Source organism: Pseudactinotalea sp. Z1739 (genome assembly GCF_049725055.1).
Classification (GTDB): Bacteria; Actinomycetota; Actinomycetes; order Actinomycetales; family Beutenbergiaceae; genus CALKWS01.
In genome coordinates this window covers 285,278-342,162 of record NZ_JBMPQA010000002.1, presented here as the reverse complement: position 1 = coordinate 342,162, position 56,885 = coordinate 285,278, and the positions used below count along the sequence as shown (strand labels likewise).

The following is a 56,885-nucleotide window of genomic DNA, read 5'->3' as shown; positions in this document are numbered from 1 at the left end:
CTGGGGCTACCGCAACAGGCTCCGCACCCCGCGCAGGGCCACCGACAGCGGTGCCAGGCCGGGGGAGTCGATCGCCAGGATGTCCGTCAGGGACTCCTCCACCCGGCCTACCGCGGCACCGATCTGCTCGGCCCAGTTCTCGATCCGAGCCGACGCCTCACCGTCCTCGGTCTCACGCATGATCACCGCGCTGAGCAACTCGGCGGTGGCGTAGAGGTCATCGCGCATCGAGGCCCGGGCCAGGGTGGCCCAGCGTTCGTCTCGCGGCAACCCGGCCACCTCGATGAGGAGATCGTCGATGCGGAATCGTTCCGAGACCGCGAAGTACAGTTCCGCGGACCGCTCCGGCGGGCACCCGGCCTCATCGGCGAGTTGGACCACGTCCAGCAGCGACAGGCTGGGCAACAACCCGGCGAACTGCTCGGCCAGTTCCTCCGGGACCCCCGCTTGCCGCATCTCCTCGGCACGGGCGTGGAAGCGCTCCAGTTCCGCACCGCGCAGGAACTGCGGCAACTGGGCGCGCAGCGCCGTGACCCGCTCCGAGAAGCGTTCGACCTCCGCGGCCACGTCCAGTTGGTCGTGCCGCTGGTGGGCGAACCAGCGGGTGGCCCGGTCCAGCAGCCTGCGGAAGGACAGGTACAACTCCGCCTGGGTGCCGGCGTCCACCTTGGTGTCCAACGCCTCAACCGCGCTGGTGAACTCGACCAGATCGAATATCTCCCGGCTGGCTGCGTAGGCCCGCGCCACCTGCTCGCTGCTGGCGCCGGTCTCATCGGCAGCCCGGAACGCGAAGCTGATGCCACCGCGGTTGACCATCGAGTTCACCACCGTGTTGATGATGATCTCGGAGCGCAGCGGGTGGGCCTCGATCGCCTCGGCGTACTTCTCGCGCATGGCGGTGGGGAAGTACTCGGCCAGGGTCTTGCTGAACCAGGAGCCATCGGCGATGGAGGTCTGGGCCAGGTCGTCCTTCAGGGCGATCTTGGAGTAGGCCATCAGCACGCTGAACTCCGGCTGGGTGAGCCCGTGCCCGGCCTCGGCCCGGGCGTCCAGTTCCTCCTCATCGGGTAGGAACTCCAGCTCCCGGTCCAAGTCGCCACGCTTCTCCAACCACTGGATCAACCGGCGGTGCACCCCGAGCATCTGCGCGGACTGGGCGCGGGAGTTGGACAGCAACACGTTCTGTTCGTAGTTGTCCCGCAGCACCAGCTCGGCGACCTCATCGGTCATCGAGGCCAGCAGTTCGTTGCGCTCGGATCGGTCCAGGCCCCCATCGCGCATCACTTCCCGCAGCGGGATCTTGATGTTGACCTCAAGGTCCGAACTGGACACGCCCGCAGAGTTGTCGATCGCGTCGGTGTTGATCTGCACCCCGTTCATCGCGGCCTCGATCCGGCCCAACTGGCTGGCCCCGAGGTTGCCGCCCTCGCCCACCACCTTGACGCGCAGGTCCCGCCCGTCCACGCGGATCGCGTCGTTGGCGCGGTCGCCGATGTCGCTGTGGGACTCGGCCGAGGACTTGATGTAGGTGCCGATCCCGCCGTTCCAGAGCAGGTCCACCGGCGCCAGGAGCATCGCCTTGATCAGCTCGGTCGGGGCCAGTTCGGTCACGTCCTCACCGAGTCCCAACGCGGCGCGTACCTGCGGGGTGATCTCGATGGACTTGGCGGTGCGCGGGTACACCCCACCCCCGTCGCTGACCAGGTCGGTGTCGTAGGACTCCCAGGTGGTGCGGGCCTCGGAGAACAGTCGCCTGCGTTCGGCGAAGGAGGTGGTGGCATCCGGGTCGGGGTCCAGGAAGATGTGCCGGTGGTCGAAGGCGCCCACCAGGCGGATGTGTTCGGACAGGAGCATCCCGTTGCCGAAGACGTCCCCGCTCATGTCCCCGATGCCCACCACGGTGAAGTCCTCGGACTGGGTATCCATCCCCCGCTCGCGGAAGTGCCGCTTGACCGACTCCCAGGCGCCCCGGGCGGTGATGCCCATCGCCTTGTGGTCATACCCGGCCGAGCCACCGGAGGCGAAGGCGTCGTCGAGCCAGAACTCGTACTCGGCGGAGATCTCGTTGGCCACATCAGAGAAGGTGGCGGTGCCCTTGTCCGCAGCCACCACCAGGTAGGGATCGTCATCGTCGTGGCGCACCACCCGCTCCGGTGGCACTACGTCGTCGCCGCGGCGGTTGTCGGTCACGTCCAACATGCCGCGGATGAACGCCCGGTAGGAGGCCTCGCCCTCGGCGAGCCAGGCGTCCCGGTCTGCTGCCGGGTCGGGTAGTTGCTTGGCGTAGAAGCCGCCCTTGGAGCCGCCGGGCACGATCACCGCGTTCTTGACCATCTGAGCCTTGACCAGCCCGAGCACCTCGGTGCGGAAGTCCTCCCGGCGGTCGCTCCAGCGCAGCCCGCCGCGGGCCACCTTACCGAATCGCAGGTGCACCCCCTCCACCTGGGGGGAGTAGACCCAGATCTCTGCGGTGGGCACCGGGCTGGGGATGCCGGGCACCTGGGCGCAGTCGATCTTGAAGGAGATGTGCCCGACCGGGTTGCCCTCGGCGTCGGTGCAGAAGTAGTTGGTGCGCTGGGTCGCGCCGATCACACCCATGTAGGCGCGCACCATCCGGTCGTGGTCCAGACTCGGCACGTCGTCCAGGGCGGTGATGATCTCGGAGGTCAGCGTCTCCTCGGCCTGCCGCCGGGCTGTCATGTCCGTGCCCGCGGGGTGGTCCGGGTCGAACCGGGCCTCGAACAGGCGCACCAGTTTGGTAGCCAGTTCGGGGTTGGCCACCAGCCCGGCCTCCAGGTACTCAACCGAGAAGATCGAGCCAACCTGGCGCAGGTAGCGGGCGATGGTCCGCAGGACCACCACCTCGCGCCAGTCCAGCCCGGCGCTGAGCACGAGATGACCCAGCACGTCGCTCTCGGCCAGCCCGGCTCGCGTCGCCAGGAACGCCTCGGTGAAGCGGTGTTCCCGGTCATCGGTGACCCAGAGATCCTCGCTGCCGGCCCGCAGGCCGAAGTCGTACACGAACGCCTCCGCCTGGGTGTCGGTGGCACGGACCCGGAAGGGGCGCTCGTCCAGGACCTCCACACCAAGGTCGGTGAAGGTGCCCAGCACCTCGGTCAGGGAGACCGGGCTGCGGCGGTACACCTTGAGGCGTCGCTCACCCGGGTTGGCCTCCTCCGGGCGGTACAACGCCAAGGCGGTGTCGTCGTCGTCGGCCAACCCCTCCAGGGCGAGCAGGTCCGAGACCGCCGCGTCCGGGGAGACCATCTCCTTGTATGCCTCGGCGAACCGGCCGGTGTAGGTCGCGACCAGGTCGTAGGCCTGTTCCTGCGGTACCCGGTCCAGGGCGGCCTCGAGCACCTTCTCCTCCCAGGTGCGGGTGGCCCGCACCAGTTCGGACTGGATCTGCTCCACATCAACCTCGGGCAGCGCCCGTCCGTGCCGCACCCGCACCACGAAGTGCAACTGCGCCAGCGGGGAGTCGGCCACCCGGGTGGTGAACTCCACCGTCTCGGCCCGGTAGGCCTTGCGCAGCACGTGCTCCATCGCCAGGCGCACTGCGGTGTTGTACCGATCGCGCGGGATGAAGACCAGGGCGGAGACGAACCGGCCGAACTCATCGGTGCGCAGGAACAGTTTCGAGCGGCGCCGTTCCTGCAGGTACAGGACCTCCTGGGCGACCTCGGCCAACGTGGCCACGTCAGTCTGGAAGAGCTCGTCGCGCGGGAAGTTCTCCAGCACCTGCAGCAGATCCTTGCCGGAGTGGGAGTGGGCGCTGAACCCGCTGCGGTGCAGCACCTCGCGCACCTTGTCGGCAGCGATCGGCAGGCGAAGCACCGACTCGGCGTAGGCAGAGGAGGTGAGCATGCCCAGGAAGCGCCGCTCCCCGGTCACGGCACCGGCCTCGTCGAAGGTGCGGATACCGATGTAGTCCAGGTAGGTCGACTTGTGCACGGTGGCGCGGGAGTTGGCCTTGGTGATCGTGAGCAACCGGGGCTCACGTGCGGTGGCCTGGGCCTGGGGCTGCAGCCGGGTGTAGGGCTTCTCCGGTTCTCCGCGCAGGATGCCCAGCCCGCTCTCGGGGACCGGGCGCAGCACGTCCTCACCATCGACGGTGTCCAGGGTGTATTCGCGGTAACCCAGGAAGGTGAAGTGGTCATCGGCGAGCCAGGACAGGAACTCCCGGGTAGGGCCCACCTCGACGGGGTCGACGGTATGCGGCACACTCCGGGCCAGGTCGGAGGTGATCTGCTGGCACTTCTGCCGCATCGCCTTCCAGTCCTGTACGGCTTTGCGGACGTCCTCCAGCACCTCCTCCACCCTGTCCTGCAGGCGGTCGAGGCGTTCGCCGTCGGTGATCCGGTCCACCTCGAGGTGCATCCAGGATTCGGCGATGCCCTGGTCCGCGGGCGGGCGTTCGCTCAGCACCTCGCTCAGGCCCCCGTCCCGGTCACGCCGCACCATCAGTTGGGGGTGCACCACCAGGTGCACGGAAAGGCCCTCCGCGGCCGCGGCTGCGGTGAGGGAGTCGACCAGGAATGGCATGTCGTCGGTGCACACCAGGACCGAGGAGTGCGGCGAGGTCCACCCGTGGGCCTCGCGTTGGGGGGACAGCACCCGCACCAGGGTCTGCCCCTGCCGGCGGGTACCGGCGAGTTCGTACATCGATCGCACCGCCCCGGCAAGGTCCGCCGGCTCACGTTCGGCCAGGTCCTCCGGAGCCACGTGCTCCAACACTCGCGGCAGCACGTCCGCTACATGGTCATGTCCCTGCTCGGCCGCCAGATCAGCAGCGCCGCGAAGGATCTCGTCCCGATCGGGACTACGCTCGCGCAGGATCGACTGGTTCATCTTCCACCCCTGATCGGTGTACTTCGGTGTACCTGTGGAGCCTATCGCTGATCAGCGTGAGGGCAGCCCGAAGGGGGTAACGACCGCGTGCGGGACACCGGCGACGGCGGCTGTGCGGGACACCGGCGATGGCCGGCGTGCTGAGGTGCTGGGGTGGCGGAGCCGACCAGCGGCGAGCGGTTACTCACGCAGGGGTGTCCACCCAGGTGGAGCCTGCCGGCACCGGTTCGGCCGTCCCGCCGGTGAGTTCGGCGACCAGGGCGCCCAGCCCGTCGGAGCGCTCCTGCGGCACTCCCAGGCGCAGCGTGGCCGCCGCGGAATAGGTGGTGTCGAGTACCCGCACACCACGAGCCCGCAGATCGGCCTCGACCTTCCCGGCGGTGGCGTGGTCCAACGCCAGGGTGTACTCCACGAGCAATTCCCGGGCCACCAGCCCGGCCTCGTCCAGGCCCGCCCGGACGGCGTCGGAGTAGGCGCGGATCAAGCCTCCGGTGCCCAGCAGCACCCCGCCGAACCAGCGGGTCACCACCGCCACCACGTCGGAGACCTCCCGGCCCCGCAGTACCTCCAGCATCGGTGCCCCGGCGGTGCCGGCCGGCTCGCCGTCGTCGGAGGACCGTTGCACGCCCGCATCGGGACCGAGCACGAACGCCGAGCAGTGGTGAGCGGCATCCCAGTGCTGCTTGCGCAGCCCCTCGACGACGGTCCGGGCCGCCTCCTCGGTGCTCACCCGGGCCAGGGTGCACAGGAAGCGGGAGCGCTTGACCTCGATCTCCGCCTCACCGTCGGTGGCGAGGGTCAGGTATCGGGTGGTCACGGCTCCATTATCGTCGGGATCAATTCCCAATGATCGTCGCGCAACTCCAGCCGGGCCTGGCGCCGGCCGAAAGGCTCAGGTGCGATCACGGCCAGCCCGTCCCAGATCTCCAAGGCCGTGGGCGTGCAGACCACGTTGACGAAGTCCGGTCCGGGGCCATCGGGCCAGAACGCCCGGAAGAACTGGCGGAACCGGATGGGTGCGTCCGCACCGACGATCTGAGCGTCGCACTCCAGCGTCACGCAGGCCCGGCGCCGATCGTCCTGGAACACCAGCAGGCACCTGGGTGAGCGCCGGATATCGGAGATCTTGCGGGAACGGGGATCGGTGCCGAACCAGAGCGTGCCGTCGGCGGCGCGGGCGAACGGCTCGACGACGCGGGCAGCCGGGCCGCCGGGGGACTCGGTGACCAGGAGGCAGTAGCGCTTGGCCGCCACGATGCCCCAGGCGCGGTCCACCATCGCCTGCGGGTCGGTGATCATCCGCCGCCGGGCCCAGCGCCGGTACAGCAGCCCGAACCGCCCGAAGAACCGCCGCCTCAGCCCACGCATGGTGTCAGTGTCTCGCGCGTGACCGGCCCCGGTCGCGTCGTCACCGGGATCTCAGTCCTCCCGGCCCATCGGGGCCAGCGGCACCCGCTCGGGTGCTTGGGAGCGGGCTCGGACCGCCGCGTCGTCGGCCAGGGCGGACAGGGCGTCCTCCTCGGCCCGGGCCAGTGCCCGGTAGGAGTCGATCTCGGCGGACTTGGTCTCGCCGTCCCAACCCAGTAACGGGGCGGCGATGTCGGCGATCTCGGTCAGCGCCGCCAGCCCGCGGTCACGCGACTCATAGAACAGCCGGACCCGCCGCTGCAGGATGTCCTCCAGGTGCAGGGCTCCCTCGTGGGTGATCGCCCAGGCCACTTCCGCGCGCAGGTACGCAGGCGCGGCGGCCAGGGGCTCACCCAGGCCCGGGTCGTCCTGCACCGCTGCGCTGATCTGGGCCAGTTCGGTGCCGTAACGGCCCAGCAGGTGCTGCAACCGGTCTCCGGTCCACCCGTGCCGGGCACCGATCCGGCCGGCCTGGGCGGTGATCGCCTCCAACCCGCTGGCGCCCACCAGCGGGGTGCGGGCGGTGACCGAGGGGCGGGCCTTGGCACGCTCGGGGCCGATTGCGCTATCCACCGCGTGCTCGGCCATCAGCCGGTACGAGGTGAGTTTGCCACCGGTGATCACCGTCATCCCCGGTGCCACCTCCAGCACGGTGTGGTCGCGGGAGATCTTGGTGGAGGCGGCGTCCTCGCTTGGCTGCACGAGCGGACGCAGCCCGGCGTAGACACCGATGATGTCCTCGAAGGTCAACTCCGAGCGCAGCACCCCGTTGGCGTGCTCGAGCAGGTAGTCCACGTCCGGGCGGGTGGCCACCGGCCGCAGCGGCTCCTCGCTCCAGGGGGTGTCGGTGGTGCCGATGATCCAGTACCGCTGCCAGGGGATGATGAACAGCACCGACTTCTCGGTCCGCAGGAAGATCCCGGCCCGGCCCCGGATCCGGTGGCGCGGCACCACGATGTGGATGCCCTTGGACATCAGCACCCGCACCTTGGCCTCATCGGTGGCCAGGGCCTCGGTGTCCTCGGTCCACACCCCGGTGGCGTTGATGATGTGCTTGGCGTAGACGCGGTGACGCTGACCGGCCTCCAGGTCCACCACCTCGGCGCCGACCACGCGGGGGCCGTCCTTGATCAGGTCCACCATCTGGGTGCGCGAGGCGGCGTGAGCGCCGTAGGACTGGGCGGTGCGGACCAGGGTGGTGACCAGCCGGGCGTCATCGACCCGGGCGTCGTAGAAGCGGATCGCACCGATGAGTTCGTCCGGGCGGATGTCGGGGAACAACTGCAGCGCGCCCCGCTTGGAGTAGTGCTTCTGCAGCGGCACCGCCCGCCCGCGGAATCCGGCCACGGCCATCGCGTCGTACATGCCCACCCCCACCGCGGAGTAGGCCCGTTCGATCACCCGGCGCTTCAGCGGCCACAGGAACGGTTGGGCCTGGACCAGGTGCGGGGCGGTGGTGGTCAGCAGCAGCGCGCGCTCCCGCAGCCCCTCGGCAACCAGTGTGAAATCCAGGTTGTACAGGTAGCGAAGCCCGCCATGTACCAGTTTCGATGACCAGGCGGAGGTACCGCCGGCCCAGTCCTGCATATCCACGATCCCGGTGCGCAGGCCCCGGGTGACGGCGTCCACCGCGACCCCGGCGCCGGTGACCCCACCGCCGATCACCAGCACGTCCAACTGCTCGGTACCCAGCGCGGCCAGAGCATCAGCCCTGCTTCGGGGGGTCAAGGCTGAGAACAAGGCAGTTCCTCCACGGCTCGCACGGACACGAGCCCGGGGTACACGCAACCCCGGGCCGGACTGTGCCCTATGTTTCTCCTAATCGCACCCTTTGTGCAACGCGGCCGCCCTGCCGAGCAACGTGGCCACCCCGACGACCAAGGAGTCTCATGCCCGGCCCAGTCCTCCCCGGACCCGCCCCCACCGGCCTCTTCGAGGCCTACATCTTCGACATGGACGGCACGGTCTACCTGGGTGAGGAGATGCTGCCCGGGGCCACCCGGTTGATCACCGAACTGCGCCGGCGGGGACTGCCGGTGCGGTTCCTGTCCAACAACCCCACCAAGGACCCGCGGCAGTACGCCGAGAAACTGGACCGGCTCGGCCTGCCCACCGCCGAGGACGAGATCGTCAACACCGTGGTGACGATGACACGGTGGCTGCAGACCCATCACCCGCAGGCGAAGGTCTTCCCGATCGCCGAGGAGCCACTCGTGCGGGCGTTGGGCGAGGCCGGAATCGCGATCACCGACGATCCGGCCCAGATCGACATCGTGATCGCCTCCTACGACCGCACCTTCACCTACGCCAAACTGCAGATCGCCTTCGATGCGCTGTGGTTCCACGGCCGAGCGATCCTGGTCACCACCAACCCGGATCGGTACTGCCCCTTCCCCGGCGGACGCGGGGAACCCGACGCCGCCGCGATCGTCGCGGCGGTCGAGGCGTGCACCGGGGTGAAGCTGAGCAAGAACGTGGGCAAGCCGGATCCGGACATGCTCACCGCCGCGCTCGCCGGCCTCGATGTGGACCCTGTCAACGCCCTGATGGTGGGGGACCGGTTGCACACCGACATCCGGATGGCGGCCGACGCCGGCATGCCTTCGGCGATGGTGCTGACCGGGGACTCCACGGCCGACGAGGTGGCCGACACCGAACCCGCCCACCGGCCCACGTATGTGCTGGACCGGGTGGACCACATCCTTCCTGCCGCCCTGCGGGCCGAACTCGGCTGGGTGGAATAGCCGGGTAGGGGTGGTCGGCCTGCCGGCAGCACGGACGACGACGAGGTGCACCCCGGGTGCAGGATGCACGACGGCGGGGCTCACCTGAGGTCGCCCGTGCCGGTCTGGCGGCATGCCCGATCCCTGGCAGAATGTGGGCGTGCCTTCCTCGCCCGCGGTATCGGACCCCGATGGTGACCACGGCTCCACCGATATCGAGGCGGACGTGCGTCCTCGCCGCGACGGTGATCGGGTGACCGCGTCCGGTTACGAGGGTACCGACCGTGCCGGGCGCGCCGACCGTCGGCCCGAGACCGCCGCCGATGCCGTCCATGACATGGACGTGGTACCGCCGGGCTGGCATCGCAAACTGTTGCCGGCATTCGGGGTGAGCCTGTCGGCGTTCCTGCTCTTCGGCATCGAGGTGGGTTGGCCCGGCCATGCGGTGCTGATCGCCAGCCTGGGGGCGGCCTACCTGGTGGACCGCGGCCTGGCCAAGGACCTGCTGCTGATCGGCGTGGGTATCACGATCGTGTCCACCACATCGGTGGCGGCCGACGTGAGTTGGGACCGGTTCTTCACGATCGGGATCGTGCTGGCGCTCGCGGTGGCCACCCCGTTCCTGATCGACCGGCTGATCTACCGGCGCAGGGCGATCCGGTTCCCCTGGCGGGGCCACCGCAAATGGACCCCGGTGCAGAAGGGCTACATGCTGCTGGTCCCGTTCCTGGGCTGGCTGATCCTGCCGTTCTACTTCATCCGATCCGGGGCGTACCAGAACTGGCCGGCCATCACCGACACCAGCGAGTTGGTCCGCTTCTTCATCGGCGTGAACTACGTGGGCACCTGGGATGAACTGTTCTTCATCTGCACCTGCTTCGTGCTGCTGCGCCGCCACTTTCCGATGTGGACGGCCAACATCCTGCAGGCCATCATCTTCGTCTCCTTCCTCTACGAACTGGGCTACACCCACTGGGGCCCGCTGCTGACCGCACCGTTCGCGCTGCTGCAGGGCTACATCTTCACCAAGACCCGCTCGCTGACCTACGTGGTGATCGTGCACCTGCTCTTCGACGTCATCGTTTTCCTCGCGATCGTGCACTCCCACAACCCGGACTTCTTCCCCTACTTCCTGTACTGATCCCGCGTCCACCGCGCCGGGGTCACCCGGGATCAGCCACCGGATCACCAGCCGCTCGTTCGACAGCGGATTCGCCGGGGACTTCGCCGGCGGCGATGTCACAGGTGGGGCATACGGTCGATCTCGTTGCTGACGAAAGCCGAGGAGTCTCGATGACCGCTGTGTTCTGCCCGCCCGGGGTGAAGCGTGAACGTGCGGGGGCTGCGCCGTCGTCGGGCGTCGTGGGCGTGGGCGAGCCGGGACCGGCCGTTGAGCGGGGTAAGCTGGCCAGCATGCTGGGCGGTAGTGGTGAGGCGGCGTTCGACTTCGTCGACCTCTTCGCCGGCGTCGGCGGGTTCCACGCCGTCCTCGGCGCCCTGGGCGGGCGGGCCACATTCGCCTCCGAGATCGACCCGGGGGCCGCCCGGGTGTACCGCGACAACTGGGACATGGGCGTGCACGGGGACATCATCCCGCTCACCGCCGAACGCATGGACGTGCCCGACCATGACGTGCTGGCCGCCGGCTTCCCCTGCCAACCGTTCTCCAAGTCCGGCTTCCAGAAGGGGATGGAGGAGACCCGCGGCACGCTGTTCTTCAACATCGCCCGGGTGCTGGCAGAACGCCGGCCCACCGCGATCCTGCTGGAGAACGTGCGCAACCTGGCCGGGCCGCGGCACCGCGACACCTGGGCCACCATCATCCGCACCCTGCGGGACCTGGGCTACCAGGTCTCGACCACTCCCACGATCTTCTCCCCGCACCTGCTCCCACCCGAACTGGGCGGACGCCCGCAGGTGCGTGACCGGGTCTTCATCACCGGAACCTACGTGGGGCCGCGCCGGGCGTGGGCGCAGTCCTGCGACGAGCCCGTGGTGCCCAACCGGCCGGTGGCCCGGCCCGACGGCGGCCTCTGGGACCCGCACCGGTGGGATCTGCGGTCCGATCTACCGCTGCTGAGCGAGGAGGAGATCCCGGACCTGCAGCGCTACCGGCTCAGCCCCACCGAGACCGAGTGGATCAGCGTGTGGGATGAGTTCGTGCAGATCATGCGCCCGCGGGTGGCCACGCTGCCGGGCTTTCCGATCTGGGCCGATGCGTTCCTGCCCGAGCCGCAGATCACGCAGGGGACCCCGCTGTGGAAGGCGAACTTCCTGCGGAAGAACGCCGAGTTCTACCGCAGCCACCAGCGGGTGCTGGACGGCTGGCTGCAGCGGCATCAGCACCTGGCCCACTTCCCGGCCTCGAGACGCAAACTCGAGTGGCAGGCCCAGGACGCCGAGTCGCTGTGGTCCACGATCATGCACTTCCGGCCCTCCGGGATCAGAGCCAAGAAGCCCACCTACGTGCCGGCCCTGGTCGCGATCACCCAGACCACCATCCTGGGGGACAGACGGCGCCGGCTGACCCCGCGCGAGGCCGCCCGGTTGCAGGGCCTGCCCGATGAGTTCACCTTCGGCGACCAGCCAGCAGCCGCCTCCTACCGGCAGATGGGCAACGGGGTGAACGTCGGGGCCGCCTACTACGTGCTGCGCCAACACCTGGTGCGCACCATCGATGACGTCGAGGACCGCTCACCCGGCCTGGCCCGCGCGGTGCGGCAGGCGCCGGCCAACCCCGATGTGGCGATGGCGCCCGGCTCGGCCCTGGCGCAGGCCGGCGTCGCCTGAGAACCCAGGCATGGGCGCACAGGTGGTCGACCAGATCGGCCCGGACGGCACGGTGGTCCAGGACACCGACGCCAGGATCCGCCCGGCCGAGCGCGTGGCGATCCTGGGGCGGTATCTGCCGGAGGTCTACGTGCAGCAGGTGGGCTCCGAGATGGTTCTGATAGCCGAGGACAACGCGTTGCTGGTGCGGCAGGTGCACCATCTGGGCCATCCCTGGCCAGGGTTCAAGAAGCGGATCCAGATACCGAACCAGTGGATCGGCATCCATCACCTGCTCCGGGAAGGTGGGCTGCGGCCGCGCTTCATCGGCCTCTACCACTACGAAGGCACCACGATCTTCGTGGACTTCGACCCCGACACCTACGTGGCGCGGAAGGCGAACAACTCCGCCGCGCACGTGTCCACCAATGATCTGTTCCAGGCCCAGGCGCGTGGCTCCTTCAGCCGTCGGGACCGGAACGGTAACCGGCTCACCAGCGTGCGCGCGGACTCCTTCGCGCACTATCTGCGCACCGGCGACGTGGGGACCGATCCGCATCTGGAGGTCCTGCAGCAGTTCAACGAGGTATTCATCGACGGTCAACTGACCATGTCCAGCACCGCGGTGCAGCGGATGCACCGGGCCGCCTGGCCCGACAGGTTCCAGGGCGAGTGGCCCGGCTTCTACCTGGAGTACCGGCTGGAGGAGTTCCTCCACGCCGGCGGCCACACCGACCGGGTGCGGCACCTGAAGAACAAGACCCCCGGCGGGTTCGACTACGACCTGCAGTTCCGTGACGGTCCCACCGTCGCCCACTACGGGGACCTGAAGGCCTCTGACCATGTGCAGAAGGAGGCCCCGGGTAACGACGCCGCCTCGGTGCGGGCGTGCGTGCAGGAGTACGGCAAGTTCTGGTTCGTGCTCTATGAGCACCAGACCTGGAAGGCCAAGGACAACCAGAACGCCGCCACGATCGAATGGAACAGGTGGCGCCGGGACGCCGGGTACGTGGCCCGGAAGGGGTTCAACGAACTGTCCTACGCCGGCCGGTTCAAGGAAGCGGTCCGGTTCTTCTCCATGAAGGTGCTGGAGGTCAACACCGGCAACTTCCACACCGTGCTCGGCGACTTCGCCCAGGGCCGCCAGCCCAGCGGCGATGCCCGGGCGCTGAAGGTGATGATCCGTAAGGACCGGATCGACAACTTTCTGGTGCACAGCCACCAGGTGGAGGTCCCCGAACCCGAACCGCTCGCCCCGGGTCGGTTAACTCCCCGCGCCGACGCCACGTTGTGGTGAGGCCGGCGGCCCGGTGCTGTCCCGGTCCCGGCCCATGATCACCGCGGCCGGGCCGCTGTCGCCGTACCGGAAGTCCGGCAGGAGCTCGACGAACCCGGCCCGCCGGTACAGCCGGCGTGCCGGGTTGGTCGGGGCCGTGGCCAGCAGGACGCGTTGGTGCCGGGTGGTGTGCAACAGGTGATGCAGGAGCATGCCCCCGGTGCCACTGCCCTGGTGCTCGGGGGCCACCACCAGTTCGGCGAGTTCGAAGGCGTCCTGCATCCAATCCGCATGGTCGGCCGCCTGCAGGGTGGGACCGATCTGTTCGGGCCACCAGTGCCCGCGTTCGAAGGTGAATCCGAAAGCGAAGCCCACCGACGCTCCGTCCAGCCGGGCTAGCAGCAGCCGCGCGCCGTTGTACTCGCGCATACACCGGGTGTAGGTGTCGGTGAACTGCCGGGTGACCGAGGAAGGGTAGCCGAACGCGGCGGCGTAGAGGGTGGTGACCTCGTCGGCGCCTGTCACCGCCTCGGCGCGGGTCAGGTCGACGATCACCTCCTGAACCCTAGTCCCATGTGGTAGGTGCCTCGCGACCCCGGCTTACCCGCGCCTGGGTCATGCAGCCTTCCCCCCCGGGAGTGCCGCCTTCCCGCACCGGCCGCCTCCCTCCCTCAGTCCGGTGGTGCCACGGCAGGGGCATCTGGGCACGTCCGGGCATCCAGGCACGTACCCTCCTTGCGGGAAGGGAGTGTGCATGGAAGCGATCGAACGGGAGCCGCGCACCGGGGATGCGCCGCTCGTGATCCGTAGGGTGCGGTTGCCAGGACCCCTGGCAGCCGACGACGGCGCACCCGGCCGGGCCGGGGATGGTCGCCCTGCCGCTGGGGGCGGCCCGGGCGAGGAGGTGTGGGACGCCGCGATCACGGACGGTCGGGTCGTACGGGTGGTCCCCACCGGGCACGTGGAGGCACCGGCCGGCTCCGCGGAGATCGACGCCGAGGGCCGCTACCTGCTCCCGGGCCTGTGGGATGAGCACACCCACATGGTGCAGTGGGCCCTGGCGATGTCCCGGTTGGACCTGAGCGGGGCGACCTCGGCGGCACAGGTGATGGACCTGGTGCGCACCGCCCTGCCTACGGACCGCCCCGTGGTGGGTTACGGGTTCCGTGACGCGCTGTGGCCCGACGTTCCGAGCCGGGATCTCCTCGATCAGGTAGCCGGTTCGGTGCCCGTGGTGCTCGTCTCGGGTGACCTGCACTGCGCCTGGGTGAACACCGCCGGCGCGGACCTGCTGCAGGTTACGGTCGGGGCCGACGGGCTGGTCCGTGAGGGCGCGTGGTTCGAGGCGATGCCTCGGCTGGACGCTGCGACCGTAGCCGGGGCGGAAGGCGCCCTGGCCAAGGCGTTGCCGCTGTTGGCGGCCCGCGGTGTCGTCGGTGTGGTGGACCTGGAGTGGGCGGACAACATCAGCGACTGGCGCACCCGGCTCAGCGCCGCCGTGCCGGCCCTGGTCCGGGTGGAGGCCGGGATCTACCCCGACCGGCTCCCGGCGGCGCTGGCCGAGGGTTGGCGCAGTGGCCAGGTGGTGCCCGGAACCGGTGGGCTGGTGCGGGTGGGACCGCTGAAGATCCTCTCCGACGGGTCGCTGAACACCCGCACCGCGCTGTGCCGCGACCCCTACCGGGGATCAGCCCAGGTGGACCGGGCTCCCGGCGGGGGCTATGGGTACCGGGAGTACGACGTGACCGAGATGGTGGAACTGGTCCGGCGGGCAGCCGGTGGAGGCATCACCGCCACGGTGCACGCGATCGGGGATCTGGCTGTCACCGCCGCACTGGACGCCTTCGAGGCCACCGGCTCCGGCGGCCGGATCGAGCACGCCCAGTTGGTGCACCCCTCCGATCATGCGCGGTTCGCCGCCCTGGGCGTGGTGGCCGGTGTGCAACCCGAGCACGCCATGGATGACCGGGATCTGGCCGAGCAGTACTGGCCCGAGCGCACAGGGTGGTGCTTCCCGCTGGCGGACCTGGCCCGGGCCGGCGCGACGATCCGCTTGGGTTCGGACGCGCCGGTGGCGCCACTGGACCCGTGGGTGACGATCAGCGCCGCGGTGACCCGCAGCCGGGACGGCCGGGAGCCGTGGCACCCCGAGCAGGCGCTACCGGTCTCGACGGCGCTGGCGGCCAGTACGCGCGGGAAGGGGAGTGTGCGCGTGGGCCAGGACGCCGACCTGGTGCTGACCGACGTCGACCCCCACACCGCGGACGGTCAGGCGCTGCGGACCATGCCGGTCTGGGCGACCATAGTCGCCGGCCGGTGGACATACGGGCCCGCCTGAGCCGGCGGGCACCGGCCGGCCGGAGCCGGTGCCCGCCCGAGTGAGGCGTCCCGGGCCAGGCGCGTACTCGGCGCGTGCGCGTCAGTCAGCGCGCAGCGCGGGAGGCGAGCAACCAGCGGATCCCGGCCACCACCAGGACCAGCAGCAACACGAACATGATGGTGCTGGCGATGATCGCCCCGGGGTTGTCAGCATCCCCGGCGAACAGGTCGCCCAGGCCCATGAGGTTCGGCAGGGAGCCCAGCGCCCCCAGCAGCGCCAGCACCAGGGCCACGATCAGGGCGGGTTTGCGGGCCTTCGTCCCGCGTGCGATCAGGGCACAGACCAGCAGCAGCACCCCCACGAAGGCGGGGATCAGCGCGGTGATGCTGGCGGCAGCGGTGGCGATGTAGGCCACGGCGCCGGTGGCGATCAGGGCGATGGACACGAGCAGAGTCAGGGTAATCACGGATCTTGCCTCGGTTCGGGGCTGATGGCCGACTTGATCCTACCGGCTGTAGGAGTCGATTTCCGCCACACTCCGCCCCGGGCGGTCGCCGCCGACTCAACCCCCGGCGTGCTCACTCCACTCCAGCGTCCGAGCCAACGGCACTCCGGGCCGGTAGGCCAGGTGCGTCCGGGTCGGGGCGTTCAGCACCGCCAGGTCCGCCCGCGCCCCGACCCCCAGGTGCCCCACGTCCTCGCGCCGCAGCGCCGCCGCGCCACCGGTGGTGGCCGCCTGGACCGCCTCGTCCACGCTCATCCCCATCTCCCGCACCGCCAGGGCGATGCACAGCGGCATCGAGGAGGTGAAGGAGGTGCCGGGGTTGCAGTCGGTGGACAGCGCCACGGTGACCCCGGCGTCCAGCAACCTGCGTGCATCGGGGTAGGGCGACCGGGTGGAGAACTCCACCCCGGGCAGCAGAGTGGCCACGGTGTCCGAGCCGGCCAGGGCCATCACGTCCTCATCGGACAGGTACGTGCAGTGGTCCACACTGGCCGCCCCAAGTTCCACCGCCAGTTGTGCCCCGGGCCCGTACCCGAGTTGGTTGCCGTGTACGCGCAGACCCAGGCCCGCCCGGGCGCCCGCCTCCAGCACTGCCCGTGACTGCTCACCGTCGAAAGCCGAGGCCGCCGCCGGTTCACAGAACACATCCACCCACCGGGCGTGCGGGGCGCACTCGCGCAGCATCGGCCCCCTGACCAGGTCGACGTACGCGTCGGCCCGCCCGGCGAACTCCGGTGGTACCACGTGCGCACCCAGGAAGGTGACCTCCGGGGTCACCTCCGCCGCCAGTTGCAGCGAGCGCACCTCGTTGGCCACGTCCAGGCCGTAACCGGACTTGACCTCCATCGTGGTGGTGCCCTGGGCGCGGGCCTCGGCCACGAACGCCCGGAGCCGCTCACGCAGCACCCGCGTGGAGACCTCCCGGGTGGCCGCCACGGTCACGGCGATCCCGCCGCCGTCGTAGGACTGCCCGCTCATCCGGGCGGCGAACTCCGCCGAGCGGTCCCCGGCGAAAACCAGGTGGGTGTGGGAGTCCACGAACCCCGGCAGCACGCATGCCCCGTCGACGTCGATGCGGGCGTCGGCCGCGGGTGTCACCCGGCCCCGGCCCACCCAGGCGATCCGCCCGCGCGGGCTGGTGGCGCCGTCACCGGCCCCCGGAGCAGACCCGCCGGGCGCGGGCAGACCGCCCGCCGTGGCAGCGTCGTCGTCGGTCTCGATGACGAGGGCGGCGTCCTCGAGCACCCCCAGCGGGCCGGTGCCCAGCGCCGGGTCACCGGTCACCAGTTCTGCGATCCCGGTGATCGCGATGGCGGCCATCAGGTCTCCGAACCGGGCGCGGTGTGCATCGGGATCGGGACGCCGTGGTCACGGGCTACCTGCTCGGCGGACTCATACCCCGCGTCCACGTGCCGGATGATGCCCATCGCAGGGTCGTTGCTGAGCACGCGCGCCAGTTTCCGGGCGGCCAGGTCGGTGCCGTCGGCCACGCTGACCTGGCCGGCGTGGATGGAGCGCCCGATGCCCACCCCGCCGCCGTGGTGCAGCGAGACCCAGGTGGCCCCGGAGGAGGCGGCGACCATGGCGTTGAGCATCGGCCAGTCCGCGATCGCATCGGACCCGTCGGCCATCGCCTCGGTCTCGCGGTAGGGGGAGGCCACCGAGCCGCAGTCCAAGTGATCCCGGCCGATCACGATCGGAGCGCGCAGGGTGCCATCGGCCACCATCTCGTTGAACCGCAGGCCCGCGCGATCGCGTTCGCCGTGACCGAGCCAGCAGATCCGCGCGGGCAGCCCTTCGAAGCTGACCCGCTCCTGGGCGGCGCGGATCCACCGGCGCAGGTGGTCGTTCTCGCCGAAGAGGTCCAGGACCGCCTCGTCGGTCGCGGCGATATCGGCGGGGTCCCCGGACAGCGCCGCCCACCGGAAGGGGCCCTTGCCCGCACAGAACAACGGACGGATATAGGCCGGGACGAACCCGGGGATCTCGAAGGCCCGGTCGTACCCGCCCTTGCGGGCCTCGTCGCGGATGGAGTTGCCGTAGTCGAACACCTCCGCGCCGGCATCGGCGAAGCCGACCATCGCCTCCACGTGCGCCGCCATCGATTCCTGGGCGCGGACGGTGAACTCCTCGGGTTTGGCGGCGGCGTAGTCGTGCCAGTCGGCCAGGTCCACACCCTGGGGCAGGTAGGAGAGTGGATCGTGCGCCGAGGTCTGGTCGGTGACCACATCGATGGCCACGTCCCGGCGGAGCAGTTCCGTGAACACGTCCGCGGCGTTGCCCACCACACCCACCGAGACTGCCTCGCGCGCAGCCCGGGCCGTCTCCACCCGGGTGACGGCGGCATCGAGGTCTTCTGCGACCTCATCCAGGTACCGGGTGCCGACCCGACGGCGCAGCCGGGCCCCGTCCACGTCCACCACCAGGCACACCCCACCATTGAGCGTCACCGCCAGGGGTTGCGCACCGCCCATCCCGCCGCACCCACCGGTCAGGGTCAGTGTCCCGGCCAGGGTGCCGCCGAACCTCTTCGCGGCCACCGCGGCGAAGGTCTCGTAGGTGCCCTGCAGGATGCCCTGCGTTCCGATGTAGATCCAGGAGCCGGCCGTCATCTGTCCGTACATCGTGAGCCCGAGCTGCTCCAGGCGCCGGAACTCCGGCCAGGAGGCCCAGTCGCCCACCAGGTGTGAGTTGGCGATCAGCACCCGCGGTGCCCATTCGTGGGTGCGCATCACACCGACGGGTTTACCGGACTGGACCAGCAGGGTCTCATCGGCCTCCAGGCCGGTCAGCGTGGCCACGATCGCGCGGTAGCTGGGCCAGTCGCGCGCCGCTCTGCCGGTGCCGCCGTAGACCACCAGATCCTCGGGGCGTTCGGCCACCGCTGGGTCGAGGTTGTTCATCAACATCCGCAGGGGTGCCTCGGTCTGCCAGGAATTGGCGGTCAGGGCGGTCCCGGTGGGGGAGCGGACGACGTCGTGACTGCTCATGGCCACGACGGTACCGAAGTGGGCCGCGGTGCACCCGAGATCGAACGGCCTGAACCGCCGGTGCCGGGACGCGGCCCGGGGTGGGTGTCAGTGGTACTGCGGCTGGGCGGAGCCGGAGGTGCCGGCATCGCCGGTGCCGGGCGCGTCATGTCCGGCGGGATGCCCGACGACGGGTTCGGCCCCGGTCTCGGAGTTACCGGCGTAGCACCGGGCCTTGCCCAGTACCGCCACCGTCACGGGCGTGCCTGGTTGCAGTGCCGCCTGGGGGCCGTCGACTACCCGGGAGAGCACCGTGGTGTGATCCCCGGCGCGTAGGATCACCAGGGCGTCGTGGCCGTAGTAGTCCACCGACACCACGGTGGCCGGAGCGCCGGGACCCTCGGCGGGGTGGATGGTGACCTGCTCGGGGCGCAGCATGACCTGGGTCTGCCCCGGACCGGGTGTCCCGGTGACACCCAACCAACCGAGCACCGTGCGCACCCGCTGCCCGTCGCGCTCCAGGACCGGCAGCAACTGCGCCTCGCCCACGAACCCGGCCACCCAGGGGTCCACCGGCGCGCGGTAGATCTCAGCGGGACGGCCCGCCTGCAGGATCCGCCCGGCGCGCATCACCGCGATCTCATCGGCCATCGACAACGCCTCGGCCTGGTCGTGCGTGACCATCAACGCGGTGGCCCCGTCCTCGGCCAGGGCCTGGCGGACGACCTGGCGCACCTCGGTGCGCAGGGTGGCGTCCAGGGCGCTGAACGGTTCATCCAGCAGCACCAGCGGAGGCCGGGGCGCGAGTGCCCGGGCGACCGCCACGCGCTGCTGTTGTCCGCCGGAGAGCTCGTGCGGCATCCGGCTGCCGAGGCCGGACAGGCCGACCAGGTCCAGGCATTCAGCGACCCGGTCCCGGGTGCCGCGACGGCCCAGTTTGCGCCGGCCCAGGCCGAACGCGATGTTGTCCGCCACCGACAGGTGCGGGAACAGGCCGCCGTCCTGCGGCACGATGGCTGCGTGGCGCCGGTGCGGGGGTAGGTGCACCCCGGGCAGGGACACCGCCCGACCTTCCAGGGCGATGCGGCCGGCGTCGATCTCCTCGAACCCGGCGAGGACACGCAGCAGTGTGGTCTTGCCGCAGCCGGAGGGCCCGAGCACCGCGAGCAGTTTGCCCGCGCCCAGGCTCAGGTCCACGCCGTCCAGGGCCCGCACCTGGCCGAAGGCCTTGTGCACCTGGACTACTTCGACAGCACTCACGGTTCCACCCTCACACTCTCCGGCGCCACCTGGGGGTGAGGTTTCTCACTGCTCACGCCGGCCCCGCGGATCCCGCTGCGGACCGTCAGCAGCCAGGTGGGCAGCGCGGCGAGCAGGACCAGCAGCACGGCGTAGGGCGCGGCCTCGGCGTAGCGCTGCACCTCGGTGGCCGACCACAGCCGGGTGGCCAGGGTCTCCATCCCGGTGGGCCGCAGCAGCAACGTGGCCGGCAACTCCTTCATGCACGCCAGGAACACCAGCGCGGCCCCGGCGCGCACACCCGGGAGCGTGAGCGGGAGGGTCACCCGTGCCCAGGTGCGCCCCGGGCCCTCCCCGAGGGAGTGGCTCACTTCCTCCAGGCCGGGCGGTGCCTTCGCGGCGGCCCCGGCCACCGCGGCCAGGGCCAGGGGCAGGAACAACGTGGCATACCCCACGGCGAGCAACCAGACGCTCTGGTAGAGCGGGAGCAGCACGGCCACGCCCAGGAACACCAGTGACAGACCGACCACCACTCCGGGCAGGCCGTGCGCGAGATAGGCGGCGTGTTCCAGCGCCCGAGCCAGCCGTCCGGGGTGACGGGCCACGTACAGCCCCACCGGGATCGCCAGCGCCGTGGTCACCAGCGCACCCGCGAGGGCAAGCCCGACAGACCCGGACGCTGCGCTGAGCACCTCCCCGACCGAGCCGGGCTGGGACAAACCGCGAGCGGACCAGCGAGCCATCGCGACCGCCGGGACCCCGAGGGCGACCAGTGCGGTGCCCATCATGGTGGCGTAGGCGACCCAGCGCCCGTACCTCCCGAGTTGGTGCATGGGGGCGGAGCGACGCACCCCGCTGCCGGTGCGGGCGTACCGGGCGCCACGGCGGCGGGTGCTGTGCTCGATCGCCAGGATCAGCAGCGTGAGCAGCACGAGCATGCTGGCCAGGCTGAGTGCGCCGATCCGGTCGAAGCCCGAACCCAGGGCGGTGAAGATCGCGCGAGTGAAGGTGTCCACCCGCAGCAGCGACACCGCTCCGAAGTCCGACAGCGCGTAGAGCACGGCGAGCAGGCCACCGGCGGCGATGGCCGGGCGCACTTGCGGGAGGGTGACGGTCATCAGGGTCTGCCACGGGCCCCGGCCCAGGGAGCGGGACACCTCCTCCTGCCCGGCGTCAGTCGCGGCCAGCGCCGCGGCCACCGGCAGATACACGTACGGCGCGGTGTAGAGGGTCAGCACCAGGGCGGCGGCCCAGAACCCCTCGAACCTGGCGGTTGAGGACCACAGGTCCGCCACCGCCGACCAACTGAACGCGGCGACGTAACTGGGCACCGCCAGCGGCAGTGCCGCCACCACCGCCCAGAGGCGCCGCCCGGGCAGATCGGTGCGGGTGACCAGGTAGGCGCTGCCGACGCCGAGCGCCAGGCACCCGATCGCCACGACCAGGGCGAGCAGCATGGACGTGGCTGCCAGTGTCCCCACCCGCGGGCGGGTCACCGCGGCGAGCCAGGCATCGGGCCCGGCCCCGGCGACGCGCGCGATCAGATAGGCCAGCGGCACCAGTGCCACCGCGGTGGCGACCAGGGCCGCCGCGGTCAGTGCTGGGTGTGCGCGCTGGGTCAGGACAATCCCGCCTCACTGATCATCTCGACGGTGGTCTGCAGGTCGTCGAGGTCGTTCAGGTCGATCCCGGGCTGGTCCAGGCCGGTCAGGGGCGGCAACTGCTCGTCGGCCTCGATGCCCTCGACCATGGGGTACTCGTGGGTCTGGTCGCGGAAGTACTCCTGCCCGGTGGGGCTGAGCAGGTAGTCGATGAGTTCCTGGGCGGCCGGTGAGGGCTCCCCACCCAGCGCGCCGATCCCGGAGATATTCACCAGGCCTCCGGCGTCACCGCCGGCGAAGAAGTGCTGGGCCACATCCAGGTCCTCCGGTTCCACGCCCTCCTCCTCGGCCTGTTCGAAGAGGTAGTAGTGGTTGACCAACCCGACGTCGAACACGCCCGCGTCCACGTCCGCGACGATCATGCCGTTGCGTTCGCGGAGCTGCGGGTCGTTCGCAGCCAGGTCCGAGAGCCACTGCCGGGCCACGTCGTCGCCCTCCATCAGGCGGATCGCGGTGACGAACGCCTGGAAGGAGGCGTTGGTCGGTGCGATCCCCACCCGGCCCCGCCATTGCTCCTCGGTCAGTTCGAAGACGGACTCGGGCAGTTCCTCGGCGCTGACCGCGTCCTTGTTGTAGACCAGCACCCGGGACCGGCCGGTCAGCCCGATCCAGGAGCCGTCGGCGGAGCGGTAGGCGGAGGGGACCAGGTCGAGCGTGTCCTGTGGCAGCGGCGCCAGCAGTCCATCGGCAGCGAGCGCCCCGAGCGCGCCGGCATCCTGGGCGAGGAAGGCATCGGCGGGGCTGCGGTCCCCTTCCTCCAGGAGTTGGGCAGCCATCTCCGCAGTCCCGCCGTACCGCACCGAGACCTCGATCCCGGTCTCCTCGGTGAAGGAGTCCAGCACCGGCTGCACCAGGGCCTCGTTTCGGCCGCTGTAGAGGGTCAGGGACTCCTCGTCCGAGCCGTCACCGGAGCCGCACGCGGTCAGCCCGGCGAGGACCAGTCCGGCGATCGCGGTCGGTGCCAGCCATGTGCGCATCGTGGGTGCTCTGAGAGGCATCGAGTTTGTTCTCCTGAGATCGGGGGCCCGACTGGGCACGTCTTAAGTAAGGCTAACCTTACTAGCCGGTGGTGGGAAGCCGTGCCGGAGGTGCTCAGGCCAGGGAACCGGTGACCTCGCTCACTGCGGTGAGCAGGGAACCGTCCAGGAGCACCTGGTGGGCCGCCTCGATCTGGGGGCTGAGATGCTCGTCCGGGCCGGGCTCGCTGACGCCGGCGGCGCGCAGTACGCCTCTGGCTGCACCGGTGGCCGGTCCCGGCTGCAGCGGCCGGCGCAGGTCCATGCCGCGTGCGGCGGTGAGGATCTCGATCGCGAGCACCCGGCGCAGACCGTCCACGGCGCGGCGCAGTTTGCGGGCCGCGGCCCATCCCATCGAGACGTGATCCTCCTGCATCGCCGAGGAGGGGATGGAGTCCACGCTGGCCGGGACGGCCAGGCGTTTGAGTTCGGAGACGATCCCGGCGGCGGTGTACTGGGCGATCATCAGCCCGGAGTCCACGCCCGGATCCTGGGCCAGGAACGCCGGCAGGCCAGCGTTGCGGGCGGTGTCGAGGAAGCGGTCGGTGCGCCGCTCGCTCATCGAGGCGACGTCGGCGGCGGCGATCGCCAGGAAGTCCAGCACGTAACCGACCGGGGCGCCGTGGAAGTTCCCGTTGGACTCCACCCGCCCGTCCAGGGTCACCACCGGGTTGTCGATCACCGAGGCCAGTTCCACCTCGAGGACACCCAGCGCGTGGGACAGGGTGTCCCGGGCGGCCCCGTGCACCTGGGGAACGCATCGCAGTGAGTAGGGGTCCTGCACGTGGGAACAGTCCGGGCCGCGGTGGGAGGACACGATGCCGGAGCCGGCCATCAGGCCGCACAGGTTCGCGGCCGAGGCCGCTTGTCCCGGGTGCGGGCGCAACGCCTGCAGGTCCGCGGCGAAGACTGCGTCGGTGCCCAGCAACGCCTCCACGCTCATCGCCGCCGCGACGTCGGCGACCTGGAGCAGGTTCCTCAGGTCGGCACAGGCCAGGGCCAGCGTGCCGGTCATCCCGTCGGTGCCGTTGATCAGCGCCAGGCCCTCCTTCTCGGCCAGTTCGACCGGTGCCAGACCGGCGCGCAGAAGTGCGGTGCGCGCCGGATGGGCGTGGCCGTCCCGGGTGCGCACGGTGCCTTCGCCCATCAGGGCCAGCGCCGCGTGGGCCAGCGGGGCGAGGTCGCCGGAGCAGCCCAGCGACCCGAACTCGTGCACCACCGGCGTCAGCTGGGCGTTGAGCAGGTCCGCGTAGGCACGCACGGTGCTCTCGCGCACGCCGGTGCGGGCCGAGGCGAGCGTGGCCAGGCGCAGCAGCATCAGCGCACGGACCACCTCGGTCTCCACCTCCGGTCCGGTGCCGGCCGCATGGGAGCGGATCAGCCCTTGCTGCAGCCGGGTGCGCCGTTCGGGTGGGATGTGGGTGGTGGCCAGGGCCCCGAACCCGGTGGAGACCCCGTAGTGGGGCCGTTCGGCGTCCACCAGTGACTCCACGTGCCGGCGGCTGTCGGCGATCTCGGTCAGGACCTCGGGCGGCAGGTGGACCGGGGCGCCGTCGCGGGCCACGGCCACCACGTCGTCAACGCTCAGCGGGATGGTGCCGAGCGTGACCGCGTTCGCGATGGGTGCATCGTGCATGGGCTTATCCCATCACGCCCGGCCACCTGCGTGGGCGAGTCCGCCGGCTCGCCGGCCCGGGCGGCCGGTCACTTCGCCTGCTATCCCGCCGGACCGGGCTGCCCGGCCGCGAAGTATTCGGCCAGTTCGGCATCGAGGGCGGGCACCTCCACGACGCCGCTACCCTCGCGTAGCGACCGGGTGGCCATGATGCCGGCGGCCACCGCATCGCGGGCGCCGACCGGGGAGGTGGAGGTGATGCCACCCTCGACGGCGAACCGGAGGAACTCATCGACCAGCATGCGGTCCGCCCCGCCGTGACCGCCCTCGGCCGCGGGCACCTCGAACGTCTCATCGGGTGGTGCGCTGCCCTGGTGGCGTCGATTCCACAGATGCACCTGGGACCCAGGTGTGTCGCCCATGTTCTCGATGCGTCCGTGCGTGCCGATCACCGTGTAGTTTCGCCAGTAGTCGGGGGTGTAGTGGCACTGGTCGTAGGTGGCCAGCACCCCGTTGCCCAGTGCGAGCTGGACGTGCGAGAGGTCCTCCACATCCACCACCGGGTTCAGTCCGGTGTGGGCGGTGGCCGGCCAGTTCTCCAGGGACCACCAGTCGGTCATCCGTTGCCCGCTGCGATCGGTGCGGTCGGGGTTGTGTGCGTACACGCTCATCGCCCCCATCGCCTGCACCCGGGTGGCCGGTGCGCCGGCGAGCCAGTGGATCACGTCGATGTCGTGGGCGCCCTTCTGCAGCAGCAGGGAGTGGCTCCTGGACCGGTCGGCATGCCAGTCCTTGAAGTAGTAGTCCCCGCCGTGGCCGACGAAGTGCCGGCACCAGATCGCCTTGACCGCACCGATGCGGCCCTGCTCGATGAGGGAGCGCATCAGCGTGATCACCGGCAGGTGTCGCATGTTGTGTCCCACGTACAGCCGTGTACCGGTGCGGCGGGCGGTCGCCAGCATCTGATCGGCCTCGGCCAGGTCCACCGTCAACGGCTTCTCGCAGAACACCGGCAGTTTCGCCTCCAACGCCGCCAGCACCGGGGCGGTGTGCAGGTGGTCGGGGGTGAGCACCATGACGGCGTCGACGTCGGAGGTGAGCAACTCCTCCAGGTCCGCCGTCAGCAGCACCTCGCCGAACGCCTCGGCAGCCTCGGCCCGCGAGCGCTCACTGGGGTCGTATACCGCGGTGACGACCGAGCCTGCACCGGGGCGGTGGGCCTCCCTGGCGATGCTGCCCCGCAATCCGTAACCGACCACGCCTACGCGGACGACCATCCATCTCTCCTTCGCTTCGTCACTTCTCCTGGCGGCGACCGGCCCGGTCCGGTTCCTTCGTGATGCTCCAACCGCCGTCGCGATGATCTCGGCCCGGTGCTGCAACCGGCGTGCTCGACGCGCAGAAGTCGATCACCTCGGCCGCCTCCGGTGGTGCGCCCGGGGCGCGGCTGCCGCTGGTTCGCCGGTGCTGGTCCTGGCACGCTGGTCCCATCGCCGACAGTACCGGGAGGTCGCTCACCATGCTCAGTGCACATCACGGGGACATCACCGCGCAGGACGTCGACGCCATCGTGAACGCAGCCAACTCCTCACTCCTGGGCGGTGGTGGGGTGGACGGCGCGATCCACGCCGCAGCCGGGCCGGACCTGCTCGCCGAGTGCCGCCGGCTTCGCGACACGGCTCTCCGCGACGGCCTCGGGGTGGGGGAGGCGGTCGTCACCGGTGCCGGGAACCTGGCCGCCCGGTGGGTGATCCACACGGTGGGCCCGAACCGCCACCGCGGCCAGCGGGACCCGGATCTGCTCGCCGCCTGCTTCACCAACTCGTTGCGCCAGGCGGCGGGCGTGGGCGCCACCTCGGTGGCCTTCCCGGCGATCAGCGCCGGTGTGTACGGGTGGGATCCGGAGCAGGTGGCCCGGGTCGGCGTGAGCGCGGTGCGAGCGTTCCTGGCTGACGACGACGCCATCACCCAGGTGCGGTTCGTGCTGTTCAGCCGGGACGTCCTGGGGCACTTCGAAGCCGCCCTGGCGGGCGGCTCGACCTGAGCCGGTCCGTCCGGGCCGGGCACGCAGCGCTGTTACGCCGAGACCCCCCGCCGTCGGGCGGCCACCCCGGCGGCCGCCTCCAGCACGCACAGGGCCGCCAGGCGCACGGTGCGCTGGTCGGTGGTGTCCGCGGTCGCATCGACCTCCGTGATATCCACCGAGCGCACGGCTGGGTGGGCCCCCGCCGAGCGGGCCGCGACGCGCAGGTCGTGGGCGCTGATACCGCCGGGCACCGAGGCGGGGCACGCCGGCGCCACCGACCGGTCGCACACGTCCACGTCCAGGTCCACGTGCACCGGACCGGCGCCACCGGAGGCGATGGTCAGGGCCCTGTCCATGACCTCCGCCATCGGGGTGTGGTGCAGTTCGTCCCGATCGATCACGGTGATGCCGTACTCCCTCGCACGCGCTCGGTAGTAGGCGGAGTTGGCGAAGTCGGAGATACCGATCTGGACCACGCGCCGCCCGTCCAGGCCACCCTCCTCGATCAGGCGCCGCACCGGGGACCCGTTCGAGACCCCGTCGCGCAGGTCGTGATGGGCGTCGAGGGTGACCAGTCCGGCGCTTCCGGCCCGGCTGCCCCACGTTCCCAGTGCAGCCGCGACGGTGGCCGCGTTGTCCCCACCCAGGGCGATGAGCAGGCGTGCCTGCCCGGCCGCTACGGACACCGCGCGCACCGCCTCGGCCTCCCCCTCGCCGTCGGGCTCGGGGACGTCGCCGGCGTCGGCGATGCGCAGTGCAGCAAGGTCGGTGCCATCGGCCAGGGCGGTGCCGTAGCGCTGCAATGCGGCGCGGACCGCTGCCGGGGTGGCGTGCGCACCGGTAGGGGAGAGGGACGTGCGGTGGGTGCCCAGGCCGAGGATGACGACATCGCAATCGCCCTCGGGCGGGCCCCACCGGCCGGCCCTGGGCCAGTGGGGGTCGTGGGAGAGGTTCATCCGGCCAAAGTACCGGCCGGCGCCGTAGCCGGCCCGGCGCCGGGTGCGCTCAGATCTCCGGCCGGGGGTTGAGTTCGCGTCGGTGCAGCGGCTCGCGGCCGAAGGGTTGGCGCACGGGCTCCACCCGGGGTGGGGGCGGGACGGGCAGGGTGACGGGGCGCCCCGCCTCCAGGCGGACCTTCTCCCCGTGGTGCCAGGTGCGCATCGCCGGGCCCTCGAGCAGTTCATATGTGGTCTCCTCCGGGGAGGATGAACCGTTGCGACGGGTGTCGAGTTGGATCACCCGCCCGGCGAAGGCCATCTGGAACCGGATCCGGGTCAGCTTCTCCGGCAGCCGGGGCGCGAACGTGAGTTTGCCGTCGTGATCGCGCATCCCCCCGAAACCGGCCACCGCCACCTGCCACGCCCCGCCCATGCTGGCGATGTGCAGGCCTTGCTGGGCGTTCCCGTGCAGGTCCCCCAGGTCCACGAACGCCACCTCGGACCAATAGGTGTACGCCAGTTCCAAGTGGCCGGTCTCGGCGGCCATGACCGCCTGCGTGGCGGCCGACAGCGAGGAGTCCCGGGCGGTCCGCGCCTCGTAGTAGGCGAAGTTCTTCGCCTTTTCCTCCGGGGTGAACAGGTCACCGCGCAGGTGCATGGCCAGCACCAGGTCGGCCTGCTTGATAACCTGCTTGCGATAGAGTTGGAAGTACGGGAAGTGCAGCATCAGGGGGTACTGGGACGCCTTGGTGCCCTCGAAGTCCCACTCGTCACCATCGGTGAAGCCCTCGGACTGCTCGTGCACGCCGGCGTCCTCGGAGTAGGGCAGCGCCATCTGGTCCGCGGCGCGGCGCCATGCCTCCCGCTCCTGCTCGGTCACCCCGAACAGGGCGCTCACTTCCATCCGGCGCTCGCACGCCGAGGCGGCCTCACGCAGGTTGCGCTGGGCCATGGCGTTGGTGAAGAAGTTGTCGTTGACCACCGCGGTGTACTCATCCGGCCCGGTGATCCCGTCGATGTGGAAGCCGTCCTCGCTGAAGTGCCCCAGCGAGGCCCACAACCGTGCCGTCTCCACGAGCAGTTCCACACCGAACTCGGCCTCGAAGTCGACGTCCTGGGTCGCTGCCAGGTAACGGGCGGTGGCATCGGCGATGTCGGCGTTGATGTGGAAAGCGGCGGTCCCGGCCGGCCAGTACCCCGAACACTCCCGCCCGGTGATGGTGCGCCAGGCGAACGCTGCCCCGTCCAGGTTCAACTCCCGGGCTCGTTCCCGGGCCTGGTCCAGCATCGTGTGCCGCCATCGCAGGTGGTCGCGCACCGCGTGCGGCACGGTGTAGGTCAGCATCGGTAGCACGAACGTCTCGGCGTCCCAGAAGGTGTGCCCGTCGTAGCCCAGGCCGGTCAAGCCCTTGGCCGCGATGCCCTGCCCCTCACCTCTGGCCCCGGCCTGGAGCACGTGGAACATGGAGAAGCGCACCGCCTGCTGCAGGCCGGTGTCCCCTTCGATGTCGACGTTCGCCCGGTTCCAGAACTCATCGAGGTACTCCTCCTGCTCGGCGAGCAGGCCCTTCCAGCCGGTCAGCCGGGCCACGGACACCGCGGCTTCGACCTGGTCGCGGAGCGCCGGCGCGGAGCGGCGGTGGGACCAGCCGTAGCCGAGGAACTTGATCAGCCGCAGGGTGGAACCGGCGGGCAGGCGGGCGGTGACCGAGTAGCGGGCCAGATCCCCGGCTGCCTCGATGGTGTCGTGGGACTCGTCGGGCACCTCGATGATGTGATCCATCGCTGTCGCCAACGTCAGTTCCGAGCGGTTCGTGGTGTGCACCAGCGTGGCCCGGGCCTGACGGGCGGCGGCGAGCACCCCGGTCAACGGGCGCTCCAGCAGTGCACCGGCGCGCGGGTCACGGGAGGCGGTGGCGCCGGGCTCGTTGGCCAACAGGTCCGACTGCAGCGCGACCACCAGGTCCTCGTCCAGGGCGGTGACCTCATAGCAGATCGCTGCCACCGAGCGCTGGGTGAAGGACACCAACCGCTGGGAGTTGACCTTGACGGTGTTGCCGTTCGGGGACACCCAGGTGGTGTTCCGGTTCAGCGTGCCGGCGCGCATGTCCAGGGTGCGCTCGTGGTTGAGCAGGTGCCCGTAGCGGATGTCGAACGGGGCGTCCCCCAGCATCAGCCGGATCAACTTGCCATCGGTGGCGTTGAGGAGAGTCTCGCCGACCTCGGGATAGCCGTATCCCCGTTCGGCGTAGGGCAGCGGGATCTCCTCGTGAACCCCGTTGATGTAGGTGCCCGGCAGGTGCTGGGGTTCGCCCTCGTCGAGGGACCCGCGCAACCCGATATGCCCGTTGGACAGGGAGAACAGCGACTCCAACTGGCCCAGGTTGTCCACGTCCAGGCCGCGGTAGGTCACCCGCCACGGGTCGATCTCGTACGGGTTCGGCGCGGTGTGCTGACTCATGCCCGCTCCATCAACTCGGCCAGGTCGGCCACCACCACGTCGGCACCGGCCCGGGACAGCTGGGCCCGCTGGTCCAACCGGTCCACACCGATCACGTAGCCGAAGCCACCATTGCGCCCGGCCTGCACTCCGGCGATGGCATCCTCGATCACCACGGCGTGCTCGGGCGCGACCCCCAGCAGTTCGGCACCGGCCAGGAAGGTATCCGGAGCGGGCTTGCCGGGCAGGTTGCGTTCCGCCGCGATCACGCCGTCGATCCGTCCGTCGAGCAACGCGCCCAGCCCGGCGGCCTCCAGGACCGCCTGCCCGTTCGCCGACGCGGTGACCACAGCCGTGGCTAGCCCGGCGGCGCGCACGGCCCCGAGGTAGGCCACCGTGCCGGGGAAGGTTCGCACGCCCTCGGTTGCCAGGGCGCGGGTGATCGCGACGTTCTTCCGGTTCCCGACGCCGCAGACGGTTTCCGCCTCGGGAGGGTCGGAGGGGCTACCCTCGGGCAGGCTGATGCCGCGGGAGCTCAGGAACGCGCGCACCCCGTCATACCGTCGCCGTCCGTCCACGTGCGCGGCGTACTCCCGCTCGGTGAACTCCTCCTGCCCGGCCGCGGCCAGGATCGGGTCAAAGGTGGCCTTCCAGGCGCTGCGGTGCAGGGCTGAGGTCTGGGTCAGCACGCCGTCCATATCGAACAGGGCCGCGCGAATCGACACCGGTAGGCCCAACCGAGCCAGCGATGAGGGGGAGACTGCCATGTCCCTGACGCTATCGCCCACCACGGGTGGTTTCGAAAGTGGGCCCGGCGTGCCGGTGCCTCGGCGTGTCGCCGCGGCACTGACGGGCGCCGCGGCGCCGGTCAGGCCGTGCGCGGCGCGAGGGGATACTCCGGAGTGACCCGGTCGGATCAGGAGCCGGGCTGGACCACGCCGGACTCATAGGCGGCTACCACGATCTGGGTGCGATCGCGTAACCCTAGTTTGGTGAGGATCCGGCTGACGTGGGTCTTCACTGTCTGCTCGGCGACGAAGATCTCGGACGCGATCTCGCCATTGGACAGACCGCGCGCCACCCACCTCATCACCTCCAGTTCCCGGTCGGTCAGATCGGCCAGTTCCTTGACGTCGGGGCCCGAGGGCGCCGGTCGGGAGACGAACTCGGCGATCAACGATCGCGTGATCGAGGGAGCCAGCAGCGCCTCCCCGCCGGCCACCACCCGCACCGCGTGGATCAGATCCTCGGCCGGGGCGTCCTTGAGCAGGAATCCGCTGGCACCGGCCCGCAGGGCGTCGAAGACGTACTCATCCAGGTCGAACGTGGTCAGGATGATGATCCGGGGTTGGTGGTCGGTCAGGGCGGCGATCTGCCGGGTGGCCTCCAGACCATCGACCCTGGGCATCCGAACATCCATCAGCACCACGTCCGGGTCGTGCTCGCGGACCAGGTCGGCGGCGTAGATCCCGTCATCTGCCCCACCGACTACCTCGATCCCGTCCTGGGCATCGAGTAGGGCGCCGAAGCCTGCGCGCACCATCGCCTGGTCGTCGATGATGAGCACGCGAATCGTGGCGGTGACCATCCTTCCTCCGATCGGTTGGGATGGGTCGACTGTATCCGGCGATCACCCCAGAGGATGAGCAGGGATGTGGCTCCGTAGGGTGATGCCATCGACGCCCCCTACTCGTACGTTCGGTATGTGCAGACCCTTCAGACCGAACTTCCGCTCAGCCCGGTACACGGCACCACTCCGGATGCGCCGTCACCGGCAGCCCGTCCGGCGTGGGCGCGGTTCTCGTGGACGGGGACGTTCCGGGGCCTTGCCCACCTCCTGACCGCCTTCGTCCTGTCGGTACTGGGGCTTCGTCCTGCTGGTGCCGCTGTTCGCTCTCGGATTGGCCACCGCGGTGACCTGGGCCGGGGTCCCCATCCTGGGCTTCACGCTGCTTCTCGCCAGCGGCTTCGCGCGGGAGGGGCGCGACTTGTTGGACCGGACCACCGGGGACTCGTTCCCCGCCCCCCGGTACCGGCAGTCGGCTACCGGGCCCGTGCGGCTGGTCCGGATGGTGGCCGACCCGCAGTTATGGCGGGACATGACGCATGCGGTCGTGGTGGCGTTGCCGCTGCGGACGGCGACCGTCGTCGTCGCCGCCTCGTGGTTGGCGGCCGGCGTCGGTGGGGTGACTTCCTGGCTGTGGTCGGTGTTTGTGCCCGGTTATCAGGGTTTGGCCTCGCTGCTGTTGGTGCTCGTAGCGCCGCAGGTGCCCTTCCACGCACACCTGGCCGATTCCCTGGTGCACGGCGTGCTGGGCGCAGTGCTGCTGCTGACCACGCCGGCCCTGGTGCGGTTGTTGGTGTCCCTCGATGCGGTGAGTAGTCGGGCGCTGCTGGTTCAGCGGTAGCGTAGAGCGGCCATGACTGAGCAGGAATCGGCGTCCCAGCGTTCCCTCGATGACGGGTGGACGGGCACGCGTGAGCCCAACAAGGACCGGGTGGTTCCGCGGTGGTTCGACAGCGCGATCCCGCACCCGGGCTCGCGCTTGCTCTCCAGCCAGTGGCTGACCATCTTCGTGTGGCTCTCCGGGTTGGTGGCCCTGGCGGTCAACGCGGCGACGATGCCCACGCTGTACCGTGCATTCGTCCCCCTCACCCTGGTGGCTTCCATGTTGCACGCGGTGAGCCTGCCGGTTGCGCTGAAGCGCCCCAAGGTTGCGGTGGCACTGTCCACCATCGCCCTCGGCGGCACCACAGTGCTGACGATGGGCCGGGAGGTGTTCCCCTGGCCGATCCCGGTGGTCTCCCTGGTGATCACATCGCTGCTGTGCGCAATCCTGGCGCTGCGGGAGCGCTGGCCCTACGCGATGGTGGGCAGCTTGCTCGCCGTGGTGGTGCCGGGACTGTGCGCGACGGTCGTGGCGCTGGTGCGCGACGAGTGGCGACCGATCCTTCCGAACCTGCTCACCGCTGCCTCGGTCCTGGCCCTGGTGACCACCTTCGGGGTCCTCATCCGGGAGTCGTTGATGAGCCGGGCCGAACTGCTCGCGCAGCAGGAGCGCACCGCTGCGGAACAGGAACGGCGTCAACTGGTGGAGGAACGCACACGTATCGCCCGGGAGCTGCACGACATCGTGGCGCACAGCCTGTCCATCATCTCGATCCAGGCCTCCACCCTGCGTTACCGGGTCGAGGGAGTCACCGAGGAGGTACGGACCGAACTCGATCAGATCACCGAGTCCGCCCGCACCGCCCTGGTCGAGATGCGCGACCTGCTCGCTGTCCTGCGGCAGGAGGACGCCGAGCAGGAGTTGGCACCGCAGCCCACGCTGAGTCGGGTCCCCGAACTCATCGAGAACGTCCGGCGCAGTGCCGCCGTCGTGTCGTTCGACGTCCAGGGTGATCTGGACGATGAGGCGGTCCTGGACGTGACCGGAATCAGTGCTTACCGCATCGTGCAGGAAGCCCTGAGCAACGCCGTGCGGCACGCTCCCGGCGCGCCGGTGGACGTGCGGATCGAGGTCGGGCAGGACGTGCTGGTGATCGATGTGCGCAACCCCGGATCGGTGGTCCACGGTCCTCGGCCCGGTGCATTCGCCCCATCGAGTCCTGCTCCGTCCGATCCGCCCGGCGATGGTTCGGCCGACGTTCGTGCGGGTGGCTTCGGGCTACGCGGGATGCGCGAGCGGGCCACCTTCGCCGGCGGCCGGCTGCACGCCGGCCCGTTGTCCGATGGAGGCTTCAGCGTGCACGCCGAACTGCCGCTGCACGGCGCAGGAGCGCCCGACGCGATCGAGGGCCAGTCCCCGCCTGCGTGAGGTGGCTCACGGCCTCACGCGAGCCCTGGAACGCCGGGTGCCTAACGGAGTGCGCCGGGCCAGGTGGGTGTGGCCTCGATGGCGAACGGGTGCCGCTCCCAGGTGCGCCACCACTGGTCGGCGGACGGAGGCAGGTGCGCCGACCCGGGATCGGCGATCAGGTCCCGTAACTGGATCTTCAGTTCCGCGATGTCCTCGATGGTCGGCTCGCCGGTGGCGTCGGGTCCGAACGCCTCGTCCTCACTGGTCCAGATCAGTCGGCGCAGTTGGATCACGTTGCGGGTGCGTTCCTGCCGGGCCGGTTCCGCCGCCTCGCAGACGTCCGCAGCGCGCAGGTAGCCGTAGTCGATCGCGATGGAGACCAGCCCTGGGTCGATCGTGACCATGTCGTGGATGTCCAGTTCCGGTTGGATCACCACCGCCCCGCGTTCGCGGGCGTACCGGACCTCGTCACGCTGGATCTCATCAGGACCGATCTGCGCGGTGGACCGCATCAGGATCTCCATCAGGTCCTTCTGCGCGAAGTCCGACATGGTGGCCACCCCTTCGGGAGCGGCGACGACGACGAAGCACTGGTCCACGTCCCCGCGGTCCAGGACGATGGCGGCCGGCACGTTCTCGCGTACCCCGCCGTCGATGTAGTGCTCACCGGCCAGCGGGACCGGGGGGAAGACCCCGGGGATCGAACAGGAGGCCAGCACCGCCTCGAACATGCCCACCGGCTGCAGGTCGGCCAGCACGGCGTCGGACCTGTCCCGAAGGCGCCCGTGCTGGTCGACGTACCGCAGTTCCCCGCTCTCCAGGCCGACCACCGCTACGCGCAGGTCCAGTGCGGATCGGCCCAGCCGCTCGGCCGAGAACACCTCCGGGTCCAGCAGCCGGTCCACGATCGTGCCGGGGCGGAAGGCGGAGCGTTGCTGCTGGGCGCCGCGCAGGATGAGCTCCAGATCGGTGCTCGAGCGGCCGGCCTCCCATAGGGTGCTCAGGGTCTCCAGTGCGTGCGCGGGGCTCCAGTGCCGTTCGTGCTCAGGTGGCGTGTCGGTACCGGTGTTGATCTCGGTCGCCGGTGCGGCCTCCTCCGTGCCGGCCGCGGGCGTGATCCTCGCCGCAGCGGCCACCTCCACGGCCGCAGCCTCGGCGACCTGGCCGCGGCCGGGACCGTGGGTGCCGTGAGCGTGCGACGGCTGTTCCCCGTTCTCGCGGTCTCCGGTGATCCGGGCCACCGCCTCCCGTGGCTTGGCGAGCAGGTCCGCCAGGCCCGCGGCCAGGGAGGCGCGGTTGGCCCGCCGCTGACGCAACTCGACCACCTTGCGCCAGGTGGGGATGTGCTCGCGCAGAGCGGTGAACCACTCCTGCTCGGCGAACATGTCCGAGGACTGACGCATCTGCGCCCAGATCTCCTCCATCTGTTCCAGCGCCCGGAGTTGGTCCGCGGCGTCTGAGTGCTGGGCCAGCACCGCGGCCAGGATGGAGCCGGCAGAGGTGCCGCTGATCACCACGGGGTCCAACTGCTGATGCCGGTACAGGTACTTCAGTGCGCCGATCTCGAAACTGGACCGGGCTCCACCGCCGGCAATGACCAGGGCGGTGCCGGTGCCGGCGGAGCCGGGGGATACGGTCCCCGAACTGCTCGGAGCGGGAAGGGTGTCCGGGTCGATCCACCGAGCAAGCCGGGTGCGCAGGCGGTACATCGCGGAGTCACTCACACGGTCCAGCGTACGGAACCGCCGCCACCGGCGGCCCGGACTTTTTCAAACCCCCGCCGCTCCGGCCCGCGCGGATCGCCCACCGGCGGTCACTCGTCGCTGTTCCCGCACGTGGTGGCGCGGCCGGGCTCGCCGGCCGCGCGGATCGTGCCGGTCACCCGGGTCAGCACCGGGGTCGCCCCGACGCGGCTGGGGATACGGGAACCGACCTCCACGCCGGCGACGTTGACCACCACGACCCACCCGCCGTCGTCGGCCCGGCCCAGGCCCAGCCCGCACACACCCGGTTCATCGGCCAAGGCGGCCCCGAGCGCTTCCTTCGCTTCGTGCGCCTGCGCTCGAGGGACCCCGGCCGGCGCCTCGTCGCCTCGGGGCGATCCGGTAGTCACGGTCCCGCTCCCTCTCCACGGTGCCGGTCCGGGGCCGCTGGCTGTGCGCCGTCGTCCCTGGCGAGCAAGGAGACATCCAGACGGGTCAGGACCTCCTGGATCGGGTTCAGGAAGGTCAGCCCCTGCCCGGCGCTCCCCCCGCCGGTGCTGCCGGCGAACAGCAGCCCCACCGCTGAGGTCTCCTCGGTGAGGTAGACGAGCGATCCGGAGTCCCCGCCGGCGGAGAAGGCGTCCGCCCCGGTGCCCTCCACCTCGATCTGGCCGTCGAAGGCCAGCGTGCCCAGGCCGGGGCCGAAGTCCACCAGCAGACCATCCAGTTCGATCGCGGTGACCACGCCGTGGGTGAGCCCGGTGGTGCGCCCGATCTTAGCCACCTGCTCTCCGCCGTCCACCTGCGTGGTGCCGGTCAGCTCACCACCGGGGTAGGCGGTGACAGCCTCTGCTGCGAGGTCCGGCTCGAGGGCGGCGATGGCGGCGTCGACCGTGGCGACCTGACCGGGCACCAGGTCGACCAGCCCTGCCAGGGCGCCGATCCGGTCGGCCGGATCCGTGCCGCCGTCGGCAGGGCCGGGCTGCACGACCGGATCACCGAGCGTTCCGGCCTCCCCGACCAGCACGTGGTGGTTGGACAGCACGTGCACAGCCCCCTCGTGGCGCACGAACGCCCCCAGCGTGCCGGCACTGACACCGGTGTGCGCAACCGACAGTCCGGGCCGCAACGGCCGGGTGCGCTCGGTCAGTTCGGCTGCGATCGACCGGGGCAACCCCACCCCGGCCAGTGCGGGACCGGGCCACGCACGAACCCTGCCGGTGTGCCGCACGTCCAGGTCCGGCCCGAACTGCTCGCTCAGGCGGCGGGCGGCCATCCTGGCCGTCGGGGTGCCCAGCCGGTACCGCAGCGCCAACCGGTAGGAACCGTCGGCGGCCGGGGCCAGGCCGAGTGCGATCCCCACGGTGGCCGGCCCCGGGATCGTCCCGATCGTGGACCCTCCGTAGCGGTGGGCCATCGTCACGTCCAGATGGCCGACCAGGTCGGTCACGTAGTCGGCTGCCTGCGCCTTGACCTGCCGTGCCTGCTCGCGGTCCCAGCCCATGGATCACTCCGTCCTGCCTCGGTGCGGCGCTGCTTCCCCTACCCAGCAGTCTGCGTGCCGCGGCCCCGGACTGCTACCCGGGGTCGCGACATCGGTGCGCCGGCCATCCCGGCGGGCTTCGGCGCTCACAGCAGGTCTGCGAACCGTTTGCCGAGGCGGCTCCAGGGCCGGCGACGACGGTGCCGGCGGCCGGTCAGCACGCGTTGGTCATGGTCGAGCCGGCGCAGCCTGATGTTGCCCGCTAGCCCGAGGAGCGTGGGGAAGGAGGTCGCGAACGGTAGCGAGAGGCCTACCGAAGCCCCCAGCATCAGCAGGCTCATCACGATGTACCGGGTCCATGACGTCTGCCGCGGGTGGCGGTGGTGTTCACCGTCCACGGCTGTCCAGGACATGACCTGGATCGACTCACCCGGTTCCACCGGGGTGGTGCCCTCCGCCAGCCACACATGTGAGGCGTCCGGCAGGGCGACCTGCGGGCGCCACGTCGAGTTGTGCCGGATCCCCAACTGTTCCAACAGTCCGTCGGAGCGCTCGGTATGGACCACATCGACCACCTCCGCCCACGCGGGGCCCTCCTCCCAGGCCCATGCGGTGCGTTCAGCGGGCAGGACACCCAGGCCCTGGTAGGTCCCGGGGAGGGTGACCAGCAGCGCGATGATCACGCGGGCGCTGGGACCCAGCAGGGACTCGATCGGGCGCAGGTCGGGGACGCGCCGCCAGTTCGGTGTGCTGGGCCCGACCTCGGGCAGGGCGGGATCATGGCTGCCGGGCTCGGCCCGGACACCGGCCGAGACGGGCGCGGGCATGGCGCGGCGGAACCGGCGGGGCAGCAGCATCCCGGTGACCGCGCCGAGCACCCGAGCAATGAGGTACCCGGTCAGGGCCAGCGGCGACAACAGCAGGAGCGGGAACAGGTACAGGCGTAGGTCCGTGCGCACGCCCTTGCGGAACGGGGTGGCCATCATCCGCAGGACCACCCGCCAGTCGGTGACCGCCAGATCGAAGGCCCACAGCAGCACCCGGATCCTGGCGGTGCCATCGCGCAGGTCGGGGCCCACCTGATGGACCAGGTCCCGCGGGTCCACCCCGGCAGGGGTGAGGACGAAGCACCAGCGCCATCCGCGGATGGTCACGGGATCCTGTGCGCGGTCCGACCGGCCTTCCAGGTGGAGCACAGTGGGCACCGGCAGGCCCTGTGCACGGGCCTCCTCGGCCACCTGCACGACGTAGTCGTCGTCGGGAAGGGCCTGGTGGTCGCCACGATCCAGCACCGCTGCGCGGGCCGCCGAGACGGTGTGCACCACCAGCACCACGCCGACGATCACCACCAACGTCCCCGCCACCCGGTAGGGCACGGCGACGAGCGCGAACATCAGCGCGATCGGGGCGATCCGGGCCACGGTGAGCGCCAGTGCCAGCCACACGGCCAAGGCGGCATTGCCGATGCTCCGTACCGTGCGCATGGGAACGCACTGTAGCGATCGCGGTGCTGATGGGTACCTCTCCCCATTCCGCGCCGGTAGCGCCCGCAGTAGCGTGCGAACCATTGTGGCGGGGAGTTCCCTGTGGTGACCGGAGGTTTGAATGACGGAGTTCATGGTCGATCCCGACACGCTCGAACTCATCAGACAACTGGCCGAACGCCAGGGTGAGCACGTTGACGCGATCAGGGGCCACCTGGAGAGCCACACCACGCTGAACGACGTAGGCGGGCTGATCATGGCCTTCCTGGCACCGATGTATGACTCCGGGCGGGAGAACGCGGTACAGGGATTCGCCCAGGGTAAGGCGGTGTGCGAAGCCGTCGCCCAGGTGGCCGAGGAGTCCAGGCAGGCCTACCTGGACGCCGATGAGGAGTGCCGGGCCGGACTGGAGGATGCGTGCGCGGGCTCCGGAATCGACGTCCCGGCCGCACCGCCTCCGGGCTCCGGTGTGGAGTTGCCTCCGGCCACCGGAGTGATCGGCCCCGGTGAGGCGCCGGAGGGCTCCGGCATCTGGTCCAATCTGCGCGAGCACACCGTCAGTTCGATCGACACCACGCGTTCCCTGGTCGACGGTGCCGGTAAGACCGGTGCCGACGGCTACGCCAACCGGGTAATGCCGCGCACTGAGTTACCCGGTGGGGTGCAGGCTTTCGACAACTTCCGGGTGCGCCGCCCCTTCGACGTCATGATGAACAACGCCGTGGATTCTGCCTGGGAGGCCGCGGACGACCGCTGGGGCCAGCACGGTGCCACCTCCAGCCTGCGGGACCGGTTCGAGCAACGCCAGTACGCCGCGTGGGGGGAAAGTTACGACAGCGGCCTGACCACCACGAGCAGGGCCCCGGAGGCCCCGTACGCGAGTTCCTGGGTGGACAACAACATGAGCGTGCGTACCTGGCAGGCGGGTCAGGACGTGGCCGGGCTGTACGGACAGAGTCGGGGGGCCTACGACGCGGTCAATGCCGCGATGGAGACGGGGGAGTCCCTGCAGACGGTGCGCGCTACGGCCGGTGGGCCGGACAACACCGCCTCTCACGATTGGGCACAGGACCGATGACGGTACGCGAACTCGAAAACGCCTCGTTGGGCCTGGTCAGCCCCACCCCCTCCACGGATGACTTCGGCGAGGGGCTGCGGTGGAAGGCCGGACCGTTGCTGGGCGGGTTGGACTGGTTGCTGGAACAACTCACCGGGACCTCGGCGATCCGAAGTCTCGTGGAGCCCATCGCCGGCGACTGGGTGGGTCTCTCCTCGGGGGAGCAGGCGTGGAGCCACGCCCAGCACGCTTCGGAGGCGGTGGGCCGCAACTTCGCCGCGGCGGCGAACCCGGCCGGCTGGACGGGGGAGGCCGCTGAAGCCTATTCCGGGCGTATGCAGGAGATCGGGGACAGTTTCGCCCAGTACGGCGAGGGCTGCGCGGCGATGGCCGAGGTGACCGGGGCGCTGGTGGAACTGACCAAGTCCACCGCCGAGGCCATCGCCGGCATCCTGGGCTTCCTGGGGGACTGGCTCACCCGCGCGGCCGCCCAGATGGCGGTACCGGTGGTGGGCTGGGCAGTGGGGGCCATCGATGGCGTGATCAGCTCGGCCACCGCTATCCGCAAGATCAACCAGGGCATCCGGCTGATCCAGACGGTGGTGGACACCGTGGAGCGGTTCCGCAGCGTGATCGTGGTGCTCACCCGCCTGGCCTACCTGATCAAGCTCATCGCGCAGAGCATCTCCTACGTCAACCGGGTACGCACGGTTGCCGCCGGAGACGCGGCCACCGCCACGGCATTCGGAGTCCAACCATGAGTTTCGACCGCAGTGAGATCGACGAGTTGCTGGCCGACATCCGCGCGGCCACAGAGGACGCCCGCCAGACCGCGCAGGAGCAGGCCGCCGAGCGGGAGCGGTTCGCCCAGGAGAGCAGGCAGATGGATGCCGAGCGGGCGGCTGCTGCCCGGCGTGGGGAGCACGGGCGTGACTGGCAGGACTTGCAGGGCCGGATCGACCGGGGGGAGACCACCCTGGCCGCGGTGCTCTCCGGAGAGGACGACTCCCCACTGGCCCAGCGGATCCAGGACGTGACCGCCCAGAACCTGGTGACGATCACCGCCGAGATGGCCGAGCACGATGAGGCCACCGGTGGCGAGCGCTTCTCCGAACTCAACGAGGCCTTCGCCGACCTGCGCGCCAGCATGGAGCGCGCCGCCGACGCCGCCGAGCAACTGCGCGGCCTGGGCCCGGAGTGAGGAGGAGCACGGAATGAGCGAGCCGATCGTCGTCACCTTCGATGTGGTGCACCAGGCGGCGGACGACCTCGAGGCCGCCACCACCGCGATGCGCGAACTCCTCGACGGGATGGTGGCGCAGCTGCGTCCGCTGGAAACGGAGTGGACCGGTGCCGCCGCGCAGGCCTACCAGGGGCGGCAACGAGAGTGGGACATCGAGATCACCGAGATGGTGGATCTGCTCGGGGTGCTGGCCGGGAGGGTGGAGGCCTCCGCTCAGACCTACCAGTCCACGGAGGGTGACGTGCGCTCGGCCTGGGCCTGAGTCCGCAGCATCTGCGCACCGGACCTGGTCCACATCCGGCGGTTCGGCGCAAGCACAGGCAGTAGGGTCCCCCTGTAGGCAGACAAGCGCATACCGCCGGGCCGGGCGGTCCGGCCCAGGCCGACGGGATGAGTGGGGTGAACGATGAAGATCACGAAGTACGCACACGCCTGCGTCGCGCTGGAGGATGAGGCCGCCCGACTGGTCATCGACCCGGGTTCGTTCACCACGCTTCCCGAACTCACCGGCGTGGTCGCGGTGATCCTCACCCATGAGCACCCCGACCACGCGGGCACCGACAATCTGCAGGCACTGCAGGAGGCGAACCCGGGCGCACCGATCCTTGGTCCGGAAGGTGCCGCCCAGGCCCTGCCCGCGGTCGAGGTGCAGGTGGTCCAGCCCGGCACCAACGGCCGGTTCGGGCCGTTCGACGTCACCTTCGGGGGCGGGCTGCACGCGCCGATCCACCACAGCATCCCGCAGGTGGACAACCTGACGGTGCGGGTCGGCCAGGACTTCTACCACCCCGGAGACAGCCTGGAGGCACCCACCGGGCCGGTGGCGGTGCTGGCCGCGCCGATCAGCGGCCCCTGGCTGAAGTTGGGTGAGGTGATGGACTACGTGCTCGCCGCGCAGGCGTCCAGGGTGATCCCGATCCACGAGGTGCATGCCTCAGAGCCCGGTCGCGGCATCGTCTATGACCGCCTCGGTGAGGTGGCCGCCCAGCGTGGCGGGGAGTTCATGGTGCTGGCCCCGGGGCAGAGCCTGAGCACCTGAACCCGGGGCAGACGACGTCACGTCGGACCGCGGAAGGTGTCAGGTGGCCAGCGCGTCGGTGACCACGCCGCGCGCGGCCTGCTGGACCTGCTCCAGGTGGTCGGCGGAGACGAAGGACTCGGCGTAGATCTTGTACACGTCCTCGGTGCCCGAGGGGCGGGCGGCGAACCAGGCGTTCTCCGTGGTGACCTTCAACCCCCCGATCGGGGCGTCGTTGCCCGGGGCGCGCACCAGTCGGGCCGTGATCGGGTCACCGGCCAGTTCCGTGGCGGTGACCGCCTCCGGGCTGAGCCGGCCGAGCGTCGCCTTCTGGTCCCGGGTGGCCGGGGCGTCCACGCGCGCGTACCAGCTCTCCCCGAACATGGCCGCCTGTTCCTCGTGCAGTTGGGACGGGGACCGGCCGGTGACCGAGTGGATCTCCGCGGCCAGCAGCGCCAACAGGATGCCGTCCTTGTCCGTGGTCCACACCGAGCCGTCACGGCGCAGGAAGGAGGCGCCGGCCGACTCCTCCCCCCCGAATCCCAGCGAGCCGGCGAGCAGGCCGGGCACGAACCACTTGAACCCGACCGGAACCTCCACCATGTCTCGTGCCAGGCTCGCAGCGACCTTGTCGATCAGGGCCGAGGAGACCAGCGTCTTGCCGATCCCGGTGCCCGCCGCCCAGTCGGGGCGGTTGCGGTACAGGTAGTCGATCGCCACGGCAAGGTAGTGGTTGGGATTCATCAACCCGCCGTCGGGGGTGACGATGCCGTGCCGGTCGGCGTCGGCATCATTGCCGGTGGCGATGTCATAGGGGGCAGAGCCCCCACCGGCGGCCATGGTGTGCAGCAGGGAGGCCATCGCGTCGGGTGAGGAGCAGTCCATCCGGATCTTGCCGTCGGTGTCCAGGGTCATGAACGCCCACCGCGGGTCCACCTGGGGGTTCACCACGGTCAGGTCCAGTCCGTAGCGCTCGGCGATGGCGCCCCAGTACTCAACTGAGGCACCACCCATCGGGTCAGCCCCGATGCGTACTCCGGAGGAGCGGATCGCCTCCATGTCCAGCACCGATTCCAGGTCGTCGATGTAGGCGAGCATGAAGTCGTGCCTGTGCACCCGCTCGCCGGCACTGGCCTGCTCGTACGGGACGCGGGGGACGCTGCCGACACCGCTGCGAAGGAGTTCATTGGCACGATCGGCGATCCAGCCGGTGGCATCGGAATCGGCGGGCCCGCCATGCGGTGGGTTGTACTTGAAGCCGCCATCACGCGGCGGGTTGTGCGAGGGGGTCACCACGATGCCGTCCGCCCGTCCCGGGCCGCGGGTCCGCACCCCCTCGGAGCTCCCGGCACCGTTGTGCCGCAGGATCGAGTGCGACAGCGCCGGGGTAGGGGTGTAGGAGTCGCGGGCGTCGATGTGCACGTCTACCCCGCCGGCCACCAGCACCTCCAGCGCGGTGCGGGCCGCCGGATCCGACAGGGCGTGGGTGTCCCGGCCCAGGTAGAGCGGGCCGTCGATGCCCTGGTCGGCGCGGTATTCCACGATCGCTTGGGTGATGGCCACGATATGGTCCTCGTTGAAGGCACCGTCGAGGCTGGAGCCGCGGTGCCCGGAGGTACCGAAGGACACCTGCTGGCTCGCTTCGCCCGGATCGGGGGTGACGTCGAAGTACGCGCTCACCACCGCGTCGACGTCGATCAAGTCCTCGGGAAGGGCCACGGTTCCGGCGCGTTCATGCATGGATCGATCCTGCCACCCCCGGGCGGGCGCGGGCCAGCGCTGCTCTAGGGTGTGGGGTTATGGCGAAACGCTCCAAAGGACGGTCCAAGGAAGTCAACCCCAAGGTGGCTGCGCGGCGTGCTGCGCGCAAAGCCGCGCAGGAAGCGTTCCAGCAGGGTGAGGTGAGTGGCCCGCTGCGCGCGTTCGAGGGACTGCCCGGTGAGGTCGACTGGGTGGCGCTGCGGGAGGTGGTGCCCGCGGCCACGGCCACGGCGCGCACCACCGCCGAGTACGGGTCCCGGGACGTCACGGTGGTCACGTTGCTGCCCGGCCTGCTCGCCGCGATGCACCGCAAGGACGGGCAGATCCTGGTCGCGCTGCAGACGCCGTCCAGTTCCGCCGACGCCAGCCGCGACGTGGCCACCGCGCTGCTGGCTGCCCTCGAGGCCGAGCCCGGCACCGCCCTGACCCAGGTGGACCTGGATCCCGAGGGTCCCAGGCTGCAGGACGTGCTGGACCCCTCGGTGGACTTCGAGGTCACCCTGCACGACAACTTCGATTACGCCCTGGACCCCGAGGAGGAGATCACCGGCGAGGTCAAGGACGCGCTGGAGCAGTTCGCCGAGTCGATCGTGCCCACGGTCAAGGTGGCGGGTGTGGAGGGTGCCTACTGGTGCCGGATGAGCGGGCGGGAGTACCTGCGCTGGTCCCGGCCGGAACCGGAGGAGGAACTGCTCGATGCGCTCGCTCGCCTGCACGCCACCGGGGAGTCGGTGCTGGAGGAGGGCACCCGCCTGATCGGTACGTTCCGTTCCTGTGCTCTGGTGATCCCGGTGTGGGAGCTGGTGCGGGGCAGCGAAGCCGATGAGCTGGGGCCACTGCTGCCCCCGTTCCAGGAGCGGCTCACCGAGGCACTGGCCCGGACCGGTGAACTCGGACCGGATGAGCGCCGCGCCCGCGCCTCCCTGGTCTCGCGCCAGGTCACGCTGCGGTAGACCCGGCTCGCACCACCGCACCCGGGCGAGCCGGCCCGGCGCCGACGTACGCCGCGGAATCGCTGATGCCTACCGGGCATTCCAGCGACGCTACCTTTTCGTTCCGTTGACCTTTCCATGGTGTGCGGCACGCGCGCCTTTGAACTCCCGCCCCCCGGCAGGTCATCCTGCATTGCCTGCCCTAGCCCATTAGGCTGGTATTCGTGAGCGGGGAGCAACCATCGAGCGAGCGCCGACGGCCCCTGCGCGTGATCCGACGACGCACGGCCGGACGTGCCGCGCGTGCAGAAGCCTCCGGTCAAGCCCGCGAGCAACGCGTCGCGGTGGTGATCCCCGCCAAGGATGAGGCGGAGCGCATCGCCGAGACCGTCTACGCGGTGCGGGCCATCCCGTACGTGGACCTTGTGCTCGTGGTCGATGACGGCAGCGAGGACGACACCCAGCATGCCGCTCGCGCGGCCGGGGCGGTGGTGGTGCGGCACTCCCAGAACCGGGGCAAGGCCTCGGCGATGGAGACAGGTGCCTCCGTGGTCGCGATGCGCGACCTCGAGGACGGGCCGGCCCGGTTGCTGCTCTTCGTCGATGCGGATCTGGGTGCCACCGCTGTGAACGTGGCGCCCCTGGTGCCCCCGATCGTGGCCGGTCGGGCGGATATGTCGATCGCGGTGCTGCCGCCGCAGGCCGGGGCCGGGGGTCGGGGGTTGGTGACGGGCCGGGCCCGCAAGGCGATCCAGCGCGCCACCGGGTGGACTCCCCGGCAGCCGTTGTCCGGGCAACGCTGCATGACGCGTGAGGCCTTCGACGCCGCCACCCCGTTGGCCCGGGGCTGGGGGGTGGAGGTGGGGATGAGCATCGACGTGCTGATGCAGGGCTTCGCCGTGGTGGAGGTGCCCTGCGACCTACGTCACCGCCCCAGTGGGAACGATCTGCGCGGACAGTTGCACCGCGCGGCCCAGTACCGGGACGTGGCGGTGGCGATCGCCACCCGCCGGTTCCGGCACTACAAGCAGAAGGTGGTGCGCGAGATCGACACCGCCGAGACCGCTCAGGGCGGGATCGTGACCGCCACGTCGGTGCAGTCGGGGCCGCGCCCGGAGGAGGCCGTGGTGGCCGACGTCTCCGAACCAGCCGAAGGTGACGGCGAGATGACCGAGCATGTCGGTGAGACCGCGGCGGACGCCGCTCAGACGGCCGGTTCTTCCCAGGCCGAGGGCACGGACCGCGCCGACGACGGCGCGCCGCAGAGCGTCGATGGCGCGGCGCACGGGGATGAAGGCGCGAAGGCCGAGTAACCCCGGAACCGGTCACGGCGGGCCCGGGCAGAACTGGGCAGCCCACCCCCGGTCCCCGGGAGCGCCGCCCCGGTCGGGTGAGGCCTTCGCCTTCGCCGGTTACGTCGTCCTCGGGCGTGAGTCCGGCGTGAGCGCGTCGCGGGTGCCGCCGGCGTCCTCCTCGGCCGTCGTGGCGGGTGCGGGCACTCCCACGTAGGCACCGAGCTTCACGCGCGAGGTGCTGGACAGGCCCAGCATCCAGGTGCAACTCGCCGCGACCAGCAGGGGCACGCTCACCGCCACACCGACCGCGGGAATCGCCACACCGGAATCGTTCACGGCCATGCCGATACCCAGCCCGACCGCGATCGCGATGATCCCGGCGGGCAACATCGGGGCGGCCTTGGCCATATGCGCCAGCGGGGTGCCGCGGGAGAGGGAGTCGGGGATCCCCGGGTCGCGGATCGCTCCGCGGATCGGGCGGGCGAACACGAACACCACCGTGAGCACCCCGCTCAGGGCCAGCAGCGTCAGAGGGGTGTTTCCGAACAGGATCGCCAGGTTCTGGCCCAGCTTGCGCCAGACCACGTCCCACAGGCCGCCGTCGAGCACTGTCTGGAAGAAGGCGCCCAGGTGGGTCCGGTCCTGCACCGGGCGCAACCAGTCCACGAACGCGAAGGCCATCGTGGCCACCGCCGAACCTCCCAGCACCACCCCCACCCGCAGTACCGACAACCGGATCCCGGCAGCCATCAGCGCCAGCAGGGCGAAGGCCGGGAGGAGTGCCGGCGGTCCGCCGAAGTCCGCGCCCAGGCCCGGTGCGCCGTCGAAGATCGCCGCCGCCACTCCGAGGACGCCGGTGATCACCCCGGCCAGCACCCGTCGGTCGCGTTGGACCAGATGATTGGCCAGTGTGATCGTGACCATCAGCGTGGACACCGTGAACAGTGTGAAGGCGGTGTTGTTCATCCCGTACATCCGCCCGGCCACCAGCGTGGAAACCCCCATCACCGCGTCCACCTGCAACCGGGCGCCGGTCGCGATGTCCACGGTGAGCACCGCCGCGGTGATCCCGGCCACCACGGTGGGGGCGCCCAGCACGTGCCGGCGCCACGGCCCCACCAGGGCGATCGTGACGATGGCGGCCACGAACAGGGCGATGTAGGCGACCAATCCGAGTGCCGGTGGGGTGCTGCGCCACCACGGCATCATGTTCGCCAGGAACGAGGACACCGGGAGAGCCGCGATGCTCAGGGCTGCGATCCGCAGACCGCGCAACACCTTGCGCCGGTGCACGGTGAAGGCGGTGAGCCGGGCGGCCACCGCGGGTACCCGGCGCTGCAGGAACTCGCGCACCCGTTCGGCCGCGGGACGCTTGAGGCCCACGGCAAGGGCCGCGAACAGTGCCAGGTTCATCAGCACCAGCACCAGGTAGTAGGTGGGGGTGATCGGGCGCACGGCCTGGGCGTGGACGGCCTGCTCGATCAGCTGCTCGCGGCGCTCGGTGGCATCCAGGTCCGTCGGCTCGATGCGCAGTGCCGAGCCGATCACGTCCCCGCCCACCGGTTCGCCGTCGAGCATCGACAGCAGCGAGGGGAACACATCGGTGACCATCACGTAGCCGCTTTGCCGGGTGGCCGCGCTGATGCCCAGGCCCACCTCGCCGTCCGCCCCGGTGATGGACAGCACCCGCAGGCCCGCCGAGCCGTCGTCGGCCAGGCCGGCCAGAACCACGATCGGGTCCACCCCGGCCCGGTCCAGTCCGGTCAGCACCGAGCCGACCCGCCGATCGAGCAACTCCAACTGCTCAGCCCGGTACACCTCCGGGTCCATCGGGTTGATCATCGGCTGGTTCTCGTCGGTAAAGCGTTCCCTGCGTTCGGTCGGCAACGGTCGCAGCGACCCGGCGTCGATGACCAGCAGGTCCGTCGCGGCCACCGCCTCGCTGACCTGGTCGATCAGGTCCCCCCCGGCGCCCGCCCGCGCCCGGTGGTCAGCGGGGACACCCTCGGGGTCGGCCAGCGCGATCGCCGCGCCCGGGCCGATGCCGGTGGCCGTGATCTGCTGGTCGGCCAGCGCCTGACCGAACGTGCCCGGGCGGGCCCGGTAGCTGAGTTCGGCGGCCGAGTCCAGGTAGTCCTGCCAGCCCGGCACCACGCCGTCCTCCCCGGGCTCGGTGAGGATGCGGCAGCGGCCGTCGAGGTCCCCGGCCCGGTTCCCGGCGGACAGGCCCAGCCACCCATCGGCCGGGCAGGCGCTGGCGCGCACCGAACGCACGATGAGGGAGGCCTTCGACTCCTGCGCAAGCAGGCCAAGGTTCGGGGTGGTCGAGGTGATGTCCTCCCATGCCAGGCCGGCCACGCCGAGCAGCACCACCGGGCGATGGGCGACGTTCTCCGGGGTCTCGCCCTCGAGGTCCTCCTGCGAACCGGGGTCCTCAGGTGCCTGGGCCAGGGGGGTGGCCGGCGTGCCCGAGGCGACGGCCGGGAGGCCGATGGAGAGCACCAGGACGGCGACCAGGACCGCCAGTGCGGCCATGATCGTCCGCGGCAGCGCCCGGTCCGTTCGGCTCATCACTGTTCAAGCCTAAGCGCGGCTAGGCTCGGCATCGGCCGCTGTGGGGCGATTTCACAGGGGCCACACCCGTTCATCACTTCATTGATCCGCACGGAGGAACGTGATGCGTTACGCCTACCTCGGCCCGGCCGGTACCTTCACCGAGGCCGCGCTGCTGCAGGTTGCCGACCCCCGCACCGATGAGTTGCTGCCGCGGGCCGGCGTGCCCGCCGCACTGGAGGCGGTGCGCAACGGAAGCGCGGACCGGGCGATGGTGCCGATCGAGAACTCCGTGGAGGGCGGGGTCAGCGCCACCCTGGACGCACTCAGTTCCGGGGTTCCGCTGGTGGTGGTCGGCGAGGCGCTGGTGCACGTGGAGTTCGTACTGGTGGCGCGTCCGGGAACCACACTGGACCAGGTGCGCCAGGTCGCCACGCATCCCCACGCCTGGGCCCAGTGCCGGCGCTGGCTGGAGCAGAACCTGCCCGAGGCCGTTCACGTGCCGGCCACCTCGACCGCCGCCGGGGGCGCCATGCTCGCCGGGGAGGAGCCGGTGGACTTCCAGGCCGCGATCACTGCCCCGCTGACTGCCCAACAGTACGGCTTGGAGGTGCTGGCCGCCGGGATCGGCGACAACCCGAACGCTGTGACCAGGTTCGTGCTGGTTTCTCGCCCCGGGCCGATCCCGCCCCGTACGGGTGCTGACAAGACCACTCTGATGGTGCACCTGCCGGACAATGAGGCCGGCGCGTTGCTGACCATGCTGGAACAGTTCGCCGCCCGCGGGGTGAACCTGTCCCGGATCGAGTCGCGCCCGATCGGGGACGCCCTGGGCCGGTACTCCTTCTCCATGGACGCCGAGGGCCACATCGACGACGAACGTATCGCTGCCGCGTTGGTCGGGTTGCACCAGGTGTGCCCGCTCGTGCGGTTCCTCGGGTCCTACCCCCGGGCCGACGGCGGAACGGCGGGTAGCGTGCCGGCCGGCTTCAGCGACGAGAAGTTCCGCGCGGGCCGCGAATGGGTGGAGCAGTTGCGGTCGGGTGTGCACCCCACCGACTGAGGTACCGAGTTGACCTCAAGTAGGGTTGAGGTTCTACGGTCACAGGTGTCTGTGTCCGTATGTGGTGAGGTGGAGTCATGACCTACGTGATCGCGCAGCCGTGCGTGGACCTGAAGGACAAGGGCTGCATCGACGAGTGCCCGGTGGACTGTATCTACGAAGGCGACCGGATGCTCTACATCCAACCCGATGAGTGCGTGGACTGTGGGGCGTGTGAGCCGGTGTGCCCGGTGGAGGCGATCTTCTACGAGGATGACGTTCCGCAGCAGTGGGCGAACTTCTACGAGGCGAACGTGAACTTCTTCGACCAGATCGGCTCCCCCGGCGGCGCCGCGATCACCGGTCCCATCGCCGGGGACCATCCGATCGTGGCCGCGCTGCCGCTGCAGGTGACCGAGTGAACAGCCGCGTGGACCTGCCCGCCCGTGCGGAGACAGTCGCCGGCACCGGGCTGCCGCCCCCGGACGACCAGGGTGCGTCGGCCCCGACCGCCCGGGACTTCAAGGACGTCTTCCGGGTGCACCCCGCCGGGGTCGCCCTCATCACCGCCGCTACCCCCACCGGTCCGGTGGGCCTGACCGCATCGAGCGTGGCCTCGGTCAATCCCGATCCGCCGGCCCTGTCCTTCTCCCTCACCCGTGCCGGCACCAGTGCCGCAGCGATCCTGTCCGCCCGCACATTCGTGGTGCACCTGCTCGACCGGCACGACGTAGAGATCGCCACCGTCTACGCCCGCTCCGGCACCGAGCGATTCACCGCCGGGCAGGGCTGGTCCGAGCTCGCCACCGGGGAGCCCTACCTACCCAGCGCGCGTGCGGCACTGCGCTGCCGTCCCATCCGGACCGTGCCGGTGGGTGGTTCCGAATTGGTGGTCGGCGAGGTACTCGAGGTCCATCGCGGGCGCGCCTCCAGCCCGGTGGTGTACTACGCCCGCCGCTTCCATCCGCTGGGCGAACCCTGAGCCGGTCCACGCCCCCCTGTTGCCCAGCAGAGGCGCCCGCCCGTGCCCCGGCTCACCGCTCAACTGCGGATCCGGACGACCAGGGCCTTGTGATCCACTCGCACACTCAACGCCTGCGCCTCACCGATGAGGTCCCCGTCCACCTGGAGTGGTCCGGGCCGCTGCAGCCGAACGTGGATATCGCGCCCCCGCCAGAACGTGATCGAGGACGGGCTGCCGGGCAGGTCCCGGCGGAACCCGATGCCCTGCAGTACCACCTTGCCGAACAGCGAGGCCCACCCCAGGATGCCCTGGCGGGTGTCGATCGCCGCCACGTCCAACCAGCCGTCGTTGATCTCGGCGTCCGGAAAGAGCACCATCCCCCCGGGTAGGCGCCCACAGTTGGCGAACAGCAGGGTGCGCAGCCGCAACTGGTGCCAAGGGGCGTCCCCGATCTGCATCTGCACCCGGATCTTGCGCCCGTGCAGGTGTCTCACCCCCGCCACGAAGTAGGCGAACCAGCCCATTCTGGCCTTCAGGTTGTCATCGGCCCCGGCCACCATGGCCGCATCGAACCCGATCCCACCCATCACCAGGAACAGGTGCTCACCGCGTCTGGTGAGGGCATCGGGGGGCTGCTTCTGCGCGGAGCCGGCCGGCTCGTCGTCGGCTCCTTTTGGGTCCTGGCCGCTTGCGGCGCGCACCTGCGCTGCCTCGGTGTCCCCGATCGCCCCCCTGGCCCGGGCCTCCTCGGCCGAGAGCAGTTCCCGGGGCCGGATCCACCCCACGTCCATCGGATGGTCCACGCCCGTCAGGGCCGTGTGGATCAGCGCCTGGGTGCCTTCCACCGGCAGATCCACGTTGCGGGCCAGCAGGTTCCCGGTCCCCATCGGCACCAGGCCCATCGGCACACCCGAACCGGCCAGGGCGGTCGCCACCGCGCGCACCGTGCCATCGCCCCCGGCGGCCACCACCACGCAGGCACCCTGTTCGAGTGCCTGCTCGGCCTGCCCCAGTCCGGGATCGGTGACCGTCGTGGTGAACCAGAGTGGCTCGCCCAGACCCAGTTCCCGGCAGATCTGGGTAGCGGTGGTCCGGAACCGCTCCGGGTTGGGTGTCTTGATCGGGTTCACCACGAACGCGGGCGGGCCGTCCTGGGCGTCGTCGGAGCGTTCGGTCGACTCCCCCAGGGAAGGTACCTTCGCACCACGCGCCCGGATGTGCCGCAGCACGATCACCCCGACCACTACGGCCCCGAGGGCGAGCACCAGAGCGATGATGCTGACCCACTGCTCCCATGTCATAGCCGTCAACGTAGCGCCCGGGACGGGCGATAGCACTCCCGGCGGCATTAGGGTCTGAGGTGTGATTGATCTCAAGCAACTGCGTGAAGATCCCCAGACCGCCCGGGACAGCCAGATCGCCCGGCAGGCCGACCCCATGCTGGTGGACCGGGTGCTGGCCGCTGATGAACAGCGCCGCGCCCGGCTGAACGAGTTCGAGTCGCTGCGCGCCGAGCACAAGGCGCTCTCCCGCACGATCGGTCAAGCGAACCCGCAGGAGCGCCCGGCGATCCTGGCCCGCGCCAAGGAACTTGCCGAGCAGGTCAAGACCGCCGAGAACACCGCCGCGGAGGCTGCGAGCGAGTTGGACCGGTTGCTCGATGATTTCGACAACATCGTCCACCCCCGGGTGCCCCCGGGTGGTGAGGCCGATTTCGTGGTCCGCTCCACCCACGGCAGCCCGCGGGACTTCACCGCCGAGGGCTTCGCGCCCAAGGACCACCTGGACCTGGGGGAGGCACTGGGTGCCATCGACACCGAGCGCGGTGCGAAAGTCTCCGGGTCCAGGTTCTACTTCCTCACCGGTGTGGGGGCGCGGCTGGAGCTGGCGATCCTGAACGCCGGGATGGACAAGGCCATCCAGGCCGGATTCACCCCGATGATCACCCCGACCCTGGTGGGGCCGGACGTGATGGCCGGCACCGGGTTCCTGGGCGATCACGCCGCCGAGGTGTACCACCTGCCGGCCGAGGACCTCTACCTGGTGGGCACCAGCGAGGTGGCCCTGGCCGGATACCACGCCGATGAGATCCTGGACCTGTCTGCCGGACCCAAGCGGTACGCCGGCTGGTCGGCGTGCTACCGGCGAGAGGCCGGTTCCTACGGTAAGGACACCCGCGGGATCATCCGGGTGCACCAGTTCCACAAGGTGGAGATGTTCACCTACACCACCCTCGATCAGGCCGAGGCCGAGCATGAACGGCTGCTGGGCTGGGAGCAGGAGATGCTGGACCTGATCGAGGTGCCGTACCGGGTGATCGACGTGGCCGCCGGGGACCTGGGTTCCTCGGCCGCTCGCAAGTTCGACTGCGAGGCGTGGCTGCCCAGCCAGCAGCGGTACCTGGAACTGACGTCCACCTCGAACTGCACCACGTTCCAGGCCCGGCGCCTGGCTGTCCGCGAACGGGGACCCAACGGGACCCGCCCGGTGGCCACCCTGAACGGCACCCTGGCGACCACCCGGTGGATCGTGGCGATCCTGGAGAACCACCAGCGCGCGGACGGTTCTGTGCACGTGCCCGAGGGGCTGCGGCCCTACCTGGGCGGGATGACCAGCTTCGACCCGGTGGCGTGAAGGTGGCGGGTATGGGCTCGCAAGCCCTCGGGCCGGTCGGTGCCGTCGGCTTCGACGGGTCCGCGGTGGCGGAGCGGCCGGCCTTCGAGAACCTGCCCGCACACCTGCCGCGAGGCTCGGACCTGCTCGTGGCCCTGGACATCGACGGCACCCTGCTCGGCCATGACGGGTCCCTGTCCGAGGGGGTGCGGGAGGCGGTGACCGACGTGGACGCCTCCGGCGCCCACGTGGTGCTGGCCACCGGCCGTTCGATCATCTCGGTGACCCCGGTGCTGGAACAACTGGGCCTGCGGCACGGCTGGGCGGTGTGCTCCAACGGAGCGGTCACGGCCCGGCTGGACCCGGGCGCGGCATCAGGGTACGAACTGGCCGAGGTGATCACCTTCGACCCCGAGCCGCCGCTGCGGACGCTGCGCGGGCACCTGCCCGACGGGCTGTTCGCGGTAGAGGACCTGGGCCAGGGGTTCAAGGTCAGTGCCCCCTTCCCCGCCGGGGAGCTGCAGGGCTCGGTGCGGGTGGTGGACTTCGAGGAACTCTGCGCGGCACCGGCGTCCCGGGTCACCCTGCGTGCCCCGGATCTTGATGTCGACCACTTCCACGAGTTGGTCGCCCGTACCGGGCTGCACGGGGTCTCCTACGCCATCGGTTGGACCGCCTGGCTGGATATCAACCCCGAGGGGGTGTCCAAGGCCAGCGCGCTGGAGCAGGTGCGGGCGCACCTGGGGGTGGCCCCCGGTGCCAGCGTTGCGGCCGGTGATGGACGCAACGACATCGAGATGCTCGGTTGGGCCGGCCTCGGGGTGGCGATGGGAGGGGCCGACGGCGACACCGTCGCGGCCGCCGACGTCACCGCCGCGGGGGTGAGTCAGGACGGGGTGGTGCCGCTGTTGCAGGCGGTCGCCGGTCCGGGTGGGCGCTGAGGGTCCGGGGTGCGCGCCCGGCGCTCGGCCGCGTTGCGCGCGGCCCGCCCCACCACACGGGACGTGCGGTGAGGCGGTGTTGACGGTAAGGGTTGCTCAGGCCAGCCGGGCGGCGAGCATCTGCTTGCCGAGTTCGGCGCCCTTGGTGCTGTCGGCCTGGGCCTTGCGGAAGAACTCGGCGAGCTCGTTGTCGCCGTCGCGTTCGGCGTCGGCGATGTACTGTTCCAGACGCAGGGCGTTGGACAGGCAGGCCTCGGTGAACCAGAGAAGGTTGTAGTCCTTGTCCTTGGTTCCGGTCACGTCACCGGTCTCTGGGCGGATATCCGTCATCGTGTCCTCCTCGGGTGATCGATCGACACGGGCTCTCCGTGCGGTGTGATCCACGGTAGGTCGGTCCCAGCCGATGTGCGCTTTGAGTCCGAGACCTTGCGCAGGGGCCCGAAGAGTAGAGTCGGCGGCAGGCTTAGAGGTACTGACCGGTGCCGCGGTGCTCGGAGTCCTCCGACGGCCGGTTCACCACCAGGCCCGGGGGCATCTGACCGGGAGCCACACCCGGCGGGAGCGCCTTGCGCATCTGCGACAACTGGCTCTGCGCGGCCATCTGCTGGGCCACCAGGGCGGTCTGGATGCCGTGGAAGAGCCCCTCCAGCCACCCGACCAGCTGCGCCTTCGCGATCCGCAGTTCGGCGTCGGAGGGGGTCCGATCGTGGTCGAAGGGCAGCGCGATCCGGTGTAGTTCGCCCACCAGTTCCTCACTCAGCCCGGACTCCAACTCCTTGAGCGACTGCTCGTGGATGCGGGCCAGACGGTCCCGCGCGGCCTCATCCAGGGGAGCGCTGCGTACCTCTTCGAGCAGTTGCTTGATCATCGAACCCAGGCGCATCACCTTGGCCGGTTCCTCCACCGCCGCGGTGGGGTCGGCCTTCTGGTCGCCGTCGGTCTCGGCGATGCCCAGTCCGCTGGGGCTGGTCACGACGATCCGTGGGTTGGCCTCGTCCCGGTCATCCTCGGTGGTCTCATCGTCACGCGATCCGGTGTCAGTCTCCGGGTCCCTTGCGCCATCCTGGGCGTCGGCCCGGCCGGGGTGCGCATCAGCGGCATCAGCGCCGTCATGATCCTGGGGCGAAGCGGGGTCCTGGGGCTGGTGCTGCTCGGGAGTCATGGGTCTATCATGCCAACACCCCACCCCGTGAGCGTCCCGGGTTCACTCAGCGCTGATCGAGCCGGGAATCTGAACCCGCCGTCGGAGGAGACCTCGATGCCTGAGCGGTCGATCGACCTGGCCCACCAGTTGGCTGAGCAACTGCGGTTCCACTGGGAGACGGCAGCCCGGCCCCGCCTGCACGGACTCAGTGATGCCGAGTACCTCTGGGAGCCGGTGGAGGAGATGTGGAGCGTGCGCCCGCGCGGGAGCAGTGAGGCGCCGATCCAGGGCGGCCGCGGCGACTGGGTGATCGAGTTCGCGGTGCCCGAACCCGAGCCCGCGCCGGTCACCACGATCGCCTGGCGGATGGGCCACGTGATCGTGGGGGTCTTCGGCACGCGCAACCACTCCCACTTCGCCGGTCCGCCGATGGACTACTTCGACTTCGACTTCGACTTCGACTACGCCGGCACCGCGGCCGAGGCGCTGGCCCAGCTCGACCAGGTCTACGCCCACTGGATCGGGTCGGTGGCAGGTCTTGACGACGAGGCGTTGGCCCGCCCGGTGGGCGAGGCGGAGGGGCACTTCGCCGAGGAGCCCATGATCGCCCTGGTGCTGCACATCCACCGGGAGGCGATCCACCACATGGCCGAGATCGCCCTGCTGCGAGACCTGTACCTGCGTCAGGGCTGAGGCGCGCACCCGTCGGTACGGGCACGGCAGGTGCGCAGGTGGCCGGACTGTCTGCGCATGGGCCCTACAGTGATGGCCATGACCTGGTTGAACAGCGCCGCCCACGCCCGCTGGCTGGAACGTGAGTCCGACGAGCTTCTCGCCTTCGGTGCCGGTTCGATGGTGACCCAGGGATTCGGGTACCTGGACCGCGCGGGGCAGGTGATCGAGGAGCAGGGCCTGCCCTTGTGGATCACCTGCCGGATGGCGCACTCCTACTCCCTCGGGGTCCTGTTGGGCCGGCCCGGTGCGGCCACCATGGTCGATCACGGCATCAGCACGCTGGCGCAGCACTTCCACGATGACGAGCACGGTGGCTGGTTCTCCGCCGTCGGGGCCGGCGCCTCCGATGCCAAGGAGGCCTACGCACACGCGTTCGTGATCCTGGCGGGGGCCAGCGCGACGGCCGCCGGTCGACCCGGGGGCCCGGACCTGCTGGCTGAGGCACTGGGCGTCTCCGAGCAGCGCTTCTGGCGCGAGGATGAAGGCATGGTCGCTGAGTCCTGGGACCGCACCTTCACCGAGTTGGAGGACTATCGCGGCGTCAACGCCAACATGCACACCGTGGAGGCCTACGTCACCGCCGCGGACGTGACCGGGGAGGACGTCTGGCTGGCGCGTGCGATGAGGATCTGCGAGCGCGTCGTCACGGTCGCCCGGGAGCACTTCTGGCGCATCCCCGAGCACTTCACGGCCCGGTGGGAGCCGCTGCTGGAGTACAACGCCGACACCCCCGCGCACCAGTTCCGTCCCGCGGGGGCCACCGTGGGGCACTGGCTGGAATGGTCCCGTCTGGTGCTGCAGGTGCGCGCCGGCCTGCAGGCACGCGGCCAGGACGCTCCGGAGTGGATGCTGGAAGCCGCCCGGGAGCTCTTCGACGCCGCCGTGCGTGAGGGGTGGGGCGTGGACGGTGCCGACGGGTTCGTCTACACCGTGACCTTCGACGGCCGGCCGCTGGTGCGCGAGCGGATGCACTGGGTCCTCGCCGAGGGGCTCGCGGCCGCCGCGGCGCTGTACCGGGTTGATCCCGACCCACACCTGGTCCGGTGGTACCAGATGTGGTGGGAGTACGCGGCGATCCACCTGATCGATGAGGAGCGCGGCTCCTGGGTGCACGAACTCGATTCGGCCAACCGGCCCAGCGACACCGTGTGGGCCGGAAAGCCCGACATCTACCATGCTCTGCAGGCCACCTTGATGCCGCGGCTACCGTTGACCCCGATGTTCGCCCCCGCACTGGCGGCCGGACTACTCGACGGCTGAGCAGACCTGGTTCACTAGGCGTCATGTCGCCGAACGATGCGATCAGCGAACCCAGCGACGTACCGGTGCTGTCCGGGGACCGCGTGGTTCTTCGTGCCTGGC

General features: G+C 70.5%; 49 protein-coding genes (1 of these 49 cut by a window edge). 23 read left to right on the top strand and 26 right to left on the bottom strand.

What is annotated here, in order from left to right; all coding sequences use genetic code 11:
* Window positions 1-6: 6 nt before the first annotated feature.
* From ACO0LV_RS04010 to ACO0LV_RS03995, 4 genes are all read right to left on the bottom strand, one after another.
* Window positions 7-4,851: an NAD-glutamate dehydrogenase gene (locus ACO0LV_RS04010; protein WP_424786574.1), complete on the bottom strand. Its 4,845-nt coding sequence runs from the start codon at window positions 4,849-4,851 to the stop codon at window positions 7-9.
* A gap of 184 nt (window positions 4,852-5,035) precedes the next feature.
* The gene (locus ACO0LV_RS04005) at window positions 5,036-5,668 is read right to left on the bottom strand and encodes a YigZ family protein (RefSeq protein WP_424786573.1); all 633 of its coding nucleotides are present in this window, start codon (window positions 5,666-5,668) and stop codon (window positions 5,036-5,038) included.
* Window positions 5,665-6,219, bottom strand: coding sequence for a pyridoxamine 5'-phosphate oxidase family protein (locus tag ACO0LV_RS04000; RefSeq protein WP_424786572.1), 555 nt, complete (start codon window positions 6,217-6,219; stop codon window positions 5,665-5,667). Before ACO0LV_RS04000 ends, ACO0LV_RS04005 begins: the two co-directional genes overlap by 4 nt.
* 51 nt (window positions 6,220-6,270) lie before the next feature.
* Window positions 6,271-7,998 carry a glycerol-3-phosphate dehydrogenase/oxidase gene (locus ACO0LV_RS03995; protein WP_424786571.1) on the bottom strand — a complete coding sequence of 576 codons (1,728 nt, stop codon included), beginning with the start codon at window positions 7,996-7,998 and terminating at the stop codon, window positions 6,271-6,273.
* Between the two features lie 149 nt (window positions 7,999-8,147).
* Between ACO0LV_RS03995 and ACO0LV_RS03990 the strand changes: the two genes are divergently transcribed.
* From ACO0LV_RS03990 to ACO0LV_RS03975, 4 genes are all read left to right on the top strand, one after another.
* Window positions 8,148-9,002 carry an HAD-IIA family hydrolase gene (locus ACO0LV_RS03990; protein ID WP_424786570.1) on the top strand — a complete coding sequence of 285 codons (855 nt, stop codon included), beginning with the start codon at window positions 8,148-8,150 and terminating at the stop codon, window positions 9,000-9,002.
* 139 nt (window positions 9,003-9,141) lie between these two features.
* A complete protein-coding gene (locus tag ACO0LV_RS03985; protein ID WP_424786569.1) occupies window positions 9,142-10,122 on the top strand; it encodes a type II CAAX prenyl endopeptidase Rce1 family protein in 981 nt (326 codons plus the stop codon).
* A gap of 152 nt (window positions 10,123-10,274) precedes the next feature.
* Window positions 10,275-11,771 (top strand): DNA cytosine methyltransferase, encoded by a 1,497-nt coding sequence (locus ACO0LV_RS03980; RefSeq protein ID WP_424786568.1) that lies wholly within the window; start codon window positions 10,275-10,277, stop codon window positions 11,769-11,771.
* A gap of 10 nt (window positions 11,772-11,781) precedes the next feature.
* The gene (locus ACO0LV_RS03975; RefSeq protein ID WP_424786567.1) at window positions 11,782-13,047 is read left to right on the top strand and encodes a hypothetical protein; all 1,266 of its coding nucleotides are present in this window, start codon (window positions 11,782-11,784) and stop codon (window positions 13,045-13,047) included.
* On the opposite strand, the gene ACO0LV_RS03970 is transcribed toward ACO0LV_RS03975, so the two are convergent.
* Window positions 13,015-13,581 (bottom strand): GNAT family N-acetyltransferase, encoded by a 567-nt coding sequence (locus ACO0LV_RS03970; RefSeq protein ID WP_424786566.1) that lies wholly within the window; start codon window positions 13,579-13,581, stop codon window positions 13,015-13,017. The genes ACO0LV_RS03975 and ACO0LV_RS03970 overlap by 33 nt on opposite strands.
* Window positions 13,582-13,780: 199 nt before the next feature.
* Between ACO0LV_RS03970 and ACO0LV_RS03965 the strand changes: the two genes are divergently transcribed.
* On the top strand, window positions 13,781-15,364 hold the full coding sequence (locus ACO0LV_RS03965) for an amidohydrolase (protein ID WP_424786565.1): 1,584 nt from the start codon (window positions 13,781-13,783) through the stop codon (window positions 15,362-15,364).
* An 85-nt stretch (window positions 15,365-15,449) separates the two neighbouring features.
* Here the strand turns inward: ACO0LV_RS03965 and ACO0LV_RS03960 are convergent, their stop codons facing one another.
* The 8 genes from ACO0LV_RS03960 to ACO0LV_RS03925 all read right to left on the bottom strand — a co-directional run bounded on the left by ACO0LV_RS03960 (window position 15,450) and on the right by ACO0LV_RS03925 (window position 25,628).
* Window positions 15,450-15,812 (bottom strand): hypothetical protein, encoded by a 363-nt coding sequence (locus tag ACO0LV_RS03960; RefSeq protein WP_424786564.1) that lies wholly within the window; start codon window positions 15,810-15,812, stop codon window positions 15,450-15,452.
* Window positions 15,813-15,908: 96 nt separating this feature from the next.
* Complete coding sequence (gene hutI / locus ACO0LV_RS03955) at window positions 15,909-17,171, bottom strand: imidazolonepropionase (RefSeq protein ID WP_424786563.1); 1,263 nt, start codon at window positions 17,169-17,171, stop codon at window positions 15,909-15,911.
* Complete coding sequence (locus ACO0LV_RS03950; protein ID WP_424786562.1) at window positions 17,171-18,841, bottom strand: urocanate hydratase; 1,671 nt, start codon at window positions 18,839-18,841, stop codon at window positions 17,171-17,173. The genes hutI and ACO0LV_RS03950 overlap by 1 nt, the downstream gene beginning before the upstream one ends.
* Window positions 18,842-18,928: 87 nt before the next feature.
* Window positions 18,929-20,080 (bottom strand): ABC transporter ATP-binding protein, encoded by a 1,152-nt coding sequence (locus tag ACO0LV_RS03945; protein WP_424786561.1) that lies wholly within the window; start codon window positions 20,078-20,080, stop codon window positions 18,929-18,931.
* Entirely contained in the window at window positions 20,077-21,627 is a 1,551-nt protein-coding gene (locus ACO0LV_RS03940) for an ABC transporter permease (protein WP_424786560.1), read from the bottom strand. Before ACO0LV_RS03940 ends, ACO0LV_RS03945 begins: the two co-directional genes overlap by 4 nt.
* A gap of 50 nt (window positions 21,628-21,677) precedes the next feature.
* On the bottom strand, window positions 21,678-22,697 hold the full coding sequence (locus tag ACO0LV_RS03935; RefSeq protein ID WP_424786559.1) for an iron ABC transporter substrate-binding protein: 1,020 nt from the start codon (window positions 22,695-22,697) through the stop codon (window positions 21,678-21,680).
* A 115-nt stretch (window positions 22,698-22,812) separates the two neighbouring features.
* On the bottom strand, window positions 22,813-24,372 hold the full coding sequence (hutH, locus tag ACO0LV_RS03930; RefSeq protein WP_424786558.1) for a histidine ammonia-lyase: 1,560 nt from the start codon (window positions 24,370-24,372) through the stop codon (window positions 22,813-22,815).
* An 80-nt stretch (window positions 24,373-24,452) separates the two neighbouring features.
* Entirely contained in the window at window positions 24,453-25,628 is a 1,176-nt protein-coding gene (locus ACO0LV_RS03925) for a Gfo/Idh/MocA family protein (RefSeq protein ID WP_424786557.1), read from the bottom strand.
* A gap of 242 nt (window positions 25,629-25,870) precedes the next feature.
* Between ACO0LV_RS03925 and ACO0LV_RS03920 the strand changes: the two genes are divergently transcribed.
* Entirely contained in the window at window positions 25,871-26,395 is a 525-nt protein-coding gene (locus tag ACO0LV_RS03920) for an O-acetyl-ADP-ribose deacetylase (protein ID WP_424786660.1), read from the top strand.
* 32 nt (window positions 26,396-26,427) lie between these two features.
* Here the strand turns inward: ACO0LV_RS03920 and ACO0LV_RS03915 are convergent, their stop codons facing one another.
* The 4 genes from ACO0LV_RS03915 to ACO0LV_RS03900 all read right to left on the bottom strand — a co-directional run bounded on the left by ACO0LV_RS03915 (window position 26,428) and on the right by ACO0LV_RS03900 (window position 31,343).
* Window positions 26,428-27,333: an arginase family protein gene (locus ACO0LV_RS03915; RefSeq protein ID WP_424786556.1), complete on the bottom strand. Its 906-nt coding sequence runs from the start codon at window positions 27,331-27,333 to the stop codon at window positions 26,428-26,430.
* Window positions 27,334-27,382: 49 nt separating this feature from the next.
* Complete coding sequence (locus ACO0LV_RS03910) at window positions 27,383-29,776, bottom strand: glycoside hydrolase family 65 protein (RefSeq protein WP_424786555.1); 2,394 nt, start codon at window positions 29,774-29,776, stop codon at window positions 27,383-27,385.
* Window positions 29,773-30,522 (bottom strand): HAD family hydrolase, encoded by a 750-nt coding sequence (locus tag ACO0LV_RS03905; protein WP_424786554.1) that lies wholly within the window; start codon window positions 30,520-30,522, stop codon window positions 29,773-29,775. The genes ACO0LV_RS03910 and ACO0LV_RS03905 overlap by 4 nt, the downstream gene beginning before the upstream one ends.
* Before the next feature lie 149 nt (window positions 30,523-30,671).
* The gene (locus ACO0LV_RS03900; RefSeq protein ID WP_424786553.1) at window positions 30,672-31,343 is read right to left on the bottom strand and encodes a response regulator; all 672 of its coding nucleotides are present in this window, start codon (window positions 31,341-31,343) and stop codon (window positions 30,672-30,674) included.
* Window positions 31,344-31,629: 286 nt separating this feature from the next.
* Here ACO0LV_RS03900 and ACO0LV_RS03895 point away from each other — a divergent pair, with 286 nt between their 5' ends.
* Both ACO0LV_RS03895 and ACO0LV_RS03890 read left to right on the top strand, forming a co-directional pair.
* The gene (locus ACO0LV_RS03895) at window positions 31,630-32,163 is read left to right on the top strand and encodes a sensor domain-containing protein (protein ID WP_424786659.1); all 534 of its coding nucleotides are present in this window, start codon (window positions 31,630-31,632) and stop codon (window positions 32,161-32,163) included.
* 12 nt (window positions 32,164-32,175) lie between these two features.
* A complete protein-coding gene (locus ACO0LV_RS03890) occupies window positions 32,176-33,573 on the top strand; it encodes a sensor histidine kinase (RefSeq protein ID WP_424786552.1) in 1,398 nt (465 codons plus the stop codon).
* Window positions 33,574-33,614: 41 nt separating this feature from the next.
* On the opposite strand, the gene ACO0LV_RS03885 is transcribed toward ACO0LV_RS03890, so the two are convergent.
* The 4 genes from ACO0LV_RS03885 to ACO0LV_RS03870 form a co-directional block, all read right to left on the bottom strand.
* The gene (locus ACO0LV_RS03885) at window positions 33,615-35,279 is read right to left on the bottom strand and encodes a patatin-like phospholipase family protein (protein ID WP_424786551.1); all 1,665 of its coding nucleotides are present in this window, start codon (window positions 35,277-35,279) and stop codon (window positions 33,615-33,617) included.
* Between the two features lie 89 nt (window positions 35,280-35,368).
* Window positions 35,369-35,668: a hypothetical protein gene (locus ACO0LV_RS03880; protein WP_424786550.1), complete on the bottom strand. Its 300-nt coding sequence runs from the start codon at window positions 35,666-35,668 to the stop codon at window positions 35,369-35,371.
* Window positions 35,665-36,762: a hypothetical protein gene (locus ACO0LV_RS03875; RefSeq protein WP_424786549.1), complete on the bottom strand. Its 1,098-nt coding sequence runs from the start codon at window positions 36,760-36,762 to the stop codon at window positions 35,665-35,667. Before ACO0LV_RS03875 ends, ACO0LV_RS03880 begins: the two co-directional genes overlap by 4 nt.
* 125 nt (window positions 36,763-36,887) lie before the next feature.
* The gene (locus tag ACO0LV_RS03870) at window positions 36,888-38,225 is read right to left on the bottom strand and encodes a hypothetical protein (RefSeq protein ID WP_424786548.1); all 1,338 of its coding nucleotides are present in this window, start codon (window positions 38,223-38,225) and stop codon (window positions 36,888-36,890) included.
* Window positions 38,226-38,346: 121 nt separating this feature from the next.
* Here ACO0LV_RS03870 and ACO0LV_RS03865 point away from each other — a divergent pair, with 121 nt between their 5' ends.
* The 5 genes from ACO0LV_RS03865 to ACO0LV_RS03845 all read left to right on the top strand — a co-directional run bounded on the left by ACO0LV_RS03865 (window position 38,347) and on the right by ACO0LV_RS03845 (window position 41,564).
* Window positions 38,347-39,303 (top strand): hypothetical protein, encoded by a 957-nt coding sequence (locus tag ACO0LV_RS03865; protein WP_424786547.1) that lies wholly within the window; start codon window positions 38,347-38,349, stop codon window positions 39,301-39,303.
* The gene (locus ACO0LV_RS03860; protein ID WP_424786546.1) at window positions 39,300-40,043 is read left to right on the top strand and encodes a hypothetical protein; all 744 of its coding nucleotides are present in this window, start codon (window positions 39,300-39,302) and stop codon (window positions 40,041-40,043) included. The genes ACO0LV_RS03865 and ACO0LV_RS03860 overlap by 4 nt, the downstream gene beginning before the upstream one ends.
* Entirely contained in the window at window positions 40,040-40,483 is a 444-nt protein-coding gene (locus ACO0LV_RS03855; protein WP_424786545.1) for a hypothetical protein, read from the top strand. Before ACO0LV_RS03860 ends, ACO0LV_RS03855 begins: the two co-directional genes overlap by 4 nt.
* A 13-nt stretch (window positions 40,484-40,496) precedes the next feature.
* Complete coding sequence (locus ACO0LV_RS03850; RefSeq protein WP_424786544.1) at window positions 40,497-40,787, top strand: WXG100 family type VII secretion target; 291 nt, start codon at window positions 40,497-40,499, stop codon at window positions 40,785-40,787.
* 144 nt (window positions 40,788-40,931) lie between these two features.
* Complete coding sequence (locus ACO0LV_RS03845) at window positions 40,932-41,564, top strand: MBL fold metallo-hydrolase (protein WP_424786543.1); 633 nt, start codon at window positions 40,932-40,934, stop codon at window positions 41,562-41,564.
* A gap of 39 nt (window positions 41,565-41,603) precedes the next feature.
* Here the strand turns inward: ACO0LV_RS03845 and pgm are convergent, their stop codons facing one another.
* Window positions 41,604-43,283 (bottom strand): phosphoglucomutase (alpha-D-glucose-1,6-bisphosphate-dependent), encoded by a 1,680-nt coding sequence (pgm, locus tag ACO0LV_RS03840; RefSeq protein ID WP_424786542.1) that lies wholly within the window; start codon window positions 43,281-43,283, stop codon window positions 41,604-41,606.
* 59 nt (window positions 43,284-43,342) lie between these two features.
* Here pgm and ACO0LV_RS03835 point away from each other — a divergent pair, with 59 nt between their 5' ends.
* Complete coding sequence (locus ACO0LV_RS03835) at window positions 43,343-44,257, top strand: DUF5926 family protein (RefSeq protein ID WP_424786541.1); 915 nt, start codon at window positions 43,343-43,345, stop codon at window positions 44,255-44,257.
* 203 nt (window positions 44,258-44,460) lie between these two features.
* Window positions 44,461-45,549 (top strand): glycosyltransferase family 2 protein, encoded by a 1,089-nt coding sequence (locus tag ACO0LV_RS03830; RefSeq protein ID WP_424786540.1) that lies wholly within the window; start codon window positions 44,461-44,463, stop codon window positions 45,547-45,549.
* Window positions 45,550-45,648: 99 nt separating this feature from the next.
* On the opposite strand, the gene ACO0LV_RS03825 is transcribed toward ACO0LV_RS03830, so the two are convergent.
* Window positions 45,649-48,102, bottom strand: a complete 2,454-nt coding sequence (locus ACO0LV_RS03825; RefSeq protein WP_424786539.1) for a hypothetical protein — start codon at window positions 48,100-48,102, stop codon at window positions 45,649-45,651.
* Window positions 48,103-48,208: 106 nt separating this feature from the next.
* Here ACO0LV_RS03825 and pheA point away from each other — a divergent pair, with 106 nt between their 5' ends.
* The 3 genes from pheA (at window position 48,209) to ACO0LV_RS03810 (ending at window position 50,108) form a co-directional block, all read left to right on the top strand.
* Entirely contained in the window at window positions 48,209-49,147 is a 939-nt protein-coding gene (pheA, locus tag ACO0LV_RS03820; RefSeq protein ID WP_424786538.1) for a prephenate dehydratase, read from the top strand.
* A gap of 77 nt (window positions 49,148-49,224) precedes the next feature.
* Entirely contained in the window at window positions 49,225-49,548 is a 324-nt protein-coding gene (gene fdxA, locus ACO0LV_RS03815; protein WP_424786537.1) for a ferredoxin, read from the top strand.
* 50 nt (window positions 49,549-49,598) lie between these two features.
* Entirely contained in the window at window positions 49,599-50,108 is a 510-nt protein-coding gene (locus tag ACO0LV_RS03810; protein WP_424786658.1) for a flavin reductase family protein, read from the top strand.
* A 59-nt stretch (window positions 50,109-50,167) separates the two neighbouring features.
* Here ACO0LV_RS03810 and ACO0LV_RS03805 read toward each other — a convergent pair whose 3' ends face one another.
* Window positions 50,168-51,391, bottom strand: a complete 1,224-nt coding sequence (locus ACO0LV_RS03805) for a diacylglycerol/lipid kinase family protein (protein WP_424786536.1) — start codon at window positions 51,389-51,391, stop codon at window positions 50,168-50,170.
* Window positions 51,392-51,452: 61 nt separating this feature from the next.
* Here ACO0LV_RS03805 and serS point away from each other — a divergent pair, with 61 nt between their 5' ends.
* Both serS and ACO0LV_RS03795 read left to right on the top strand, forming a co-directional pair.
* On the top strand, window positions 51,453-52,724 hold the full coding sequence (gene serS, locus ACO0LV_RS03800; RefSeq protein ID WP_424786535.1) for a serine--tRNA ligase: 1,272 nt from the start codon (window positions 51,453-51,455) through the stop codon (window positions 52,722-52,724).
* A gap of 11 nt (window positions 52,725-52,735) precedes the next feature.
* Window positions 52,736-53,644 (top strand): HAD family hydrolase, encoded by a 909-nt coding sequence (locus ACO0LV_RS03795; RefSeq protein WP_424786534.1) that lies wholly within the window; start codon window positions 52,736-52,738, stop codon window positions 53,642-53,644.
* 96 nt (window positions 53,645-53,740) lie between these two features.
* Here ACO0LV_RS03795 and ACO0LV_RS03790 read toward each other — a convergent pair whose 3' ends face one another.
* Both ACO0LV_RS03790 and ACO0LV_RS03785 read right to left on the bottom strand, forming a co-directional pair.
* On the bottom strand, window positions 53,741-53,974 hold the full coding sequence (locus ACO0LV_RS03790) for a hypothetical protein (RefSeq protein ID WP_424786533.1): 234 nt from the start codon (window positions 53,972-53,974) through the stop codon (window positions 53,741-53,743).
* 133 nt (window positions 53,975-54,107) lie between these two features.
* Window positions 54,108-54,806: a bacterial proteasome activator family protein gene (locus ACO0LV_RS03785; RefSeq protein ID WP_424786532.1), complete on the bottom strand. Its 699-nt coding sequence runs from the start codon at window positions 54,804-54,806 to the stop codon at window positions 54,108-54,110.
* Between the two features lie 96 nt (window positions 54,807-54,902).
* Between ACO0LV_RS03785 and ACO0LV_RS03780 the strand changes: the two genes are divergently transcribed.
* From ACO0LV_RS03780 to ACO0LV_RS03770, 3 genes are all read left to right on the top strand, one after another.
* A complete protein-coding gene (locus ACO0LV_RS03780; protein ID WP_424786531.1) occupies window positions 54,903-55,481 on the top strand; it encodes a DinB family protein in 579 nt (192 codons plus the stop codon).
* 78 nt (window positions 55,482-55,559) lie between these two features.
* Complete coding sequence (locus ACO0LV_RS03775) at window positions 55,560-56,783, top strand: AGE family epimerase/isomerase (RefSeq protein WP_424786530.1); 1,224 nt, start codon at window positions 55,560-55,562, stop codon at window positions 56,781-56,783.
* Window positions 56,784-56,806: 23 nt separating this feature from the next.
* Window positions 56,807-56,885: the 5' end (the start) of a GNAT family N-acetyltransferase gene (locus ACO0LV_RS03770; RefSeq protein ID WP_424786529.1), read on the top strand. 1,088 nt of this gene lie beyond the right edge of the window; 79 of the gene's 1,167 nt are visible here — the first part of the coding sequence; its start codon is at window positions 56,807-56,809; its stop codon lies off the right edge, out of view.

What these genes read in the sequence shown, in the direction of transcription:
- hutI (WP_424786563.1), bottom strand. Translation starts at nt 17,171, where the DNA reads ATGGCCGCCATCGCGATCACCGGGATCGCAGAACTGGTGACCGGTGAC.
- fdxA (WP_424786537.1), top strand. Translation starts at nt 49,225, where the DNA reads ATGACCTACGTGATCGCGCAGCCGTGCGTGGACCTGAAGGACAAGGGC.
- ACO0LV_RS03900 (WP_424786553.1), bottom strand. Translation starts at nt 31,343, where the DNA reads ATGGTCACCGCCACGATTCGCGTGCTCATCATCGACGACCAGGCGATG.
- ACO0LV_RS03920 (WP_424786660.1), top strand. Translation starts at nt 25,871, where the DNA reads ATGCTCAGTGCACATCACGGGGACATCACCGCGCAGGACGTCGACGCC.
- ACO0LV_RS03845 (WP_424786543.1), top strand. Translation starts at nt 40,932, where the DNA reads ATGAAGATCACGAAGTACGCACACGCCTGCGTCGCGCTGGAGGATGAG.
- ACO0LV_RS03835 (WP_424786541.1), top strand. Translation starts at nt 43,343, where the DNA reads ATGGCGAAACGCTCCAAAGGACGGTCCAAGGAAGTCAACCCCAAGGTG.
- hutH (WP_424786558.1), bottom strand. Translation starts at nt 24,372, where the DNA reads ATGCACGATGCACCCATCGCGAACGCGGTCACGCTCGGCACCATCCCG.
- ACO0LV_RS03990 (WP_424786570.1), top strand. Translation starts at nt 8,148, where the DNA reads ATGCCCGGCCCAGTCCTCCCCGGACCCGCCCCCACCGGCCTCTTCGAG.
- ACO0LV_RS03780 (WP_424786531.1), top strand. Translation starts at nt 54,903, where the DNA reads ATGCCTGAGCGGTCGATCGACCTGGCCCACCAGTTGGCTGAGCAACTG.
- ACO0LV_RS03890 (WP_424786552.1), top strand. Translation starts at nt 32,176, where the DNA reads ATGACTGAGCAGGAATCGGCGTCCCAGCGTTCCCTCGATGACGGGTGG.
- ACO0LV_RS03860 (WP_424786546.1), top strand. Translation starts at nt 39,300, where the DNA reads ATGACGGTACGCGAACTCGAAAACGCCTCGTTGGGCCTGGTCAGCCCC.
- ACO0LV_RS03925 (WP_424786557.1), bottom strand. Translation starts at nt 25,628, where the DNA reads ATGGTCGTCCGCGTAGGCGTGGTCGGTTACGGATTGCGGGGCAGCATC.
- ACO0LV_RS03870 (WP_424786548.1), bottom strand. Translation starts at nt 38,225, where the DNA reads ATGCGCACGGTACGGAGCATCGGCAATGCCGCCTTGGCCGTGTGGCTG.
- ACO0LV_RS03865 (WP_424786547.1), top strand. Translation starts at nt 38,347, where the DNA reads ATGACGGAGTTCATGGTCGATCCCGACACGCTCGAACTCATCAGACAA.
- ACO0LV_RS03785 (WP_424786532.1), bottom strand. Translation starts at nt 54,806, where the DNA reads ATGACTCCCGAGCAGCACCAGCCCCAGGACCCCGCTTCGCCCCAGGAT.
- ACO0LV_RS03850 (WP_424786544.1), top strand. Translation starts at nt 40,497, where the DNA reads ATGAGCGAGCCGATCGTCGTCACCTTCGATGTGGTGCACCAGGCGGCG.
- ACO0LV_RS03975 (WP_424786567.1), top strand. Translation starts at nt 11,782, where the DNA reads ATGGGCGCACAGGTGGTCGACCAGATCGGCCCGGACGGCACGGTGGTC.
- ACO0LV_RS03805 (WP_424786536.1), bottom strand. Translation starts at nt 51,391, where the DNA reads ATGACATGGGAGCAGTGGGTCAGCATCATCGCTCTGGTGCTCGCCCTC.
- ACO0LV_RS03790 (WP_424786533.1), bottom strand. Translation starts at nt 53,974, where the DNA reads ATGACGGATATCCGCCCAGAGACCGGTGACGTGACCGGAACCAAGGAC.
- ACO0LV_RS03875 (WP_424786549.1), bottom strand. Translation starts at nt 36,762, where the DNA reads ATGGGCTGGGACCGCGAGCAGGCACGGCAGGTCAAGGCGCAGGCAGCC.
- ACO0LV_RS03965 (WP_424786565.1), top strand. Translation starts at nt 13,781, where the DNA reads ATGGAAGCGATCGAACGGGAGCCGCGCACCGGGGATGCGCCGCTCGTG.
- ACO0LV_RS04010 (WP_424786574.1), bottom strand. Translation starts at nt 4,851, where the DNA reads ATGAACCAGTCGATCCTGCGCGAGCGTAGTCCCGATCGGGACGAGATC.
- ACO0LV_RS03935 (WP_424786559.1), bottom strand. Translation starts at nt 22,697, where the DNA reads ATGCGCACATGGCTGGCACCGACCGCGATCGCCGGACTGGTCCTCGCC.
- ACO0LV_RS04000 (WP_424786572.1), bottom strand. Translation starts at nt 6,219, where the DNA reads ATGCGTGGGCTGAGGCGGCGGTTCTTCGGGCGGTTCGGGCTGCTGTAC.
- ACO0LV_RS03910 (WP_424786555.1), bottom strand. Translation starts at nt 29,776, where the DNA reads ATGAGTCAGCACACCGCGCCGAACCCGTACGAGATCGACCCGTGGCGG.
- ACO0LV_RS03795 (WP_424786534.1), top strand. Translation starts at nt 52,736, where the DNA reads ATGGGCTCGCAAGCCCTCGGGCCGGTCGGTGCCGTCGGCTTCGACGGG.
- ACO0LV_RS03905 (WP_424786554.1), bottom strand. Translation starts at nt 30,522, where the DNA reads ATGGCAGTCTCCCCCTCATCGCTGGCTCGGTTGGGCCTACCGGTGTCG.
- ACO0LV_RS03855 (WP_424786545.1), top strand. Translation starts at nt 40,040, where the DNA reads ATGAGTTTCGACCGCAGTGAGATCGACGAGTTGCTGGCCGACATCCGC.
- ACO0LV_RS03980 (WP_424786568.1), top strand. Translation starts at nt 10,275, where the DNA reads ATGACCGCTGTGTTCTGCCCGCCCGGGGTGAAGCGTGAACGTGCGGGG.
- ACO0LV_RS03915 (WP_424786556.1), bottom strand. Translation starts at nt 27,333, where the DNA reads ATGAACCTCTCCCACGACCCCCACTGGCCCAGGGCCGGCCGGTGGGGC.
- pgm (WP_424786542.1), bottom strand. Translation starts at nt 43,283, where the DNA reads ATGCATGAACGCGCCGGAACCGTGGCCCTTCCCGAGGACTTGATCGAC.
- ACO0LV_RS03950 (WP_424786562.1), bottom strand. Translation starts at nt 18,841, where the DNA reads ATGAGCAGTCACGACGTCGTCCGCTCCCCCACCGGGACCGCCCTGACC.
- ACO0LV_RS03775 (WP_424786530.1), top strand. Translation starts at nt 55,560, where the DNA reads ATGACCTGGTTGAACAGCGCCGCCCACGCCCGCTGGCTGGAACGTGAG.
- ACO0LV_RS03825 (WP_424786539.1), bottom strand. Translation starts at nt 48,102, where the DNA reads ATGAGCCGAACGGACCGGGCGCTGCCGCGGACGATCATGGCCGCACTG.
- pheA (WP_424786538.1), top strand. Translation starts at nt 48,209, where the DNA reads ATGCGTTACGCCTACCTCGGCCCGGCCGGTACCTTCACCGAGGCCGCG.